This is a genomic window from Paracoccus aurantiacus (assembly GCF_007993065.1).
In the GTDB taxonomy this organism is placed as follows: domain Bacteria; phylum Pseudomonadota; class Alphaproteobacteria; order Rhodobacterales; family Rhodobacteraceae; genus Paracoccus; species Paracoccus aurantiacus.
In genome coordinates this window covers 57,066-113,738 of sequence record NZ_VOPL01000006.1, presented here as the reverse complement: position 1 = coordinate 113,738, position 56,673 = coordinate 57,066, and the positions used below count along the sequence as shown (strand labels likewise).

Genomic DNA, 56,673 nt, shown 5'->3' with positions numbered 1-56,673 from the left:
TCGCTGAAGGTTTAGACTACGCCAACATACCTGGCCTGTCGCGCGAACTGCAATTGAAGCTCTCGGCAAACCGGCCTGGCTCCATTGCGGCGGCCGCCAAGATCGAAGGGATGACCCCTGCTGCTCTTTCATTGCTGATCGCAACCTCAAAAAGGGCAAGCCGCAGCTGATGGATGTTTCACGTGAAACAGAGGCGCTGCTCAGCGGCTATTCAGCGCTTGTCAAAAAATGGAACCCGACGATTAACCTCGTCGCGCCCCAAACTGTGGCAGACTTTCAGCAGAGACACATCCGTGATTCCGCCCAACTCTATAAGCACGCGAAGCCCCATAAAGGCTCCTGGATAGACCTCGGCAGCGGCGGAGGACTTCCAGGGATCGTAATCGCTATCTTGGCACGAGAACATCCCGTCGACATTTCTCTTGTCGAAAGCGATGCGCGAAAATCTGCCTTCCTGAGCACCTGTAAGAGAGAGCTCGGTTTGCCAAGGCTGACCGTAAAGACCAAAAGAATTGAGGCGCTTGCACGCTCGGATCATGATTTCGCCAGTGCCCGCGCGCTTGCGCCCCTTCAAAAGCTATTGCCTATGCTGTTCTCTCAGCTTGCAAGCACAGGGGAGGCTTGGCTATTGAAGGGAAGATCATGGAGACAGGAGGTCGAAGACGCTCGCACCAGTTGGTCGTTTGATCTGGAAACCTATAAAAGTGCAACCGACACTGAATCGGTGGTCATGAAGTTGAGGAATATCGAGCCTAATGCCTGATCCCACAATAATCGCCCTCGCGAACCAGAAAGGTGGCGTTGGCAAGACGACAACTGCGGTCAACCTTGGTGCCGGCCTTGCCGCGCGCGGGCTTTCGACATTGATCATCGATCTGGATCCGCAGGGAAACGCATCAACGGGCGTTGGCTGTCCGGTCAAAGGTCGAAACGCGACATCTTATGATCTGCTTGCCGGACGCTATGACCTTGATGAGGCGACCCTTCCGACAAACATCGACAATCTGAAGCTGGTGCCCTCGACACCTGATCTCAGTTCTGGCGATATCGACTTTGCCACCAAGCCAGATCGCGTAAAGCTGATGCGCGCGGCGTTGGGCATGGCAAGTGGGCTCGACTATATTCTGATAGATTGCCCGCCGGCGTTGGGACTGCTCACCGTCAACGCGCTCGTCGCCGCGGATACGGTGCTCGTGCCGCTTCAGGCGGAGTTCTACGCGCTTGAAGGGCTTTCGCAGTTGCTCATGACTGTCCGCGAGGTCCGTCAGAGCGCGAATCCCGCGCTGCGTGTCGATGGGGTCGTGCTTACGATGTATGACGGCAGAAACAACCTCTCTCAACAGGTCGAGGCGGACGCGCGCGCGACCTTGGGCGAGCTGGTCTACGACACCATCATACCGCGGAACGTGCGCATTTCAGAAGCACCGTCGCACGGCCTGCCCGTCACGGCATATGACCCAAGCTCAAGCGGGAGTCGCGCCTATCTTGCGCTGACCGAAGAATTTCTTAATCGCCAGAAGGACTTACGTAAATGAGCCAGAACAAGCGTAGCAGCCTTGGCCGTGGCCTCTCGGCGTTGATGGCAGACCTGCAGCCAGAAGAAACGGCCGTCTCGCGCGAAGGAACGGAGATGGTCCCCACCGAGCAGATCGCACCCAACCCAGATCAGCCACGTCGGGTTTTCGACCAGGCCGCGCTTTCCGAACTGGCGGATTCGATACGCAGCCGCGGCGTTATTCAGCCTCTCATCGTCCGCCGCCACCCGGACGATACGAATATCTACCAGATCGTCGCGGGCGAACGGCGCTGGCGCGCTTCTCAGATGGCTCAGGTGCATGAGCTTCCGGTGATCATCCGCGATTTCAGCGACGCGGAGATGCTGGAAGTCGCGATCATCGAGAACATTCAGCGCGCAGACCTGAATGCGATTGACGAGGCCGCATCCTACAAGCAGTTGATGACCCGGTTCGGGCATACGCAGGAAAAGCTCGCCGAGGCTTTGGGCAAAAGCCGCAGCCATATTGCGAACCTGCTCAGGCTGCTGAATCTTCCTGATCAAGTGCAGGAATGGGTGCGCGAGGAAAAGCTTTCGGCAGGACACGCACGCGCGCTGGTCACTGCAGACAATGCGACGGCAATTGCGCGCCGGATTATTGAGAAAGACCTTTCCGTGCGAGAAGTCGAATCTCTGATGCGCGAAAAGACTTCGAAGCCGACTAAGCCGCGTGCTGACAGCGAAAAGGACGCCGATACACGCGCGCTGGAGGGCGATCTGACGGCAACCTTGAAGATGCGTGTCCAGATAAAGCACAGCGGCAATGACGGCGGTCAGATGACGATTACTTATCGTGATCTAGAACAGCTTGATCGTCTTTGCCAGATTCTTGCGGGAAGCAATTAAGTCTCTGGTCTTGTTACAATAAATAAGCTTACGGCCGAGAGGACTATTGCCTGTGCCGTGATGGCAAGCGCAGGAAGGTGCATCAGAAGCCCGATGGCGACACTTCCTGCCATCGCGACAATAGCCATTACTTTCGCAGGTCGCCTGATCGCACCACGTTCCTGCCAGTGCCTGATATCGGGACCGAAGGTCGGGTCGGCCAGTAGCCTTTGACGCAGCCGCTCGGACGAGCGACTGAACGCCCATAGCGCAACCAGAAGGAACGGCACGGTCGGCACGATCGGCAACACCGCACCGACAACGGCGCATCCTACGGCGATCCATCCAATGGTCAGATAAATAAGGCGCATCAGGCGGCCATCTCGCGAAGAACGTAATTCAGCAGAGGCCGACCCGCCGCGGTCGCCTTGGCCCGATCACCGTCCATCGACAAAAGGCCATCACTGACCAGCCGCGCAACACGTCGTGTGTCCAGCTCCCCCCCTTTAGCGTGGTATCTTGCTAGATCCATACCCTCGACAAGCCGCATGGACATCAGCAGATATTCAGTCGAAACATCGTCCTCGCTCTGCGCCTCTTCTTCCACATCACCGCAGCCGAGGCGGTCAACGCGCGAAAGCCAAGCGCCGGGCATACGTTCCGCAACCGTCTGCAGCCGCGTACCGGCGACGCTCAGCCGCCCATGCGCGCCCGGTCCGACGGCGGCCCAGTCCCCCTGGCGCCAATAGATGAGATTGTGAAGGGATTCGCTCTCTGCAGCAGCGTGGTTCGAAATCTCGTATGCCGGCATGCCAGCCGATGCCAGAATGTCTTGCGTTTCCAGATACATGTCCGCCGACAGATCGTCACCGGGTAGGCCGCGAAGCTTGCCCTTCGCATGCCGCGCGCCGAATACCGTGCCGTCCTCGATGGTCAGCTGGTATAGCGAAAGGTGATCCACGGCCATAGACAGTGCTTCTCTCAACTCTTTGCGCCACTCGGCTGCATCCTGATCTTGCCGCGCATAGATAAGATCGAAGCTCACCCGCTCAAAACACGATTTGGCGAGATCGAAGGCCCGTCGTGCCTCGGCAACCGTGTGCATCCGACCGAGCCTGCGCAGATCACTGTCGTTCAGCGCCTGCACACCCAGTGACAGGCGGTTCACCCCCGCGCCCGCATAGCCCTGAAAACGCGCCGCATCGACACTGCCCGGATTGGCCTCCAGCGTGATCTCTATATCGTTTGCGAAAGCCCACTGATCCCGTGCCGCCTCGATCACCGCCGCGACGGTGTCCGTCGCCATCAGCGACGGCGTGCCGCCACCAAAGAAAATGCTGTTCAATACGCGGCCGGGAACCCTGGCACCGAGCCGCGCTATCTCGGAACGATAGGCCTCGGCCCAGCGAGCGTGATCAATTGTCGCGGCAACATGGCTGTTGAAGTCACAGTACGGGCATTTCGACGCGCAGAATGGCCAATGCACGTAAAGTCCGAACCCGCCATGCCGCCAGTCTTCCATCATTCCTTCAGCGCAGTCACTTCGATTTCGATAAGCATTTCTGGCTTTATAAGTCCGGCGATCACCATCGTGGCAGCAGGGCGAACCTCGCCCATGAACTCCCCCAAAACCGGACTGACGCTGTCGAGGTGAGCAACGTCGGAAAGGGTGTACTGCACTCGCACAATATCGGACATCGTGAATCCAGCCTGGGCCAGAACATCCGCGATGGTATCGAAACAATTTCGCGCCTGATCTGCCGCACGCTCGGGCATCACCATTGTCTTGTAGTCATACCCCGTCACGCCAGAGACGAAGCACCATCCGCCCTTCACCACCGCTCGACTGTATCCCATCGTCTTTTCGAAGGGCGAGCCCGTCGAGATCCTATGCAAAGCAGGCCTCCAACAGTTTCGCGACAGCGACGGCCCGGTGGCTTATCGCATTCTTTGCCTCTGGCTCCATCTCGCCAAGCGTTATCTTATGTCCATCCGGCATGAAGATCGGATCATATCCATGCCCCTCAGCGCCGCGCGGTGGCCAGACGACCTGACCCGGCAATACGCCCTCGAAGACCTCATCGTGACCGTCGGGCCACGCGAGAACCAGCGTGCAGCGAAACTGCGCTGATCGAGGTGAAGGCGCATCACGCGCCTCCAGTTCCTGCCACGTGCGCTCCATCGCTATAGCGAAATCGCGGCCGTTTCCCGTTTCGGCCCAATCGGCGGTATAGACGCCCGGCGCGCCGTCAAGCGCATCGACCGAAATCCCGCTGTCATCCGATAGTGCTGGCAGACCGGTCGCCGCAACCGCGGCATGCGCCTTGATCCGCGCGTTGCCGACAAAGTTATCCTCTGTTTCCGCAGGTTCAGGAAGGCTCATCTCTGCCGCGCCGACGACCTCTACCCCATATGGGGCAAGAAGCGCCCTCATCTCTTCCAGCTTTCCTGCGTTATGGGTCGCGACCAGAAGCCGAGTGCCTTCGAAGCGCCGCATCAGATTGCGGCCTTCTGCGCTTCGACAAGCTTTGCGACACCCGCATCCGCAAGGTCCAGCAACTCGGTCATTTGCGGCCGAGAGAAGGTCGCGCCCTCCGCCGACATCTGCACCTCAATCAGTTGACCTGCGCCGGTCATGACGAAATTGCCGTCCGTGCCAGCCTCGCTGTCTTCGGCGTAATCAAGGTCGACCACCGGCTGCCCTGCATAGATCCCACAGGAAACGGCGGCGACATTGTCCAGCAACGGGTCCGAAGTCACCAGATCGGCGGCGATAAGCTTGTTCATGGCAAGACGCAGCGCAACCCAACCGCCCGTGATCGACGCACAGCGTGTCCCGCCATCGGCTTGAATCACATCGCAATCGACCACAATCTGACGTTCGCCCAAGGCCCGAAGATCAACGCCAGCGCGAAGCGATCGTCCAATAAGGCGCTGAATTTCAACGGTTCTTCCACCCTGCTTGCCAGCCGCGGCCTCTCGGCGATTGCGGGTGTTTGTCGCCCGTGGCAGCATGCCATATTCCGCCGTGACCCAACCCTTTCCGGTTCCGCGCAGGAAAGGCGGTGCCTTTTCCTCGACAGAGGCGCTGCACAGGACATGTGTCCCGCCAACCTTTATCAGACACGACCCCTCGGCATGTCGCATAACTCCGGTCTCGATTGAAATCGGCCGCATTTCGCTTAAGTTTCGGCCAGATGGGCGCATCGGATTTCCTTTCATCATTCGGCGTTCAGATACAGGCCATGAAAGGACGGACGCAAGCCCGCATGACGAACAGGCATTTACTTGACGAACTGAACGACCGCTCGCGCGAGGTGTTCCGCCGCGTGGTAGAGGCATACCTTCTGACCGGAGAGCCGGTCGGCTCTCGGACGCTGACACGTGAGATGTCGGCAAAGGTCAGCCCCGCGACAATCCGGAACGTGATGCAGGACCTGGAATCGCTTGGTCTTCTTGACGCGCCCCACATCTCTGCCGGTCGCCGGCCGACACAGACCGGGCTTCGCCTTTTTGTCGACGGCCTGATGGAAGTTGACCCGGTAGCCCCCACCGACCGTGAGATGATCGAGCAGACTTTGGGCAATGGCGCCCCGGATGTCGGCGCACTTCTTGACCGGGTGGGCGGCGCGTTGTCCACGATGACACAGGGCGCAAGCCTCGTTCTGACGCCCAAGCACGAAGCGCCGATCCGCCATATCGAATTCGTCAGTCTCGCGCATGACCGTGCGCTCGTTGTGCTCGTGTTTTCGGACGGCCAGGTCGAGAACCGGGTATTCACGCCGCCACCGGGCCAGACGCCTTCATCAATGCGCGAGGCAGGCAACTTCCTGAACTCTCGCGCCGAGGGCCGTACGCTCAGCGAGCTGCGCGCCCAGATGGGGCGCGACATAAAAGAGCGGCGGCAGGAGATAGATACGCTCGCCGCCGAGCTGATCGAACAGGGCTTTGCCACCTGGGAAAGCAGTGACTCAAACGCGCGGCTTATCGTTCGCGGCCGCGCCAATCTGCTTGCCGAGGAAGCCGCCGATCTCGACCGTGTCCGGGAGCTGTTCGACGACCTCGAACGCAAGCGCGACATCGCCCAGTTCCTGGAGCTGACCGAGGGGGGCGAAGGTGTGCGTGTGTTTATCGGGTCGGAAAACAAGCTTTTTTCACTTTCGGGTTCCTCTCTGGTGGTTTCTCCCTATATGAATTCCGACCGAAAGATTATTGGCGCAGTGGGCGTGATCGGGCCGACACGGCTGAATTACGGTCGCATCGTGCCCATCGTGGACTATACGGCACAGCTGGTCGGACGCATCCTGTCCGACCCGAAAGGATGAAGAGGATGAGCGAGCAAAACCCCGAAGACCTGCCCCTTGACGAGGATTTCATGGACCCCCTCGCCGATGCGGAAAGCGAGACAGAACGCCTGATCGCAGAGCGTGACGAGTTTCGCGACCGCTTCATGCGCGCGCTCGCCGACGCCGAAAATGCCCGGAAGCGTGCCGACAAAGAGCGTCGTGACGCCGAACAGTACGGTGGCTCGCGACTCGCCCGCGACCTGCTGCCGGTTTACGACCACCTGCATCGTGCAATCGGTGCCGTGCCTGACGACCAGCGCGGGGCGAACGCGGCCCTGCTGGAAGGGGTGGAGCTGACGCTGAGAGAGCTTGGAAACGTGTTCGGCAAGCACGGCATTACCGTATTGCGCCCAGAGGTCGGCACGCGTTTTGACCCGCAGCTTCATGAAGCGATGTTCGAAGCCCCGTTGCCCAATACGACCGCCGGCGAGATCATTCAGCTGATGGAGCCGGGCTTCATGATCCATGACCGCCTTCTGCGGCCCGCCAAGGTCGGCGTCAGTTCGTTCAAACCGAACTGACCCGGTCACGATTTTTCAACCAAGAGGATACCATGCCGAAATTCGTTCTGGACGACGAAGACGAAGAAGAGCGCGAAGAAGCCCAGTCGGAACAAGGCCTTGGCCTGCCCGATGCGGCCAATATCGGCAAGTTGTATTTCAAGTCGCGCAACGTGATCGTTGCCGGCGAGATCAATGACAAGCTGGCACAGCGGACGGTCGCGCATCTTCTCGCGCTTGCCGAAGACGGCGATGCGCCGATCAACATGCTGATTTCGTCGCCCGGTGGCCATGTCGAATCCGGTGACATGATCCATGACGTCATCAAGTTCATTCGCCCGACCGTGCGCTGCATCGGCTCTGGCTGGGTGGCGTCGGCGGGTGCGCTGATTTTTGTCGGCGCAAGCAAGGAAAACCGCTACTGCCTGCCGAATACGCGCTTTCTGCTGCACCAGCCCTCAGGCGGGATACGCGGAACCTCGTCGGACATGATGATCCAGGCCGAACAGGTCCGCATCATGCGCGAGCGGCTGAATCAGATTTTTGCTGATGCGACCGGCCAGAGCGTCGAGCGGATCGAGGAGGATACGCAGCGCGATTTCTGGCTGAACACGCAGGAAGCGCTGGATTACGGGCTGCTTGGCAAGGTCATCACCTCGATTGACGAACTCAAGTAAGCAGTGCTGAATACAGAAGAAAAGGGGCGGCTCCGGCGGAGCCGCCCCTTTTGGCAATCTTGAGTCCAGCCAGGATCAGATCGCGGCCTTCAGTGCGGCAGCACGAGAGGTGTCTTCCCATGTGAAACCGCGATTGGTTTGCCCTGCATAGCTGATATCAACGGGCTCTTTGCCGAAATGGCCATATGTCGATGTCGCGCGATAGATCGGGTGCAGCAGGTCCAGTTCGCGGATGATGGCGAAGGGCCGCAAGTCGAAAACCTCGCGAACCGCTGCCACGATCTTTTCGGCTGGGACCGTCTCCGTGCCGAAGCAGTTGATCGAAATAGAGGTCGGCTCTGCAACGCCGATGGCATAACTCACCTGAATCTCGCAGCGCTTCGCGAGCCCTGCCGCGACGATATTTTTGGCGACCCAGCGGCCGGCATAGGCGGCGGAACGGTCCACCTTGCTGGGGTCCTTGCCGGAAAATGCGCCGCCGCCGTGGCGGGCCATGCCGCCATAGCTGTCGACGATGATCTTGCGCCCCGTCAGGCCGCAATCGCCGACCGGGCCACCGATGACGAACTTGCCTGTCGGATTGATGAAGTATTTCGTGTCGCCCGAAAGCCATTCGCCCGGAAGCACCGGCTTGATGATTTCTTCGATCACCGCCTCTCGAAGTTCTTCCAGCCCGATTTCGGGGCTGTGCTGTGTTGACAGCACGACCGCGTCGACCCCGACCGGCTGTCCGTTTTCGTCGTAGCGGAAGGTGATTTGAGATTTTGCGTCGGGACGCAGCCAGCCCAGCGTGCCGTCACGGCGCACTTGTGCCTGACGCTGCACCAGACGGTGCGCATAGGTGATCGGCGCAGGCATCAGAACGTTGGTTTCATCCGAAGCATACCCGAACATCAGACCCTGATCGCCGGCGCCCTGTTCCTCGATCGTGGCGCGGTCGACGCCCTGATTGATCTCTGGCGACTGCTTGCCGATGATATTGATGACCGAACAGGTTGCGCCGTCAAAGCCGACTTCCGACGAGGTATAGCCGATATCGTTGATGACGTCCCGGACGATGCTTTCCAGGTCGACCCAGGCACTTGTCGTGATCTCGCCCGAGATGATCGCGACGCCGGTCTTGACCATCGTTTCGCAGGCCACGCGGGCGCGCGGGTCTTCGGCGATGATGGCGTCCAGAACCGCGTCGGAAATCTGGTCGGCGATCTTGTCGGGGTGGCCCTCGGACACGGATTCCGAGGTGAAGATGTTGTATTCGCTCATATTTCTCAATACCGGTAATGGTCGGATTTGAAGGGGCCTGCCTGCGGGACGCCGATATAGTCGGCCTGCTCGGACGACAGTTTGGTCAGCTTTGCGCCCACCTTGTCCAGATGCAGCATGGCCACCTTTTCATCCAGATGCTTGGGCAGAATGTAAACGCCGGGGGCATAGTCATCACCTTTGGTGAACAGCTCGATCTGGGCCAGAACCTGATTGGTAAAGCTGGCCGACATGACGAAGCTGGGATGTCCGGTCGCGTTCCCAAGGTTCAGCAGGCGCCCCTGCGACAGCAGGATGATGCGATTGCCCGAGGGCATTTCGATCATGTCCACCTGATCCTTGACGTTGGTCCATTTGTGGTTGCGCAATGCGGCAACCTGAATTTCGTTGTCGAAATGGCCGATATTGCCGACGATGGCCATGTCCTTCATCTGGCGCATATGTTCCAGCCGGATCACGTCCTTGTTGCCGGTCGTGGTCACGAAGATGTCGGCGCTGCCCGCGACATCTTCCAGCGTTACCACCTCGAACCCGTCCATGGCAGCCTGCAGGGCGCAGATCGGATCGACTTCCGTGACCTTCACGCGCGCGCCAGCACCAGCCAGCGATGCCGCCGAACCCTTGCCCACATCACCATAGCCGCAGACGACCGCGACCTTGCCCGCCAGCATCACATCGGTGGCGCGGCGGATGCCGTCAACCAGCGATTCCTTGCAGCCATATTTGTTGTCGAACTTCGATTTGGTGACGGAATCGTTGACGTTGATCGCCGGGAAGGGCAGCAGGCCCTTCTTGTGCAGATCATACAGGCGATGCACGCCCGTCGTTGTTTCTTCGCTGACGCCTTTCAGGGCATCGCGCTGTTTCGCGAACCAGCCGGGGCTTTGGGCCAGACGCTTCTTGATCTGGGCGAAAAGTGCCTCTTCTTCCTCGCTGGTGGGGGTTTCGATCAGCCCTGCCTCGCCCGCTTCGACCCGTGCGCCCAGCAGGATATACAGGGTCGCGTCGCCGCCATCGTCCAGGATCATATTCGCCGTGCCGTCGGGGAACTGGAAGATCTGGTCGGTATAGGCCCAGTATTCCGCCAGCGTTTCACCTTTGACGGCGAAGACCGGCACGCCCGTCGCCGCAATGGCAGCCGCCGCATGGTCCTGCGTCGAATAGATGTTGCAGGACGCCCACCGGACATCGGCGCCCAGCGCAGTCAGCGTTTCGATCAGCACGGCGGTCTGAACGGTCATGTGCAGACTGCCGGCGATCCGCGCGCCGTTCAGCGGCTTCGCATCGCCGTATTCTGCGCGCAGTGCCATCAGGCCCGGCATCTCGGTTTCGGCGATGTCCAGCTCTTTCCGGCCAAAATCGGCCAGAGAGATGTCCTTGATGATGTAATCTGTCATGGGAAGGCCCTTCAGGTGATGGAAAGGGCCATAGCATCCGCACTGTGAATATTCAATGAACAGCGCCGCTTGCACGCTCGTGCGCGCTGACGTATCGCAAGGTAAGCAAGGATGGGGGACGCAATGGCGATGCTTCTGGCCGATGTTGGCGGGACGAATGCGCGATTGGCGCTGGCACGCAATGGTGTGATCGACGAGGAAAGCATCACACGCTATCGCGGCGACGATTACGACAGCTTCGACAAGGTCGTGCAGACCTTTCTGGCCGAGCAGGATAACCCGCGGCTAAGCGCCGTCTGCGTTGCGGTTGCCGGGCCCGTATCGGGCGGCAAAGCCGAGCTGACCAACCGGGACTGGGATTTCTCGGAAGAGCGTCTGGCGCGGCTTACGGACGCCGATCATGTGCGGCTTATCAATGATCTCATGGCGCTGGGCTATGCCTCGACTAGGTTGGGGCCGGACGGGGTATCGGTGCTGCGCAATGCCCCCGCGCATCGGGCGCTGAACGGGCAATCGCTGGTGGTCGGGGCCGGAACCGGGTTCAATGTCTGTGCGGTCCACGACCTGCCCGGCGGCGGCGTGCTTTGCCGCGAGGCCGAGGAAGGCCATACCAGCCTGCCTGCCAATATCGCCGAGCGCCTGCGCGAGCGTGTCGGCGCGGACGCGATGCCCACCTTCTTCTCGACCGAGGAAACCTTTGCCGGGCGTGGTCTGGCACATATGCACCACGCGTTGCATGGCGTGCGCGTCGACCGGGCCGAGGCGATTTCGACCGCTGCCATGCAGGGTGACGCGCAGGCCGAGGAAACCTATCGCCTGTTCACCGAACTGTTCGGCCTTCTTCTGCGAGAGCTTTCGCTTCGCTTCATGCCGCTTGAGGGGATGTATCTCGCCGGCTCGGTCGCGCGCAGCTTCGCACACCGGACCGAAAGGCTTGAGGAGGCATTTCTGGCCGAGCCTTATATGCGGCACATCCCGGAAAATACGCCACTGTTGCTGATCCGCGACGATATGGCTGCATTGCAGGGCTGCCTTACCGCGATCACATGATTTTTTAATGGGTGCGGCTCACCCTCTCTGGCTTTTCTCTTCGGATGCTGCAAAAAGTTATCCACAAGGGCAAGAGGGGCGGTGATGCATCGACGCGGTAGGGTGGCCGTCATAGCTATGGGTCTGGCGACCACATTGGTCGTGCAGGCGGCAGCGCAATCTGCTTCGTCCTCTAACCCGTTCGCTGGCCTTTCGCGTCTTTTCGGCAAGCGTGAACAACCCGTCACAACCGAAGATGGCGTTGTTCTGGGCCCGCCTGTGCAGCTTGATTTTGTTGTCATAGACGGCGACGAGGATCTGAAAAAGCCGCTGCGCAACGCATCCCTGATCAATGGCGCGCTGGAGGAGGATCGGGCGACCGGGCAGGACGTGCTGGCGGCAGCCCGTGGCGATTACGCGCGCATCCTTGGCGTTCTTTATGACGAGGGCTACTTCTCGGCGATCATCAATATCACGCTTGATGGCATCGAGGCGTCGCAGATCGCGCCGCTTGATGCGCCGGATTATGTCGGCCACGTGGTCGTCGCCGTTGACCCCGGCCCGCGCTTCAAATTCGGCCGTGCTGATCTTGGCCCGCTGGCACCGGGCACCGCGCCAGATGATGCCTATGCTGTCGGGGAAACGGCTGGAACCGGTATCATCAAACGCGCGACTTCGGGGGCGATCAGCGACTGGCGCGACGACAGTCATGCCAAAGCCGAGGTTGCCGGGCAGCAGATCATCGCGGATCACAACGTCGCGCGGCTGGAATCGAGCGTCACGCTCAACCCCGGCCCGGCAGTGACGTTCGGGCAGCTTCACGCGACAGGCAACCAGCGCCTCAGCACCCGGCGCCTGCTGAAGATTGCGGGTTATCCCGAGGGTCAGCGCTTCGACCCCGAAGAACTGGAGAACGTCCGCAAGCGCCTGCGCCGTTCCGGTGTCTTTTCCGCGATAACGCTGGTCGAGGCGGAAACGCTCAACCCCGATAACTCGATGGATGTTGGTCTGACCGTGGTTGAACAGAAACTGCGGCGGATCGGTGCCGCGTTCGAGCTTTCGAATGTCGATGGCGCGCAACTGTCGGCCTATTGGCTGCACCGCAACCTGTTCGGCGGAGGCGAGCGTTTCCGGATCGAGGCAGAGATCAGCGACATCAAGGCCGATGGCGACGCGCGCGATTATTCTTTCGGCGTGCGGATCGACCGGCCGGCGACGCTGAACCCGGACACGACGGGTTATATCTCGCTCGACCTGTCCGAGGATAACGAGCCGGAATACTATTCCAAAACCGCCGACTTCTCGATCGGCTTCAACTATATCCGCAGCGAGCGGCTGACCGCAGATATCGCGCTGTCCTTCATCCAGACGCGGGTGAATTACGGGTCTGGTTACTATGACTACAAGGTGATCTCGCTGCCGGGCAGCATCACCTGGGACCGGCGCGACGACATGAAGAACGCCAAGCGTGGCTTTTGGTTGTCGGGCGGTCTGACGCCGTTCCTTGGATTCGGCGATACCGGATCGGGCGCGCAGATCACCGGCGAAGGTCGCGTCTATCGAAGCTTCATGGCCGAAGACAAGCTGACATTTGCGGGCCGCGGCCGGTTTGGCACCGTGGTCGGTCCGAACATTCTGGAAGTGCCGCCCGACTATCTTTTCTTCGCGGGCGGCGGCGGAAGCGTTCGCGGCCAGCCCTACGAATCCCTTGGCTTCCACGTGCCGCTGGAGGGGCAGGACGACGACGCTTTCGTCGGTGGCCAAAGCATCGTCAATACCAGCGTCGAGGCGCGTTATCAGGTGCGCGAGAAGCTCGGCGCAGTGGTTTTCGTCGATGCAGCGCAGATCTGGGACGAGGATCTTTGGCAGGGCGACAAGAAATGGTTTGGCGGGGCGGGCGTCGGCGTGCGGTACGACACACCTATCGGCCCGATCCGCTTCGACGTGGCGACCCCGATCGAGGGCAACGAAAACGACAGCAAGATCCAGATCTATCTGGGTCTGGGACAGGCGTTCTGATGGTGCGGCGTATCCTTCTGATCCTTGCGCTTGTTGTGATGCTGCCATTGGCTGCGCCGGCGCAGGATGGTGGCGACGATGTTTCGGTCGCCGAGCTGTCCGCGCAGGTAGAGGACGACAAGGGCTTCCTGACACGTTTCCTGCAGAACCGGCTTTCCGGCGCAGGTCGTTCGGTCCAGATCGACGGCTTTCAGGGCGCGCTTTCGTCTCGTGCGACCTTCCAGAAGATCACCATTGCCGATGCAGAAGGTCCGTGGCTGATCCTGCATGATGGCGCGCTGCAATGGACACGTTCGGCCCTGCTGCGCGGGCGGGTCGAGATCGGCGAACTGACCGCCGGGCTGATAGAGGTTCCGCGCCGCCCCGTGACGGGAGACGAGGAACCGCAGGCCCGCGCCGAGGCGCGCAGCTTTAACCTGCCCGAGCTTCCGGTTGGCATTAACATCGAACAGATCAGGGCTGATCGTGTTGTTCTTGGCAGCCCGGTGATCGGAGAAGATGCGGAAATCACGCTGAACGGCTCCATGTCGCTGGCCGGGGGCGAGGGGGCAGCGGATGTCGTCATCAACAGGATTGACGGCAAGAAGGGAGATTTCAACTTCAAGGGCAGCTTCGACAATCAAAGCCGCGAGCTTCATGTCGACCTGACGCTGGATGAGGACCCGAACGGTATCTTTTCGCAGATAACCCGGCTGGAAGGCCGCCCCGCGGTGACGGCGACGATCAAGGGCGACGGCCCGCTCAGCGATTTCGCCGGGCAGATGCAGATCGCGACCGACGGCGTTGACCGCATCAACGGCAAGCTGACCTTCACTGCGGCAGAGGGGCCGGATGGTGCATCCGGCAACAGCTTCACGCTTGATCTCGGCGGTGACGTCGCGGCGCTGATCCCGCCGGATAACCGCGATTTCTTCGCCGGTGACACGCGGCTCAGCGCGCAGGGCTGGCGCGGCGATTCCGGTCGGCTGGAAATCGAGGCGCTGAACCTCGACACCGATGCGCTTAAAGTCGCGGGGCAGCTGGCAACCAACGACCAGAACGCGCCGCAGAAGCTGGCCCTGACCGTCGACTTCGGTGAACAGGCCGGCGCCAACGTGCTTCCGGTCAAAATCCCCTTTGTCGACCCGCCTGTGACCGTCCTGTCAGGTAACCTTGCCGTCGGTTACGACGCTGCGCAGGGTTCAGGATGGACGCTGAAGGGCTGGCTGACTGAAATAGATCGTGACACGACCCGCATTTCGCGGCTGGACCTTGACGGGCAGGGGCAGGTTGCGCTGGGCGAAGGCGAGGCGTTGCAGCATGTCGATGGCACTCTGGGCTTCGACGCCACCGGGATCGAGCTGGTGAGCGAGAAGATACAGAAGGTTCTGGGCGATCAGCTGGGCGGCACGACAAGTTTCGACTTCACCCCCGGTCAGGTTCTGGAACTGAGCGGGATGAAAATCAGCGGCAAGGATTATTCGCTTGATGGCGCGCTGACCGTCGATGGCCTGACCAGCGGCATCGTGCTGTCCAGCGACGATCTGATTGCGCGTCACGACAACCTCGCGAACCTGTCCGATCTTGCGGGGCGTCCGCTTTCCGGCAGCGCGCAGGCAGATCTCGCCGGGTATTATCAGGTCCTGACCGGCGCATTTGATCTGGAAGGCACGGTGACAGGCACGGATCTGACCGTGAACGATCCGCGTCTGGACAGGCTGCTTGCCGGACAATCCACCATCGGTCTATCGGCTGGCCGGACAGAGGACGGCACCGAACTGCGGGAACTGTCCGTGAACGCGCAGCGCATCAGCCTGACGGCAAGCGGCAATGTGACGGCGGACCAGACAGATCTGGTCGCGAATTTCAACATGCCGACGCTCGCCGATGTCGAACCCTCATTCGAGGGTGCGCTGACCGCAGAGGCACGGCTTACCGGCCCGACGGGCGGCCGGCAATTGACGGTGGATGGTCAGGCGACGGGGCTGAAGACGGGGATTGCCGCGCTGGATGGCGCATTCGCAGGAACATCGCACCTGACGGCCAAGCTTATAGAGGGCGACGGAAGCAGCTTTTCCCTGTCCGAACTGCAGCTGAAAAACGACCAATTGGTGCTGGACGGAAACGGGACAATCACCGGCCGCGACATAGATGCGCGCTTCGATCTGAATTTCAGCGACCTTGCCGCGCTGGGTGAAAACTTTGGCGGTCTGCTGAAGGCCACGGCAGAGGTTCAGAGCCAGGGGCAGACCCGAAATATCACACTGACCGGCACCGGCACCGATCTGGCTGTCGGGCAGGCCAATCTGGACAATGCGCTTAGCGGCGAAACCACCTTTTCTGCCGAAGTACAGCAGAGCGGAGAGGTTCTGAACATCACCGATGCCCGCGTCAACAACGCCCAACTCTCGGCCAACGCGGTCGGCACGGTCGAAAATGGCGTGGCGAATGGAACCGCGCAACTTCAGCTCGGCTCGCTTGGCGCGCTTTCGGGTGACTGGCGCGGCTCGCTTGATCTGGATGCCGTCCTGAACCAAACCAGCGACGGCACCCGCAACATCCGCATCGACGGCGTCGGCCAGAATATCGCGCTTGGCGGGGCCGCCGTTGATGGCGCGCTGACAGGGCAGACCGATATCAGCGCGGTGGCCGTCCAGAACCCGAATGGTATGCTGGAACTGCAATCCTTTGATCTGAGCAATCCGCAGACGACCGCGAATGCGTCCGGCAGCCTGCAGGACGGGGCGGTCAACGGCACCGCAACCGCCGAAATCCAGCAGCTTGCGGCGCTTGGCCGCGGCTGGGAAGGGTCGCTGAACGCGACTGCGACGGTCAACACGGACGACGCCGGCACCCGCAAGGTCGCGATCACTGGCACAGGCGAGAATATCCGGCTCGGTCAGGCTCAGGCGGATGCCGCGTTGACGGGGACAACCAATATCGACATCGCCGCCCAGCAGGGGCGCGACGGCGCAATTGTGATCGAGCGCGCGAATGTGACGAACGATCAGCTGAACATTGCGGCCGAGGGGGAGGTCAGCGACAGCCGCACCGATGCCACCGCGACCGCGACGGTGCGCGATCTCGCCTCGCTCGGGCTCGGGCTTCAGGGCGCCCTGGATGTCGATGCGCGTTTCGTGGATACGGGCGACGGCGCGCGCCGCCTGACCGTCACCGGCGAGGGCGAAAATCTCGCGCTTGGTCAGCTTGGGCTTCAGGGCGATAACGGCCGCACGCAGATCGACATTGCAGCGCTGGAACGCGACGGCGTCTATACGATCGAGCGCGCCGAGATGACCAGCGACGAGAACCAGATAAGCGCCGCCGGCACGGTCGGGCCTTCCGGGACAGATGCGACCGCAGAGCTTCGGCTTGGGAACCTCGCGAAATTCGGTCTCGGGATGTCCGGGGCCCTGAATGCAGATGCCGTGCTGAAAGATGACGGGACCGGTAGCCGCGATTTCACGCTGACCGGCACCGCAACCGATCTTGCGCTCAATCAGGCCGGAAGCGAGGGCGCGCTGGCAGGCGAGACGCGGATCGACATTCGCGGCAGCCAGGCCGGAGGGACGATCACGGTCGATGACGCGAAGATTGACCACCCGCAACTGAATGCCAATGCTTCTGGTGTGTGGGGCGAGGGCCAGACCGACCTGAATGCCATGCTCAATGCGTCGGACCTGTCCTTCCTTGGCCGTGGCTATGGCGGGGCGCTGAAAGCACAGGGGATCGTGCGCGACAGCGGCAGCGGGCGCAGCTATGACGTGACGGGCACCGCACAAGACATGAAATTGGGCAATGCCCAGGCCGATGCCGCGCTGGCAGGCGAAACGCGGCTTGCGCTGCGGGCAGTCGAACGCGGCGGGCGCTTCACGATAGACCAACTGCAGGCCGAGAACCCGCAGATCTCCGTGTCGGGCGACGGGGTGATCGGCGGGGGCCAGACGAATTTCGATGCTACCGCGACCAGTCGCGATCTCGGGTTTCTGGGTGCGGGATATGGCGGTTCGGTGCAAGCAAACGCTCAGCTTCGCGATCAGGGCGGCGTGCAACATTTCGATGTGACCGGCACCGGAGAAAATATCTCGATCGGAATCGCGCAGATCGACGGCGCATTGCGTGGCGAGACGCAGTTCGAGGCCAGCGGAACGCGAAGCGGCGGCATCATCAATCTGGACGAGGCGCGGGCCGGCAATGGCCAGCTGACCGCGACTGCTTCGGGCGTGTATGGCGGGGGTCAGACCGACCTGAACGCCCAGCTTCAGGCCGGCAGCCTTGGCTTCCTGTCGGACGGAATGAGCGGCAGCCTGAACGCGCAGGCCCGCGTGCTGGACCTGCCGGATGGCGAGCGGCGCATCACAGCCGAAGGTGAGGCAAACGGGCTTGGCATCGGAAATGAGCGCGCGGACAGCCTTCTGGGCGGGCAGACGCGCTTCCAGTTTGCCGCGGTGCAAGGCCCGCAGGGCTTCCGGATCGAACGTGTTGACGCGCGCAACGGTCAGATCCAGATCCTTGCAGATGGCAACCCGGCCGAGGCGCTGAATATCGACGCCCGGCTGGCCGATCTCGGGATCGTTGTTCCGGGGCTGGACGGGCAGGCGCAGGCGACCGGGACGATCAGACAGGGCGAAAGCGGCACCCAGCTTGATATTGCGGTGACGGCACCGGGCGGCACACGCGCCCAGATCGCTGGCACGCTGGCAGGCGAAGCGACGGATATTCGCATGTCCGGCATCAGCGATGCGGCTGTCGCCAACCCACTGTTGCGGACGCGCAGCGTCGAAGGGCCGGTGAACTTCGACCTGCGCATGCAGGGTGCGCCGGGGTTGAACTCGTTGACGGGCACGCTGAACCTGACCGATGGCCGTCTGGCAGAGCCGCGCATCGGCCTGGCGGTCGACGATCTCGATCTTGCGGCGCGTCTGGACCGGGGCCGGATCGGGCTGAACATCGACGGCGCGATCAACGCGGGCGGCAGCATTGGCGTCACTGGCGATGTCGATCTCAGCACCGGATCGCCGGTTCTTGATCTGACGGCGCGCCTGAACCGCGCGGTCGTTCGTGATCCAAGCCTATATGAGCTGACTGCGGACGGCACCGTTTCCGTCACTGGACGCGCGGCCGACGGACCGCTGGTCAGCGGCACGATCAATATTATCGAAGCAGAGTTCCGCATCCCCTCAACGGGTCTTGGCGGGGCGCAGGCCATTCCCGACATCATCCATGTCGGCGACAGCTGGCAGACGGCCGCTACGCGGGCCAAGGCCGGGCTTGAACCCTATGGAAGTCTGGCGGCGCAGGCTGCCGATCTTGCGGGGCCTGCTGCGACGCCCCCGGCGAATCCGGCGCGCTTCAACCTGACGATTAACGCGCCGAACCAGATTTTCGTGCGCGGGCGCGGCGTCGATGCCGAACTTGGCGGCGACATGCGCCTGACGGGCGATGCGCGAAACTCAATCCCGATCGGGCATCTTTCGCTTATCCGGGGCCGCGTCGATCTGCTGGGCAAACGGTTCGATCTTTCTGAAGGACTGATCGAACTTCAGGGCAGCCTTGTTCCTGTGATGCGTCTTGTCGCGACGCATAGCGAGGACGGCATTACCACGCGCATCATCATCGACGGCGATCTGCGAGAGCCGGACATCATCTTCGAATCCGATCCCGAACTGCCAGAGGAGGAGGTTCTGTCCTACCTGCTGTTCGGGCGCGGACTGGACGAGATCACGGCATTGCAGGCGGCTCAGCTTGCAAACGCGATTGCCGTGCTTGCCGGTCGGGGCGGAATCGGCGTGATCGGCAATATCCGCGAAGCGACGGGCCTTGATGATCTTGACCTGACGATGGACGATGAAGGCGCGGTCGCCGTGCGCGCGGGAAAATATCTGACCCGGAATATCTACACCGACGTCGAACTTAACGGCGAGGGCAAGACCCAGATCAACCTGAACCTTGATGTCACCGACTCGTTGACGGCGCGCGGCTCGGTCGGCAGCGATGGCGAGACCAGCATCGGCATGGCTTACGAGCGCGATTATTGAGTAACCCGCGCTGAACGCGAAGCTTTACGCATGGATAGCGGCGCACTAGGCTTCCTGTGCGATTGACATAGATCAGTCGGGAACACAGGGAGAAGAGAATGAGCAAGCGCGATGAGATGATTGCGAAATACGCCGCCGACATGAAGGACAAGCTGGGCGTCACAGCTGATATGGACCTGCTGACGAAGGTCGTGATCGGCTGCGGCCCATCAATCTACAGCGCCGACAGCGAAACGGTCGCAGCAAGCGACCCGGCGGAAATCGACCGAGTGAAGAACAACTTTCTGATCAAGAAACTGGGAATGGCGGACGGCCCGGCGCTGAGAGAGGCGATCGACAAGGTCATGTCCGACTATGGCAGCGCAAACCGCAACAAATTCCGCGCCGTGGTCTATTACATGCTGACCAAGCATTTCGGGAAGGAATCGGCCTACGGCTGAGATGGCGCCTGACCGGCCGCGACGCAGGTTCATGCAGATTGCGGCAGCTCAGGCAGAATTTCCCCTGCGCCGCGGCAGCTTTCGTCGCGGCGCTGACATTTTCGGCAACGCATTATCGTGAATATGGACGATTGCATGGCACCCCGTTAGGGTGCCGCGCGTTAATGATCGACCCTTGAATACTTTAATCGGCTTCAAAAGGTGAAAAAGATGAAACAACTGACCTCCGCCACCGCGATCGGGATGATCCTCGCCGCGACCCCCGCTCTTGCAGAGGTAACGCCCCAATCTGTCTGGGAAAGCCTGAGCAGCTATTACGAGCGCTATGGCCTTACGGTCCAGAGCGGGGCAGTTGATGAGGCCGGTGATACGCTCACCGTCCGCGATCTTGTTCTCAGTCAAACGGCCGATACCGGCGACACCACGATTGACCTTGGCGATGTCGTATTCACCGCGACCGGCGACGGTGCCGTGCGCATGGACCTTGCCGATCAGGCGACGATCACGTCGAATGTGACGCCCATGCCGGCAGAGATAGAAGAGGCAGCGCCGGAAGACGAGGCCGCCGGCGGTGCGGAGGCGACCGATGCCGCTGATGCGGATACAGAAGCAACACCCACGCCCGATGCAACCGCAGATGCCCCGGATACGGCGGCAGAACCGGGCGCGCCAGCCGACGATCAGTCCGCCGAACCAGCCGAGGCTGCGCCGTCTGCAGAAGACGCGATGGACCAGACCGGCGGCGACCAGGCCGCAGCCGACGCGGTAATCCCCCCGCAACCCACGCAGTTTGTCTTTACCGCCAACCTGGCCAATGAGGACATCACCATCCGCGAGGACGGCGACGCGATGGTTTACGATTATCTGCTGCCGAAGCTGGATATGACTGTCACCCGTGTCACTTTTGACGACGGCTCTGCGATTGAAAATCCGGCGACGATAACGATGAACAACGTCAAGGGCTCTGACTGGGTCGAAGGCAGCGACGCCGAAAAGACCGTTCAATCCGCAAGTGCCGACGACATTACAGTGGACATCGATCTGGACAAGGACGGCACGACCGCAAAGGGTCAGATCGTGATCGCGGGCATTGCCGCGAACAGCGAGACCTCCATGCCGGCAGGTGCGCCGAAGGCCCAGGAATTCGCCGATATGCTGAAGGCTGGGCTGACCACGAAGGGCGACATGACGCTTGGCAGTCTGACGGCCGATCTTGACATGCAGACCATGGACAACGAAGGCCAGCCCCGAAAATTCTCGATCAAGGCCGATAGTGCGGAAAGCGCACTGAACTTCGCGATAGATCAGTCGCGCATCAGCTATGCCGGAACCGGCGGTGCAGCGAATGCGGAACTGACCGTTCCCGATCTGCCCGCACCGGTCGGCTATGGTATTGCGGATTCGACCTTCGACGTGGATTTCCCGATCGAGAAGGCCGACGCAGCGCAGGACTTCAAGGTGTCTTACACGCTGAACGGCATCGCTTTGACTGACAGCGTCTGGGCGCTTTTCGATCCGCAGAACGCCCTTCCGCGCGATCCGGCAAGCGTCGATGTCGATCTTTCCGGGTCGGTCAAGGTGCTGCAAGGGCTGCTTGACGGACCGTCGATGGCTGACATCAGTAAGCTGGAAGACCCGAACACCCCGGAAGAGGAGCGCGCGGCAATCACCGAAGACCTCGCTGCGCCTCCTGTCGATCTGCGCGAAATCACCCTCAACAAGGTTGCGCTTTCGCTTCTGGGTGCCACGGCCGATGTCAGCGGCAAGCTGAGCGCGCCAGAGACAGGGACGATGGAAACGCCCGTCGGCTCGATCTCGGGCCGGTTCGAGGGATTGAACGGCACGCTGGACAAGCTGGGACAAGCGGGCCTCATCCCGGCTGAACAGATGATGGGCGTGCGCATGATGCTCGCCATGTTCGCCAAGGCCGATCCGCAGAACCCTGAAGTCATGAACACCGAATTGGAGTTCAAGGAAGGCGGTCAGATCTTTGCCAATGGCCAGCAGGTGAAGTAAAGTCACCGCGAAAGCCGACATATCCGGGCCGCCCGCATCGTCGTGGCGGCCCGGTGCTTTCAGGCCGCTGACACATCGCCGGAGGCCGCCGAGACGAGTAAGGACCGCTCATGCTGAAGACCCTGACCCACGCCCTGCTGCAAGCCGCGCGCGAAGCCGGCGCGGAGGATGCAGAGGCGCTTGCCATCAACGCCTCGGCGACAGGGATAGATGTGCGGGCCGGCCGGCTGGAGCATGCAGAGCGCGCCGACGGCATCGAAATCGGGCTGCGGGTCATGATCGGCGGTCGTCAGGCCAGCGTTTCCGGTGCAGACCACTCGGAAGACACGATCCGCACCATGGCGCGCCGTGCGGTCGCCATGGCGCGGGCAGCGCCCGTTGACGACAGCATTGGACTGGCCGATCCTGACCAGCTTGCGCAGGACCGCGATTCCACGATGCTGGAACTGTTCGATCCCGCGCCGGAACCCGGCCCCGCCGCGCTGGAGGAAATGGCGTTGCAGTCCGAGGCCGCAGCACTGGCCGTGCCCGGCGTGCGCACAGTCGAATCGGCTGGCGCAAGTTATTCAAAGCGCGAAACCTGGCTCGCGATCAGCAACGGGTTCGAAGGCGGCCACCAGCGCAGTCAATACGGGGTCAGCTGCACCGCAATCAGCGGCGAGGGGCTGAAGATGGAGCGCGATCACGCCGGCGAGGGGCGGATCTGGGCAGAGGACATGCCCGGCGCGGATGAAATTGGCCGCCTCGCTGGCGAACGCGCCGTCGCGCGTTCCGGCGCGCGCAAACCCCCGACAGGTGCTTATCCCATCCTTTATGACGAACGTATTTCGTCCGGGCTGATCGGTCATCTTCTGGGCGCGGTCAACGGCAGCGCAATCGTTCGCGGGTCCAGCTGGCTGCGCGATGCGATGGACATGCAGGTTCTGCCTGACGGGATAACCCTGCGCGAGAACCCGCATCTGCCCAGGATGAGCTCGTCCCGTATCTTTGATGCGGAAGGCCTGCCGACTGCCCCGCGCGACATTGTCAGCGACGGTATCCTGAAGGGGTGGAGCCTGGATCTTTCCACCGCACGCAAGCTTGGCCTGCAAAGCACCGCCAGTGCAGTTCGTGGTCTGGGCGGCCCGCCTGCGCCCGGTGTTTCGAACGTCATCATGACAGAGGGCGAGCTTACGCCACAGCAGTTGATCGCCGAAATGGGACGGGGGCTGATCGTGACCTCGCTTCTCGGGTCGTCGATCAATCCGACCACGGGCGATTATTCGCGCGGCGCGGCGGGCTTCTGGGTCGAAAACGGCGAGATCAGCTATCCGATCAATGAATGCACCATCGCCGGGAACCTTCGGGAAATGCTGATGCGCCTGACGCCGGCGAATGACGCGCGCGACTGGCGCAGCATCCGCGTGCCGAGCCTTCTGGTCGAGGGGATGACAGTTGCCGGTGCCTGACGATCTGGACCTGCTGACCGCTGCTGCCCACGAGGCCGGAAAGATTGCGCTGGAATTCTGGCGCCGAGAGCCGCAGATCTGGGAAAAGGACGCCGGTGCCGGCCCGGTGACAGAGGCGGATCTGGCCGTGAACGACTATCTTGCGCATACCCTTCTGGGCGCGCGGCAGGATTACGGCTGGCTGTCCGAGGAAAGCACCGACGATCCGGCGCGGCTGGACGCTGCGCGCTGCTTCATCATCGACCCGATCGACGGCACACGCGCCTTTATTGACGGACAGGAAGGCTTTTCGCATTCACTTGCGGTCGCGCAGGGCGAGCGGATTACCGCGGCGGTCGTTTACTTGCCGGCGATGGGGCTGACCTATACCGCCAGGTCCGGGCAGCCTGCCTTGCTGAACGGCAAGGAGATACGCGTTCGCGACGCCTCGCTTGACGATGCGGATATTCTGGCGAGCAAGGCTGTCATGGACCCCGCGAACTGGCGTGACGGGCAAGTGCCGGGATTTCGCCGCAGCTTTCGTCCCTCGCTCGCGTGGCGACTTTGCCTTGTGGCCGAGGGGCGTTTCGATGCCACCCTGTCGCCACGTTCGACATGGGAATGGGATATTGCGGCGGGAAGCCTGATTGCCGAATGCGCCGGCGCGACCGTGACCGACATGCATGGCGGGCCGATGCGATTCAATTCGGCGCGTGCGCTGGTGGACGGTATGGTGATTGCCGCGCCGCCGCTGCACGCCACTATCCAGCAACGACTGGCCCTGCAGCCCCGCATCTGAAACTGACTGCCGCGCCCGGCGGTCAGAATAGCGGGGGCAGGTCGCCGTAAGGGTCGCCACCGCCGGGCTGTCTGGCAACGATGGTCGTGCCAGGGCCACCCAGGACGGCGATTTGCTGGGCGAGCTGCGTGATGGACTGCGCCGCCGCCTGCGCGACCGCCGCCGGATTTTCGGGATCTACCGGCACGGCGATGTCGAAATTGCGGGTATGGTGCGACCCCGCCCCGCTGCCTTCGGCAGACACGAAATAGCGCCCTTTCAAGCGAAAATAGCCGTCATTCGACGCAAGCGCCTTTTCGACGCGCACGTCAAGCTTGTGCTGCGGTGGCGAGGCGAGCGGCCAGGGCTCGGCGATAACGGACGCGCCCGACATTTCCGAGATTGCCCGTGCCAGCGTTTCCGTAAAGGCGCGTTCCGGCTTGTCGGCCCAAATGATTTTCGTGTTCGAGCGCACGGCACCACCCTCGTCCTGCCACGGGATCGGATCGGCGGCCGCGTAATCGGGCAGCGAGACGGTGGCAAGTTCGGTTGCGCCAAGGACATCGCCCGCGACCTGCGGCGAGGTCGGCGGGTCGATGATATAGCGTTCGGTTCCGGTGCCATTGCCACAGGCGGAAAGGCCAAGGGCAAGCGTCAGCAGGACGGGTGAAAGGTGAAATTTTTTCATATCGCTATCGTCCCAGAATAAAGGCCTGCGGATTACGTTCGATCATACGCGCCAGCGATCCGAAGGCGTTGGCCGCACGGCTCAATTCGCTCAGCATGGCGCGGGCCTCGCGGTTGACGGCGCCGTTTTCGCCATAGCTCGCGACGACCGCCTCGGTCCGCGCTGCAAGCTGCTGGAAGCGGCGTGACAGTTCGGGAAGGGTCTTGGCTGCCTGCGCGACCTCGTCTGCGGCGACCTTTGCCGAACCGAGCGCTTCGTTCAGACTGCCCGCCGCATTGCCGTCGCGAAGGTCGTTCAAAAGGCCAGAGGCAGCTTCAAGCGTGTCCGAAAGGTTTCGCGGAAGCTGTGCCGCATCCTCGGTTCCCAGCATGGCGCGAAGATCGGCGAGAATGCCCTCGGCCTCGGCCGAAATTTCGGCGAAGCTTATCTCCTGGAACTTTACGGCCGCCGCGTCGATCTCCTCGACCATTTCAGGCACATCGGCCGCGGCGAGCTTGACGGCTTCCGCAGCCGCCGCGGCTTCATCCAGCATGCGGGCCAGATTTGCCGCTGCATTCGCTTCGCGCAGTTCTTGCGTCATTGTCTTTACGTCGGTCGCAGCCTGCTTCGCCTCGTCCAGCGTTTCGCGCAGCGCCTTCGGCACGGCCTGGGTGTCTGGCGAGGCTGCGACATTTGTGATCGCATCCAGCGCGTTCGTTGCCGATTGCAGCAGTTCTTCGATATTCAGGCTGCCGATACGGCTCATCAGGCCCTCTGCTGATGCGCTGATGTCCGATATTTGGGCCGGAAGCGACGGCATGATCGGATAGGGTTCGGCGGCGATGTCCAGCTCTGCCGGAGCGGCGGCGGGGTCTTCGACGAGATCCACAACCATCGACGTTCCAAGGAACCCAGACGACGCGACCCGCCCGCGAAGGCCCTTCGCCACGCGTTCCTGCAGGAAGCTCATCGCATCTTCGTGGTTGCTGTCCTGCGGAAGACCCAGTCTGCCGGGCGAGATGACGAAGGTAATGCGCTGGCGAATCTGTTCGTCTTCCGGCAGGCTTTCGTCGACCTGAACGCCAAGTTCGGTCACACGGCCCACCACGAGTCCCTCATAAAGCACATCGGCATCCGTAGCGAGGCCGGCGATTTCATTATCGACCAGCAGCGTCAGGCGCACATCGTCCTCGGCAGAGCCAAAGAGACTGGCGCGCGCGGTTTCCTCGTCAGGTTGAAGGCGATAGACGTGCCCGGTTTCAACCTTGTCGCCGCCGGTCGCCATGGTTGCAAACGCAACGCCGCCCTGCACAAGCTGCGACAGTGACGCAACATCCAGGCTGAGCCCGCGCGATCCGAGCGAGACCGAGAAGCCGGACGTATCCCAAAATGCCGTCGCTGTGGTCAGGCGCTGGTCATGCGGCGCTTCGATGAACACATCGGCAAGCACCGTCTCGTCGCTGTCCGAAAGGCGAAGGTTCTGCATCCGGCCCACTTCCAGACCGCGGAAAGTGACGGGCGCGCCCTCTGACAGGCCTTTCGCGCCGGGCGATGACAGCACGACCCAGGTCCCCTCCCCCGCAAGACGCGCCAGCGTCGGCTTGTCGAGTCCTGTGAATTCGGTTGCCGGCGGGCCCTTCTTGGCGTCCCAGAATCCTTCGATAAAGACCCCTGACAGAACCGTATCAAGTCGAGAGATCCCCTGTGCCGATACGACGGGCCGGACGATCCAGAACTCTGCCTCGCTGTCGATATAGGGCACGACGTCCTGATCGACGCGCACCTCTACGATCACGCTGCGCAGGTCTTCGGTAAAGCGCACGGCTTCGACCTCGCCCACGGTGATCTCGCGGAATTTCAGGGTCGTTTCGCCCGGTTTGATGCCGGTCGCGTCCTTGAACGTGATCGAGATAAGCTCGCCCCGGTCGGCATAGGATTTCCACGCCAGCCCCAGTGTTACCGCGAGTGCGATGATCGGGACAAGCCAGATCAGCGAGAAACTCGCCTGCGCTGCGCGGGCGGCTCGGTGGCGGACCGGGCTTGCCGGGCGCGGGGCGTTGGAATCGCTCATTACTTACTCTTTACGGCGGTGAAGCGGCAGTCCGCGCCAGATCAGGCGTGGGTCGAAGCTTTGCGCTGCCAGCATGGTGAATGCAACAGACAGTGCGAAGGAAACGGCGGCGGGACCGGGTTTGATCGAGACGACGAAACCAAGCTGGACGAGCGCGGACAGGATTGCGACCACGAACACGTCGATCATGGACCAGCGGCCGATGAATTCCACGACCTCGTAAATATGAAGCCGGGTGTGGGCCGCCCCGACGGTGGCCGGTTTCCCAGCGACAAGCGCAAGCCAGATGATCGCGATGAACTTCCCGATCGGTACCATCACGGAAGCCGCAAAGACAACCAGCGCGATGAACCAGTCGCCGTGCCCGGCAAGCTGAATGACACCTCCGATAATGGTCGCATCGCCACCGCCGCCAAGACCACCGAGTGAACTCGTGCGCATCATCGGCAAAAGGTTTGCCGGGACATAAAAGACCATCCCGGCCAGAAGCCACGCCCATACCGCCTGCAATCCGCGCCGGTCCGGTGGGACCAATGCCGCGCCGCATCGTTCGCAGGTGCGGTGATCTTCGGGCCAGACGCGGCCGCAGCTTCTGCATCCAAGAAGGCTGGCGCGATGGGCTGTCAGAATCGCCTGATCTGCATGATCGGGCGCGGGAAACGCATCGGCATTATGCACAGGCGCATCGGTCCCCGCGCCGTCGGTCAGGAAATCGCTCATGCGGACTGGACCATTTCGCGTCCGTCTGTCCGCGCCCCGGCATCCTCGATCGCGTCCCAGATCGTGGTCGAACACATGAAGCTGCGATTTGCGACGCTGACGAAAACGAGCGCGATGAAAGCCCAGAACGCCGGGCCGAAGCTGATCGTGGCAAGTCCGCCTACTTTTACCATCGCGACTGCGGTCCCGATAATGAAGATCTCGGCCATGGACCAGGGCTTCATCTGTTCGGACAACCTGAAGGCGCGCACAGCATGGGCATATGGCGGTCGCCCCCGCGCTAGCGGCAGCAGCGTATAGACAAGCAGTGCCGCGCGCAGCGCCGGCAACCCGATCACGGCGCCCAGAATGACAACGACAAGCGGCGCAAGAAACCCGTCCGAGAATGCCATCGCCACCCCGAACAGAGAGGTGCCATGCCCCAGCCCCATCCGCGAAATTTCAAGGAACGGGAAAAACACCGCGGCAATCACAAGCACCATCGTCGTGATAGCCAGCGCGATGATTTGCGTGAACGCCCCGGCGCGTGGACGCGCCAGCACACCGCCGCAGCGGATGCAGCGCGCGGTGACGCCGACCGGAAGCTCTTCCTCGACATGAAGCGCATCGCAGCGCGGGCAGGCGATCAGCCCTGCACCAGTTTTCATGTCATATTCGCCCTGCTGCATCATATCGCAAAGATACGGTCGCAATTGGCCACATCAAGACCAGATGATGCAGGCGTCGCACATTCATGTCATGCTGCGTCTTTGCTACTACAAGCTGCGTTTGCGGTTCGTTTGAGGCTACGGGATCATGGGAGGATCGCTTGAGCCAAGATTTCATCATCATCGGTGCGGGAAGCGCGGGCTGTGTTCTGGCCCATCGCCTCTCAGCTGACCCCGGTACCCGCGTGCTGCTGGTGGAGGCAGGGGGCCGTGATAACTATCCGTGGATTCACATTCCCGTCGGCTATCTCTACTGCATCGGAAACCCGCGCACGGACTGGTGCTATCGCACCTCAGCCCAGCCCGGCCTGCATGGCCGAGTGCTGATCTATCCGCGCGGAAAGGTGCTGGGCGGCTGCAGTTCGATCAATGGGATGCTGTATCTTCGCGGTCAGTCGCAGGACTATGACGGCTGGCGGCAGATGGGCTGCACGGGATGGGGATGGGACGATGTTCTGCCCTATTTCCTGAAGTCTGAGGATTATTTTGGCGGCGACGGCCCGCATCACCGTGCGGGCGGGGAATGGCGGGTCGAAAGGCAGCGCCTGCGCTGGGATGTGCTTGACGATTTCGCTCGCGCCGCGGCCTCGGTCGGCATACCGCAGACCGACGATTTCAACAGCGGTGACAATGAAGGCGTCGGGTATTTCAAGGTGAACCAGCGCGGCGGGATGCGGATCTCGACGGCGAAAGCCTTCCTGCGCCCGGCCATGCGTCGCCCAAACCTCGAAGTGCGCACAAACGCGCATGTCCGGCGTATCCTGTTTGAAAGCGGCCGTGTCACGGGGGTCGAGCTGCAAGGCGCTGACGGCACCACGCAAGTGCTTCACACGCGAAACGTGATCCTCAGCGCCGGGGCGATCGGCTCGCCGCAGATCCTTCAGCTGTCCGGGATCGGACCGGGCCCGCTGCTGCGCCAACATGGGATCGAGGTCGTCCGCGACGCCTCGGTCGGTCAAAACCTGCAAGATCACCTTCAGATCCGCTGCGCATATCGCGTCAGCGGCACGCGAACGCTTAATCTGATGGCTGCAAACTGGCTGGGAAAGGCCAAGATTGCGGCTCAGTATGCGATGTTCCGAACCGGACCGATGAGCATGGCGCCAAGCCAGCTAGGTGCGTTTGCGCGCTCTGGCCCGGATGTAGGGACCCCGGATCTGGAATATCACGTCCAGCCCCTTTCGCTGGATGCATTTGGCGAGCCGCTTCACGCATTTCCCGCGATTACCGCGTCGGTGGTGCCCCTTAGGCCGGAAAGCCGCGGTCATGTCAGCATCACATCGCCAGATCCGATGCAGGCGCCCGAGATCTCGCCGAACTATCTCAGCACCGAATCGGACCGGTTGACGGCGGCCCGCGCGATCAGGCTGACGCGCCGCATCATGGCAGCAGAACCAATGGCGCGGTATCGACCCGAGGAGTTCAAGCCCGGAGAAGTCGGTGAAAGCGACGCCGAACTTGCCGAGGCGGCTGGGCGCATTGGGTCAACCATCTTCCACCCGGTCGGCACGGCCCGCATGGGCGCCGATCCGGATTCGGTCGTCGATCCCGATCTTCAAGTCCGCGAAATCAGTGGATTACGAGTTGTTGACGCGTCGATCATGCCACGGATCGTGTCGGGAAATACCAACTCGCCCACCATCATGATCGCCGAGAAAGCGGCCGATCTGATTTTGCGGGAAATACGTGGCATTTGACCTGTTAACTTGGAATTAGGCGGCCGCCGCTACAACCTTCTGTGGACGCAAGAAGCAGGGGTGGCGGCATGGCAGCGCGCAGCGGAAACACGCCCATGGTGATCAAGCGGATCACTGTGGTTGAAGAAGGCGGGCATCACGGTGGCGCCTGGAAGGTGGCGTATGCCGACTTCGTCACCGCCATGATGGCGTTCTTTCTGCTCATGTGGCTTCTGAATGCGACGACGGAAAAGCAGCGTGAAGGTCTGGCGGACTATTTCAATCCGACCATCGTGCGCACTCTGTCGGGTCAGGGCGGCGAAGGCGTCGATCAGGGCGACGGCACGGGGCAGCCATCTGACGACGCGAGCGCGGCGCAGGAGGACCCGATGACGGCGCTCAGCAATCATGTCCAGAACGAATTGCAGGGGATCGGCGCGGAATCCATGCAGATGCAGAATATCCTGCGTCATGTCGTGACGCGCGTAACGGATGAGGGTCTGGTCATAGAACTTGGGGATCTGGTCGGCGAACCCTTGTTCAAGGAAGACACGTTTGAACCCACAAAGGTGCTCGATCAGCTGACAGGAATTGTGGCGCGCGTGATCTCGCGCACGCGCAATCAGGTCGCGGTGGCGGGGCATGTTCGTTCCTATCCGGCGATGCTGGCGAAGTCGCCGGTCTGGGATCTCTCCAATCAGCGCGCAGATACGGTGCGGGGGTTGCTGGAAGGCAATGGCCTTTCGACGCAGCGGATTCAGCGCGTGAGCGGCTATGCGGACCGTCGAAGCCAACCCGCCGATCCGGCCGCGCCGACGAACAACCGGATAGAAGTGATTTTACTGAAATGACACCCAAGGGCCGGAAGGCATTAGCGCGATCTTAAGCTTTCCCGCGCTAGTTTTCCGAAACGACTCACGCAAAGGGATGACCACATGTCGATTTCGTCTTCGCTGAACGCAGGTGTTGCGGGACTTGCTGCAAATGCCACGCGTCTTGCGACCATTTCTGACAATATCTCGAATTCAGGTACTTACGGCTACAAACGGGTCATTGCCGATTTCGAAGGCATGGTCATCAACCAGGCACGCGGTGCCGGTACTTACGCTGCGGGCGGCGTGCGGGCGTCAACCGTGCGCCTCATCGATCAGCGCGGGACGCTCGTCTCGACCTCCAACCCAACCGATCTCGCGATCTCTGGTCGCGGCATGCTTCCCGTGATCCCGTCGGTATCGCTGGACAGCCAGTTTGGCGACAAACCGATGATGATGACGACAACGGGTTCGTTCAGAACCGATGCTGACGGCGTTCTGCGCACAGAATCGGGCCTGGTTCTGCTGGGGTGGCCGGCCAATGCAGACGGTACGATCCCGCTGATGCCGCGCGACACGATGGGCGGGCTGGAGCCTGTTGTGATCAACGCCAACCAGACCGCCGGCGATCCGACGACAAAAATGGCGCTCGGGATCAACCTGCCCGCAACCGGGACAGAGGCCGGGGCCGCAACTGATCCACTGACGTCTAAGGTGGAATATTTCGGCAATCTCGGCACATCCGAAGCGCTGAGCATCAGCTTCACGCCCGAGACGTCGCATACAACAGGCACGTCGAACACGTGGACGATGCATTTGCGCGACTCCGCGACCGAGGATGATCCCCTGACTGCGAACGATGAATCCGTCATCGCGACGCTGACATTGATATTCGCCAACGATCAGACAAAGGGCGGTACGCTGGCGCAGGTTCTGGATGCTGGCGGCAATCCGCACCCTGACTATGACCCGGCGACGGGTACGCTTGGCCTGACAGTGGGAACGACCTCGACCTATCCGGGCGATCCCATGACGATCACGATCGGAAAGCTAGGCGATCCAAACGGGCTGACGCAGCTTGGTGACAACTTCGCGCCGACAAATATTTCGAAAGACGGCTCGCCGGTCGGAAATCTCACTGCGGTCGAAGTTGACGAGAATGGATATATTCGCGCCACCTATGACACAGGCTTCATTCGGACGATCTATCAGATCCCGCTGGTCGACGTACCCAACCCGAATGGTCTTATCTCGCTGAATAACCAGACCTATCAGGTCTCACCGAACTCGGGGTCCTTCTTCCTTTGGGACGCAGGCGACGGGCCTACCGGCGCTGTGGTCGGCTACGCGAGAGAGGGATCTACGACGGATGTCGCAGCAGAACTGACTGACCTGATCCAGACGCAGCGAGCATATTCGTCGAACGCCAAGGTTATCCAGACGGTGGACGAAATGCTGCAGGAAACAACGAATATCAAACGCTGAGGTTGATCTGTCATGAGCATCGCAAACGCACTGAACAACGCGGTAAGCGGGCTCACGGCGGCCGCCCGCGGAACCGAGGTGGTCTCATCCAACCTCGCCAACGCCTTGACGCCGGGTTACGGACGCAGGGAGCTTGAGCTTTCGTCTCGTCTTCTCGCGGGAAACGGCGGCGGCGTGCAGATCAACGGCGTCAACCGCATTGTTTCAAGCACGGTTCTGGCCGATTTCCGCCTCGCCAATTCAGGGCTCGCGCGATCGACTGTCAGCGCAGGTTTCTACACTTCGCTGGAGGCTTCGATCGGTCTTCCGCAGGACGATGGATCGCTGTCATCGCTGGTTTCCAGCCTTGAAACGTCGCTGATTTCTGCGGCAAGTCGCCCTGACAGCGAGGTCAGGCTTCGCGGCGTGGTCGAGGCGGCCAGCGATTTTGTGAAAAAGATTCAGTCAATCAGCGGGTCAATTCAGGAACAGCGCAGTAGCGCCGACCGTCAGATCGGACTTCAGGTCAACAGCCTGAATGAAAACCTGTCAGAAGTAGCGCGCCTCAACCGAGAGATAATCGTTGAAGGGGCGAACGGACGCGACACGTCGTCGCTGTTGGATGCCCGTCAGGCAGTGATCGATCAGATATCAGAGGTCGTCCCCGTTCGCGAGATGCCGCGAGAAAACGGTCGAATTGCGCTGTTTACCTCGGGCGGTATCGCGTTGCTGGATGGAAAAGTCCCCGCAACGTTCGGGTTTTCACCTGCAGGAAAGCTGACTGCCGAAATCGGGCCTGACGCCGCTATTCTTGGTAAGCTCAGCATAGACGGAGAGATTGCCTCGGATGTGCAGATGTCGCTGCTTGCCGGCGGCACGTTGTCAGAGCTTTTCCGGATACGTGACGACTACGGAATTACCGCGCAGGCGTCGATCGACTCTATCGCGCGTGAAATGCACGACCGCTTTGCGGATCATACGATTGACCCGACGCTTTCTGCGGGGCTATCCGGTCTGTTCACCGATGGGTCAGCCAATTTCGACCCGGCAAACGAGCAAGGGCTATCTGCGCGCCTGCGTGTGAATGCGAATGTTGATCCGGCGCAAGGCGGCGAGGTCTGGCGGATTCGCGACGGTATGAACGCTGCGACCAAAGGTGACGTGGGCAGCTCCAGCATGATCGACGGTTTCGCGAAAGCTCTTTCAGAAGCGCGCGGCTACACCGCGTCTGCGGCGTCGGGCGGGTACGGCAACCTTTCCGCGCTGACCAGCGCAGTCGCGTCAGAGGTGTCGGCGTCCCGGCTCTCGTCAGAGGCACGAAAGACACACGATGCGGCGCTGCAATCGTCGCTGCAGACCGCACTTTTCTCTGATGCGGTCGACAGCGATCGCGAGATGGAAATGCTGCTTCAACTCGAGAAAGCCTATGCCGCGAATGCAAAGGTTATTCAGGCGGTCAACGAAATGCTCGACAGCATATTAAGGATATAATCATGAATTTCGTCTCGGTTGGCGACCTTTCAAGGATATTCACGCTGCGCGGATCAAACGCAGCGCTGCGTTCAGATATAGAACGGCTGTCGCAAGAGGTGACGACTGGCATTCGCGCGGATATCCCAAAACATCTTGGGGGTGACCTCGTCCAGCTTGCGAAGATCGAGGACGGCCTGTCTCAGGCTTCCGCCTATCGCCAGGTCGCGTCGGAGGCCGCGTCTACCGCTTCTGCAATGCAAACCGCGCTCGGCACATTGCAGGATCTGGCTGATGTGGCCGGTGGAAGCATGCTGTCCGATACGTCGCTGGCGGTTTCCAGCAGCCTGAAATCGGTTGCGACTGCGACGAAGGGGCAGTTGCATGTTGCTGTGGCGGCGTTGAACACCAATATCGGCGGGCGGTTTGTCTTCTCCGGTACGAAAGTCAACCTCCCCCCATTAGCCTCTGGCGATAACGTCCTCGCGCAGGCGAAAGGCGCAATTTCTGGCGCGACAGATGCAGAGAGTGCCGTGCAGATGCTGCGGACCTGGTTCAATGCGCCGCCCGGAGCGGGAGGGTTTGCCGACAATGCCTACCGAGGCGCGGTCAGTCCCGCGGCAGAGTTCGGCGTCGATTCCTCGACCTCTGTCAAATTCGACCAAACGGCGAACGATTCCGGCGTTCGCGATATCCTTTTCGGCCTGACCCTGGGCGCGCTGGTTGCCGATGGTGCATTCACGGACAATCATGACGCGCGTGCTTCAATGATGCGCGCGGGCGGCGCGGCGCTGATCGCGGGGAATGCCAGCATTGCGCAATCGCGATCCGATCTTGGCATGACCGAACAGATTGTCGAGCGCAGCAAGACCCGGCTTGAAAGCATGATGACGAACCTGAAGATCGAAAGAACGTGCCTTATCGAGGCGGACAGTTACGAAGCGGGAAGCCGCCTGATCGAAGCCGAAGCGCAGCTTGAGGCATTGTTCGCACTTACTGCGCGTCTGTCCAATCTCAGCCTGGCGAAATATCTGTGAAAGCGCTCCTGACAAGTCTGCTGACGATCGTTCTGACCATGCTGCCTGCCAATGCGGCGACGGTTCGCCTGAAGGATGTCGTTGTCTTTGACGGTGTGCGCGGCAATGACCTGCTTGGATATGGCCTGGTCGTAGGTCTTAACGGAACAGGCGATAGCCTGCGCAATGCGCCCTATACCGAGGATATGATGGTTACCTTGCTGGAAAGGCTGGGCGTCAATGTGAGCTCGGATCAGTTTCGGCCAAAGAACGTCGCGGCCGTCATGGTCACGGCGGTTCTTCCACCCTTCGCGCGCGCAGGCAGCCAGATCGATATAACGGTTTCGGCGATTGGCGATGCGCAAAGCCTCATGGGCGGAACGCTGGTCATGACGCCTTTGAGCGCCGCCGATGGTGACATCTACGCTGTAGCGCAGGGCTCCGTAATTTCAGGGGGCGTTTCCGCGAAGGCCGACAATGCAGCGGTTGTCCAGGGTGTCCCTACCTCGGGCTCTATCCCGTCGGGCGCCAGGGTGGAACGAGAAGTGGATTTCGACTTCTCGACGCTTCGCAACATACGCCTTGCACTCAAGCAGCCCGATTTCACCACGGCTTCTCGCATCGAGAGAGCTGTCAATTCGAGCGGCGTCGGCCAAATCGCGGAAATGGTGGATGCCGGAACGGTCTCACTGGATCTTTCGGGCAGCCCGAACATCAACCCGGCACGCCTGCTTGGCCGGATCGAGAATATTATGGTCGACACGGACGGCAAGGCGCGTGTCGTGGTTGATCACCGATCCGGGACCATCGTTATGGGCGAAGATGTCCGCGTGTCGCGGGTGGCGGTGTCGCAGGGGAACCTGACGCTCAGAGTGCAGGAAAAACCTGTGGTGTCGCAGCCTAATCCGTTTGCCCAAGGCGAGACGGTCATCATTAATGAAAGCGCCGCGCTGATCACCGAGGAATCTGGCATCGGTTTTGCGGAAGTTCAGGGCAGCTCATCACTTTCCGATGTGGTTGCGGGGCTGAATGCGCTTGGCGTTTCCCCGCGAGATCTGATTGACATCCTGAAGGCCATCAATGCCGCAGGCGCGCTTCACGCAGAACTTGTCGTCAACTGACGGAGCGTGGCGCGTGATCGTGAAGGGGCTGGTGACGCGCGTCGTCGTGCGGCAGTTGAGACATCTGGCGTGTATGCTGGCGCCTGCCAGAAAAGCGCAAGGAAGCGCCTGCGAAGAACGACGCTGCCCAACATGGATAGCAGGGTGTCCGCCTTCGGGCAGACACGGAAAAGCTCAAGCCCATGACAACAGCTACATCGTCACGTTCAGCGTGCCGCCGTCAACAAGAAGATTCTGCCCGACGATAAACTGGGCCTGCTGGCTGCAAAGGAAGGCGCATGCAGCGCCGAAATCCATTGCGCTTCCATACCTTCCGACCGGAATCCCTGCCTGCCTGCGGGCGCGCGCTTCTTCTTTCGTTATGCCTTCGGCCTTCGCCGCGCCGCCATCCAGGTTATCGGCGCGATCAGTTGCGTGCAGGCCGGGCAAGATATTATTCACGATGACACCGTGCTTTGCCACGTCGCGCGACATGCCGGCAACGAAGCCCGTCAACCCAGTTCTCGCGGTATTCGACAAGCCAAGGATCGGGATCGGCGAGCGCACCGCGGCCGAAGTGATGTTCACCACCCGTCCCCAGCCGCGATCAATCATCCCTGGAACGCATGCCTGCATCAGCGCCACCGCTGTCAGCAGGTTTGCATCAAGCGCCTTGATGAAATCGTCCCGTGACCAGTCCCGCCAGTTGCCGGGCGGCGGCCCGCCTGCGTTATTGACGAGAATGTCAATCTGGCCTGCGACATCCAGAACGGCTGCGCGACCGTCCTCGGTTGTGATGTCTGCGGCAACAGCCTCGACAGATACGCCGTGGCGCTGGGCGATATCCTCGGCCGTCTTTGACAAGGCCTCCTGGCCGCGTGCATTTATCACCAGATCCACCCCCTCGGCCGCAAGCGCTTCTGCGCAGCCGCGGCCCAGTCCCTTCGATGCCGCACAGACGAGTGCGCGCTTTCCCCTGATGCCGAGATCCATGTCATCCTCCAGATTGGTTGCCGCAAGGATGCGCGCTGCGGCCGGATTGTCCAGTGGAACCCGCCGCGTTTCTGTGGGTTTTCAAGCGGGCGCCTTTTCGCGCGCAGATCTTCTGAGAATCCGAAACTATGGAGAAAGCCATGTCTGACCTTCTGGTAATCGCGTTTGATGATGAGACCTCTGCCTTCGATCTTCGGTCCGAACTGGTCAAGCTGCAAAGTGAATACCTTATCAAGCTGGAAGACGCCGTTGTCGTCACCCGACCAGAGGCGGATGACATCCAGCTGCATCAGTCACTGAATCTCACCGCTGCGGGCGCTGTAGGCGGCACGTTCTGGGGCACGCTGGTCGGGCTTTTGTTCCTGAACCCGCTGGTTGGTGCTGCCGTTGGTGCCGGGTCGGGCGCACTTGCCGGGTATCTGACCGACTACGGCGTGAATGATGATTTCATGCGAGAGATCGGCCAGAAGGTCGCGCCCGGCGGGTCAGCACTATTCCTGCTTGTCCGCGAAATGACGACCGACAAGGTTCTGGACCGCATTGCCGGCTACCACAAGAAGGGCCGCGTTATCCAAAGCTCTCTCTCAAACGCGGATGAGGAGCGTTTGCGTGAGGCATTGACTGACGCGGGCATGACGCCCGCATCGTCCGATGGAACCACGACACCTGCGGCGGGTGTGTGACGCAGGTTGGTTCAAGCGCTCTTGACCTTGCGCATGGCAGCGTGACACCACGCGGCCATGCGCCGTCCTGTTAACGCAAAGCCAGCCGAAATCGCCGAACCGCGCCGCGCGCGGCGCCGGCGTCGAACCGGGGTTTCCCGCTGGCTTTTCGGTTGGGTCTGGTATCTGAGCCTTCGGCTTGCGCTGCTTGGCGTTGCTCTCGTCCTGTTGTTCGCGATCTTCAACCCGCCGACGACGTTCACGATCATCCAGAACGCGCGGGAATATCCGATCGCTGACCGGAAATGGACGCGGATAGACGACATCGCGCCGGTTGTCGCGCGCTCCGTGGTTGCGGCAGAGGATGCAAACTTCTGCCAGCATTGGGGCTTCGACATGGCCGAGATCAGGCGCGTCATCGCCGCCGGACGGCAAGGCGGGGCATCCACGATCTCACAGCAGGTGGTGAAGAATGTATATCTCTGGCAGGGTCGCAGCTGGATCCGCAAGGCGCTGGAGGCGACGATGACCCCTATGGTCGAGGCGGTCTGGACCAAGAAGCGTATCCTGGAGGTCTATCTGAACCTCGCAGAGTTCGGGCCCGGCATTTTCGGAATCCACGCCGCTGCGGCCTATCATTTCGGCACAACGCCTGACCGGCTGACGCCGGTGCAGGCAGCGCGCCTTGCAGCGGTTCTGCCAGCGCCGAAGTTGCGCGGCACCGGTCAGCCAACGCGCCGCTCTCGGGCGATTGCGGATGGCGCGGCAACAATCGCGCGCGATGGGCGCGACAGCTGTTTCCGGCAGGATTAGACACGGCTTGCGAAGGCGAGGTCAGCGCCGGTGGCCCGCTGTAAAAGAACAGCGTCGCTTATTGTCGATGAAGCGCAGCCGGGGCAGTATCGCTGAATCGCCGCCTGTCCGGGCGCGGCGCGTTTTATCGCGTTTCAGCGGTGCGAACAAAGGCCGATAAATGAAGATCGCAGAAGCGGGAGACGAGGGATGAGCAAGGGGCGTATCGGGGTCGTGGGATCGAACATGATTGATCTCGTTACATATACCGACAGGATGCCAGCGCCGGGCGAAACGATCGAGGCGCCGGATTTCCTGCTGGGCTTTGGCGGAAAGGGGGCAAATCAGGCCATCGCGGCCGCGCGTCTCGGCTCTGCCGTGACCGTCGTCACCTGTGTGGGTGATGACATGTTCGGGCAGCAGCAGATACGCAATTTCAAGGATAACGGAATTGATTCCAGCCATGTCCACGTGATTGCCAACACGTCATCCGGTGTTGCGCCCATCTTCGTGGAACCGTCGGGCGAGAACTCGATCCTCATCATCAAGGGTGCCAACGCAGCGCTTTCGCCGGATCATGTGGACGAAGCTGCACCCGCGCTTGCGCAATGCGACGCAATCCTGATGCAACTGGAAGTGCCGCTGGAGGTGAATTACCACACAATCGCCTGGGCTGCCGGGCGCGGGATCACGACGATACTGAATCCTGCACCCGCCTCGACCGAGCTGGACGTGAAAAAGCTTGCCGGTTTGTCCTTCTTCTGCCCGAATGAGACAGAGCTTGCGACGCTGACCGGCATGCCGACAAAAACCGATGAAGATATTATCAAGGCCGCCCGCCATCTGATCGGACAGGGCATTGGGCAGGTCGTTGTGACACTTGGCGGTCGCGGTGCGCGGCTGGTGACTGCCGATGAGGTCGAGGAAATCGCGCCGGTCAAGGTCACGCCTGTCGATACCACCGGCGCAGGCGATGCGTTCATCGGCAGTTTCGCGCATTTTCTGGCGTCAGGGATGGATGCGAAGGCCGCCCTGCGTCAGGCCGCACGATATGCCGCCTGCTCGATCACGCGTCGCGGGACGCAAAGTTCTTACCTGACGGCAGAGGAATTCGCCGCGCTTTGATCCCGAAGGGCGTTCGCGGGTCGCGGATAAGCCGTTTGCACGCTGCGGATGCGTGGACCGATCTGAAAACCCTTCAGCTGACGCTGCAAAGTCGGCTTCAGCGCGTTATCCGCGGCCTGACACCAGCCCGGATCAGGCCTGCGCCTCTGCCTCAACCTGCGCTTTCGACTTCCGCCCGCGCTCCGTCGCCGATTTCAGCTGCCCGCAGGCAGCCATGATGTCTTCGCCGCGCGGGGTCCGGATGGGGCTGGCGTAACCTGCCTTATAGATGATGTCGGCAAATTTCTCGATCCGGTCCCAGCTTGAACGCCTATAGGGCGCGCCGGGCCATTCATTGAACGGGATCAGGTTGATCTTGGCCGGAATGCCGCGGATCAGCTTCACAAGACGGCGCGCATCCTCGTCACTGTCGTTCACACCGTCGAGCATCACATATTCGAAGGTGATGCGTTCGCTGTTCGACAGCTTGGGGTAATCCCGCAGGGCATCGAGCAGTGTGGCGATATTCCATTTCTTGTTGATCGGCACCAGCTTGTCGCGGACCTCGTCGGTCGTGGCGTGGAAGCTGATCGCCAGCTGGCAACCGATCTCCTCTGCTGTTTTGGCGATTTCAGGCACAACGCCAGAGGTTGACAGCGTGATGCGGCGACGCGACAGCGAAAGCCCCTCGCCGTCCATGACGACGCGCATCGCGTCGCGAACCGCATCGAAATTGTAAAGCGGCTCTCCCATGCCCATCAGCACGACATTGCTGACCAGCCGCGTCTCGTCCTTGGGTTTGCCCTGTTCAGGCCATTCGCCCAGATCGTCGCGGACCAGCATGACCTGCCCGACGATCTCGCCCGGCGTCAGGTTGCGGACCAGCTTCTGGGTGCCGGTATGGCAGAAGGAACAGGTGAGGGTGCAGCCCACCTGGGACGAGACGCACAGCGTTCCGCGATTCTCCTCGGGGATATAGACGGCTTCGACCTCGTGGCCGCCGGCGATCCGCAGCAGGTATTTGCGGGTGCCGTCTTCCGAAATCTGCCGGGTGACGACCTCGGGCAGCGCAATCTCGAATTTTTCGGCAAGAAGCGCGCGATAATCCTTGGAAAGGTTGGTCATGTCCGCGAAATCGCGCACGCCCCAGTAATAGACCCATTGCCAGATCTGCCCGACGCGCATCTTGACCTGCTTTTCGGGTGTGCCGGCGGCGATCAGTGCATCGCGCAACTGGTCGCGGGTCAGGCCGACAATATTCTGTCGTCCCGTTTCGGGCAGCTTGCGCGGTATGGTCAGCACGTCTTGCGTGATCGGGGCGGTCATGGCGGCAGAATCCTTGGGAAGGCAGCAGACATAATGAAAAATGGCCCGCCAATCAAGCCGGGCCATTCGATTGTAGAACTGTGTGTCCCGAATAACCTGCCAGTGGCAGGCGCTGCCGATTTACTGGCAGTTGGATTTTGCCGCATTGGTGGCGGCGGTGATGCCGGACAGGCTGAACGTATCAACCGTTTGCGTACCGCGCGACGATACTGCGGTCAGCACCGCGCTGGAGCCCGCGCGAAGCGCCGCGATCAGCTTCGCATCTTCCGACGATGAACCGGTCCATGCATTTTCGCCTTCGGTGAACAGGTCGAACTTGCTGCCGCCGATATCGACCGCCACGGTCGAGCCGGGCTTGAACGGATAGCCGCCGGTAAAGCTGACCTCGCCCGCGGCGCCTGGACGATAGGCGACATACAGGCGGATATCGCCGCGCTGAACCTCGACGGTCTGGCCGTCCTTGGTGTTCACGGTCGATTTGGGCGGAGAGACGGCCCAGCATTCCTTCGGGTTGCTGCCCGCAAATACCGTCCAGTCGCCTTCCGTTGCGACGACATTGGTTGATTCCTGTGCCTGGACGGTTCCAGCCAGACCGGCTGTAACTGCCAGAATCGCGGCCGCGCCGCGCAGCGTTTTGTTGATCATGTTCTGCCTCCTGCCGATAGCTTTCTTAACGATGCCTGTGGCCTGTGTTACTTGTCTTCGTCAAGATAACGCCAAACAGATGCGCGAAAAAACCCCATTCAGCAGGAAATCGCGCATTTGTCAGGAAAATGAGAGGAAGCGGAATCATGCCGGCGGCAGAACTGATCGAATTGTGGCGCGGAAATCTTCAAGAGGGGGTCCATCGCGGCCATGCCGTCATTCACGACGGCCGCGATATTATGGCCGCATGGGGCGATCCCGATGCGATCATCTTTCCGCGCTCGTCCTGCAAGATGGTGCAGGCGCTTCCGATGATGGAATCGGGGGCGGCGGATGCTGCAGGGCTTGGCCCCGAGCAGCTTGCCCTTGCCTGCGCCTCGCATAACGGGTCGGTGCAGCATGTCGAAAAGGTCGGGGCGTGGCTGAGCGGATTGGGCCTGGGCGAGCATGATCTTCGGTGCGGATGTCACAAACCCTGGGACAAGGCCGAGGCAACGCGGCTGACCTGCTCGCATCATGCGCCGAACCAGTTGCACAATAATTGCTCAGGCAAGCATGCGGGATTCCTGACCTGGACGCAGCATGCAGGCGTCGGCCCGGAATATGTGGAAATCGACCACCCCTTGCAGCAGGCGATCCGTCAGGCAACTGCCGAAGTCGCCGGGGAGGAGCCGGCGGGCGTGGGAATCGACGGGTGTTCTGCCCCGAACTTCGCCGGATCGATCAGCGGGCTGGCGAGATCAATGGCGGCCTTTGCCAACCCGGCCAATGACGCACGCGGGCGCGGTATGGGTCGGCTGGTGGATGCGATGCGTGCGCATCCGGAACTGGTGGCCGGCGAAGGCCGCGCCTGCACCGAGCTGATGCGTGCAATGGGCGGTCGCGTCGCCGTAAAGACGGGCGCCGAGGCGGTCTATATCGCGATTATCCCCGAGAAGAAGCTGGGTGTCGCGCTGAAGATAGAGGATGGCGGCACCCGCGCCTCGGAAGCGGCGATTGCCGCGCTTCTGGTCCATCTCGGGATGCTGGACGAGGCGCATCCGATTGTCGGCAAGCTTCTGCGCGACCCGATGAAGAACTGGCGCGGGATCGAGGTTGGCGGCCTTCGTCTCGCCCCCGGTTTTCCGGGGCATTCGCGTGTCGCCTGACGGAAGCGGGAGCTAGCGCAGATCGGGCGGCGCAAGCACGCGCGGCTCGGTCCGCATCCGGTTTATCATGTTGGACAGCGAGAACTCCATCCACTCGAACGGGTCGCCGACCGGCTGCCAGTCCGGGAAGTGGCCGTCAACATACATGCGCGAAAGCCCGTAAACCATGGCGCGGCAGGTCACGACAATCGTTTCGATGTCCTGACCGGGGGCAAGCTGGCCATTGTCGCGCGCCTGTTCCAGCAGCGCGACCATCCGCGCGCGGATCTGCGCGTTCAGACGGGTCGAAAGGTCCGACCCCTGAAAGTCGATCAGCTTGCGATTGCTGACGATCTGGAAATGCGTGGGATGCTGGCGGACCCATGACAGATAACCCAGGCCGATCCGTTCAAGCTGCCCCAAAGGATCGACACCCTCCAGCGCCGGGTCCTGCGCGGCGGTCACCGATTGGAAAAGGCGCTCCATTGCCTGTTCTGCGACGGCTGTCATCAGCGCGGATTTCGACTTGAAGTGGCGAAACGGTGCGCCCGGCGAAACGCCCGAACGTTTTGCGACCTCTCGCACGGTCACTTTTTCCACGCCGCGTTCTTCGATCAGGTCGATCGTCGTTTCGATCAGGGTCGGGATCAGATTGCCGTGATGATATGGCTTCGGGTCTGCTGGCATCAACACCTCCTGAGGGGAAGGTTAGACAGAAGCGGCAGATCGGACAATATTCCTGTCCTTTTTCGGCGGGGTCCGGCCAATCGCGCGACGGCGCAGACCGCAAAAAACCCGCGGCATCTCTGCAGCGGGCTTTCAGGTGCAGCCCCAGAAGGGGCCGTCCGCGCAATCAGCCCTGACGGGCCTTGAAGCGACGGTTGGTCTTGTTGATAACGTAGATCCGGCCCTTGCGGCGCACCACCTGGCAATCGCGGTGGCGGCTCTTGAGCGAGCGGAGCGAGTTGCGAACCTTCATCGGTCTTCTCCTCATCGCGGCGCTCAGCCAAGCGCCTTGAAACTGAAATACCCCCGGTCATAAGCCCGGGGGCGCGAAAATGGTGGGCGGTACTGGGATCGAACCAGTGGCCACTACGATGTCAACGTAGTGCTCTACCGCTGAGCTAACCGCCCGTTCCGCAGCGATTCGCGCCCATTCGGGGTCAAATTCGCTTTGGTTCGGGGGTCTATATAGGCAGTCTTCAGGGGTTTCAAGACATCTCAAGGCGGTTGGCGACAGAAAAACGCGGCGGTATAAAGCGGCCTGTAGCAGTCCGGCGGTGCCCGCCGGTGATCCGGGGAATGCGATGGAAAGCGCGAGCGATAACGCCAACATGCCACGCGACGATTCCGGCGACAATTTCAGCCATGTATTGCAGCGCCCGGCAGAGTGGGCCAGCGGCGTGATCGTCTGCTCGCCCCATTCCGGCCGCGAATTTCCGGACTGGTTCCTGGCCGAAACCTGTCTTGATGTTGCGACGCTCCGATCTTCCGAAGATGCGTTCATGGACCGCTTGATTCGGCCTGCGCTGGCAGCGGGCGCGGTGACGCTGACGGCGCGGCTTCCGCGCAGCATTGTCGATGTAAACCGCTCGGCGTCCGAGATTGATCCGGGTGCCGTCATCTGCGGCGGAAATCGCCCCACCACGCCCCGCGCGCTTGCGGGGCTTGGGGTCATTCCGCGCGTGGTGTCTGGTGCCCGCCCGATCCGGCGCGGCCCGATCACGCTTGCCGAAGCGCGGCGGCGTATCGACACCTATTGGCGACCCTATCACGCGGCCCTTCGCGAGGTTATCGACGAGGCGCTTGAGCGATTCGGACGCGCCATCGTGATTGACATGCATTCGATGCCGCATGAGGCGATCTCGCATCTGACGGGTCCGCTTCCTCAGGCCGTGATAGGTGACCGGCACGGCATCAGTTGCGGCCTTGCGCTGCGCGACACGCTGGCCACCCTGATGCGCGATGCCGGTTTCAGGCTGCGGATCAATTCGCCATTCTCGGGCGCTTATGTGGCGACGGCCTACGGCCGTCCGACGCAGAATGTCCACGTCGCCCAGATCGAGATCGACCGCAACCTTTACCTCGACCCCGTGCGGATGCGTCCTTCGGACGGTTACGATGACTGCGCGGCCCGTCTCGCGCAGGTGCTTTCGCAGGCGGCCCAGCTTCCCTGCGATCCCGACCGGTTCCGGGTCGCGGCAGAGTGAGCCCGGCCGCGGGCGTCTGGTCAGACGGAGATAACTTTGCCGCCGCCAAGCTGATCCTGACATGCGGATCTGGTCTGCTTGTCTATCTGCGTGACGATTTCCAGCATATCCCGTTTCCGGGATGCTGGGATTTGCCGGGCGGCGGGCGCGAGGGGGCCGAATCCGCGCCGGAATGCGCCCTGCGCGAGCTGCACGAGGAATTCGGTCTTTGCCTGTCTTCCGAAAGACTGCTTGGACGTTGGGTGTTTCCTGTCCCCTCTCAGCCAGGCGGCGTGGCGGTCTTTTATACGGGGCGATTGTCGCGACAGGATATTGCGGCCATCCGCTTCGGGGACGAGGGCCAATACTGGCGCCTGATGCCGGTTACGGAATATGTCGTCCACGCCCGCGCCGTTCCGCATTTCCGCGGCCGGGTCGCACAATGCCTGGGTTTACCCGCCCCCTTGCTCCACACTGACTGAGGCGGACATCTGCCCGCCCCAATCCAACATGACGAAGGCCAAACCCTATTGTGCGGGCTTTGGCACAGGCGGGGCAGACCCCGACCCCTGATCGGCAGGGGCGTTAGTTTCGCCGATTGCCGCATCCAGTGCTGCGTCCAGATCGTCACCAGCCGGGTCATCGCCAGCCGCGTCAGTTTCGGGCGCGGCGGCGGGTGCCCCGGATACGGCGGCGTCGGGTTCCGCGGTTGTGTCGGCTGATTCCGGCACGGCGTCTGCCGCCGCTTCTGACGCTGCCTCAGCCGGTGGTGCATTTTCGTCCATCGCGGCCCCTGCTTCTTCAGGCGTGTCCACGGCGGCGGCGGCTGCATCCACAGGCAATGCCGCTTCGTCATCGGCGGGCAGCCGGATCGTTGCGGCCGGGTTCATGGCGAAGAAGTTCATCGGCATCAGGTGGATCGTCTTCCATTCGGTCGACATGACGGGCCAGTCCTCGACCCGTGGGATGTGGTGGAAGCCTGCCGTGAACCACGACACGATGTCGGCATTATGCAGCGACTGGTCGTCCTCGACCCATTGCGCCAGCGTGTCTGACCCGTCCGACTGCATGGCGAACGTGCCGCCGGCATAGCGCTGATCCGGGTCGTAAACAGTGTTCCACAGGCTGTATTCCAGATAGCGGTTGCGCTTGAAGGGCGGGTCGTTTTCGAAATCATACGGGCCGTAGGCGACATTGCCGTGATGGATCATATAGGCCGGGTTGTGGCCAAGCGGCCCTTTGCGGTCGCCGTTCATCACGTGGAAATAGCGCGGCTTGAAGGCGCTGAAGGTATAGCGCGCGGTCAGTTCGCTGTCGGCCATGACCTCGTTTACCTGCCACATCGACTTGCGCGGCACATCGCCGGGCAGGTTCTCCGCCGGGACAATATCCAGCGTCGAGGCCATGTTGGCCGGCTGGTCCACGTCGAAATCCATGCGGAAGTTGAAATAGTGGTCGTGGTTGGGCGCGACCAGATGCGGCGCGATCAGGCTGCCATAGCGGGTGTCGTCCGCCGCTGTCGGGTCGTCCATGCTGGTCGAGGCGACGCCCTTCACCGCATCCAGACCCGAGGCACCGACCATGATATAGATCGCGCCGTTCTGCTTGAAGCGATAGTCGATGAGATAGTCATAATTGCCGACCTCGGACGCGGTGCGGATCACCAGCTCTGTTTCCGGGCGGCCCTCGGCGGGAACGAACTTGTCCGGTCCCTGCTCGAACACCTCGAAATGCCGCCAGGCCGGGTCGCCGATATCGCGTTCGAAGATGCAGACGGCATCGGGGATTTCCATTGGGTTTCCGGCATCGTCATTGATGACGGCGGGCAGGAAGGTCGCATAGGAGGGGCAGTCCACATTCTTGCGAAGGGGCGTCAGAAACAGCCCGAAGCCATATTCCCCGCTGTCCATATAGGTGCGCCAGTACCAGCCCTCGGACGGGTCCATATAGGGGACGAAGACCTCGGACAGATGCGCCTGATACAGGACGCTGCGCCATTCCTCGCCGTCGCGGACGTCAACATTGGACAGGACCAAACCCGGCCGCTTGTCCGTGCGCCAGCGGAAGCGCCAGATATCCCAGTTCACCACGCCGTTTTCGATGGTGTAGTTGGGCCCGCCTTCCTGCGCCAAGCGTGCGGCATTGGCGGCGGGGCGCAGGGGCGCACGCTCGGCGATTTCGGCCTCGGTATAACCCCAGTCATCCTCGGGCGCGGGAATCGCGCCCTCGTCGATGACATCGACAACCTCGCCCTTCTGCAGATCGACCATGGCGTAAAGCCCTTCCAGCGGCTTGGCATACCAGTTGGACGACCCCGACGGCGCCTTGTAGCAGGGCACTTTCATCAGGCGTTTGCCGTCATATTCCGGGGTCAGGAAGTTTCCTGCGGTCAGCGGCAGGCAGAAGGCCTGATCCGGTGTGACACCGCGCTTTTCCAGCCCCGCGATCATGCGGTCATCCGACAGCGCCACCTGCATCGCCTTCATGAATTCGCCGAACAGCACCATCGGCTGGCCCTCGGTCGGGGCAGTTTCCTCGACCGAGCCCTGGGTCAGGTTGACAATCGCGCGGCTGAACCCCTCGGGCGTGGCGTAATCAACAATCACCCGCCGGTCGAGCGTATCGCCTTCCTTCCATGCGAGAACCTGATCCTTCGGCGGCTCTTTCAGCTCGATCAGGGGATAGAGCGTGTTTTCATCGGCCTCTCCGGCCGCACGCAGAATTTCGGTGGTGCGGCGAATCTCGTCGCCGGTCAGCCCGTCCAGCGGATGGGACAGGGCGGCCGTTCCCAGCAGCATCGCGGCGAGGGTCAGGCCAGTCGTGAGTGTGGTTTTCATCATCGTCTCCCGTGTTGCAATCAGCTCAGGATGGTTTTGACATTGGTGCATTCGCGCAGGCCGTCGACGCCGAACTGCACCCCGATGCCGGATTGGCGGACGCCGCCGAAGGGTGCGTTGGGCTGGATCATCCCGTGCTTGTTGATCCAGACCGACCCGGCGCTGATCCGGTCGGCCAGCTTGCGCGCGCGGGCGGGATCGCCGGACCAGACAGAGGCACCAAGCCCGCATTTGTCGTCATTCGCCAGCCGCACGACCTCGTCCTCGTCGCGCCATTTGGTGATGCCGATGGCGGGGCCGAACTGTTCCAGATCGTGCAGCTTCATGCCCGGCCCGACCCCGGTCAGGATGGTCGTCGGGAAGAACAGGTCATTGCCTTCCGGCACACCGCCTGTCACCAGCGAAGCCCCCTTGTCGAGCGCATCCTGCACGAAATCCTTCACGATGTTGTACTGGTCACGGTTCTGGATCGGGCCGACAATGCTGCCTTCTTCCAGACCATCGCCCATCGGCATGTTTGCCGCGACGCCTGCCAGTGCCTCGGTCACGGCGTCATGGATGTCCTCGTGCACATAAAGGCGCTTCAGCGCTGCGCAGGTCTGGCCGTTATTGATGAAGCAGCCCCAGAATAGCCCCTCGGCAATCGCGGCGGGGTCCACGTCTGGCAGCACGATGCCGGGATCGTTGCCGCCCAGTTCCAGCGTCACGCGCTTGATATCCCTGGCGGCGCCGGCCATGACCTTCGACCCTGTCGGGATCGAGCCGGTGAAGCTGATCTTGTCGATACCCGGATGATCGGTCATCAGCGGGCCAAGATCGCCTTCCGAAGCCAGCGCCTGCACGACGCCGGGTGGCAGCGCATCCTGCATGATCTCGGCCAGTCGCAGGGTCGAAAGCGGCGTGTTCTCGGACGGTTTGATGATGACGCAATTGCCGGCAAGAATGGCCGGGATGATGTGCCAGACGCCAATCAGCACCGGCCAGTTCCACGGCGTAATTGCGCCAATGACGCCAATCGGGACGCGCTGCAATTCGACCCGGCCTTCCTCGTTATCCTGAATGATCTCCGTCTCCAGCGTCAGGCTGGCGGTATAGCTGGTCCAGGCCTGACAGCCGCCGATTTCGAAGCGTGCGCCGACGCCGTTCAGGGGCTTGCCCTGTTCGGTCGACAGCAATTTCGCCAGTTCTTCGGCATTGCCGCCGATCAGCCCGGCGATCTTGTTGCACGCCGCCTGACGGTCTGCCCAGGGCGTTGCCGCCCAGCCGGGAAAGGCCGCGCGCGCCGCCTTGACCGCCCTGTTCAGCGCCGCAGCGTCGGCCCCGATGGCGCGCCCCGCTGCTACCCCTGTGGACGGGTTGATGACATCGAAGCCCGCGCCGACTTCGTCGCGCGCACCGTCGATGATATTTGGATATGTCGTGGTCATTGCTTCCTCCCAGAGCGCGTCCTGCCTGGCAGCGGACGCTTTCCCGCCCGTCAGGCTAAAAGCCGAGGATGCGTGCTGTCTTGGCGAATCGCGACAACGCCGACGGCGTTTCTAGAGGGCAGCAGTTGGCTGTGTCGTGCCGCGGCGATACTGGCCGGGGGTGCAGCCATGCGCGGCGCGGAAATCGCGCGTAAAGCGCGAGATGTCGGGAAAGCCGGCTTGCCCCGCGCAGGCCGTGACGGTCAGATCGGGCCGTGCACGCAGCAAAGCGCAAACGGTCGCCATTCGTCGCGCTGCAATCGCACCCGAGGCGGTCGCGGCTTCGGCCGAAAAGGCGCGCTGAAGCTGGCGCAGCGAAACGCCCAGCATCGCGGAAAGCGTCGCCGGCGTCAGTGAGGGGTCGCTCGCACGGCGCGCGATCAGATCCTGCGCAGCCGCGATCAGCGCAAGTTCCGGCGCATCGGTGTTCTTCACCGCGATGGCAAGCAAATCGGCCAGCTCATCCGGTTGACTGCTCAGCCGGGCCAGAGCGCGGGCGACAGCACGGCCCATGACCGACTGCCCCGGAAGATGCAGCCCTGCACCGGCCATGCGGCCAAATGCCTCGGCCAGAGGGGGGCGGGGCAGATGCAGGGATGCCTGCAGTGAGCTTTCGCCATAGCGAAACAGCGCCGGGCGCGTCGAGCTCGCCAGAAAGAAATCGCCCGCAGCCAGTTCGACGTGCTGCCCGCGCTGTTCCATCCGGGCTGATCCCGCAAGCTGGCGGATCAGGAAATAATGCGGCATGTGATCGCGGGCCGCATCGCGGGCGCCACGCTCGATCGCGCGGGCATTTGTCGCCACTCGCACCAGATCCAGCCCGCCAAGCCGCCCCGTGGTGACGGACCCGGTGTGGTGCGCGGCAGGATGAACGTGAAATGCGCCGCAGACGGCTTGCAGGTCGCCCTGAAAGCGGCGCGGGTCCGCGCCTGACAGCGGGGGTGGGACATGGTTCAAAAGACTGGCCCGGCAGATGCTTTATATTCGAAGCATAGCATCGCGGCACGGCCTTTGGTCAAGCGCTGCGATCGGGCACGGATCGAAATGGGCCATAGGCAGCGTGATAAATTCGCTCTATTGATGTCTGTGGGGGAGGAGCGGACCGCTTGTGGCGGCTTCTCCCGTGACGAGTCAACGATAATACCGGGGAGGTAATATGAACCGTATCGTAACCGCCGGCCTTGCTGCCGTGATTTCGCTTGGCCTTGGCGCTGGCGCATGGGCACAGGACATCACCATCAAGTTCAGCCATGTCGTTGCGCCCGACACGCCGAAGGGCAAAGGGGCGGAAAAGTTCAAGGAACTGGCCGAACAATATACCGAAGGCAAGGTGAAGGTCGAAGTCTATCCGAACAGCCAGCTTTACAAGGACAAGGAAGAGCTTGAGGCGCTTCAGCTTGGTTCTGTCCAGATGCTGGCACCGTCGCTGGCAAAGTTCGGGCCGCTTGGCATTCAGGATTTCGAAGCGTTCGACCTGCCCTATATCTTCGACGGCTATGACCAGCTTCGCAAGATCACCGATGGCGAGATCGGCAAGGCGCTGCTGGCCAAGCTGGAAGACAAAGGCATCAAGGGCCTCGCTTACTGGGATAACGGCTTCAAGATCATGTCGGCGAACTCTCCGCTGATCGTGCCGGATGACTTCCTGGGGCTGAAGATGCGCATCCAGTCGTCGAAAGTGCTGGAAGCCGAGATGAATGCGCTGGGCGCGGTGCCGCAAGTCATGGCTTTCTCGGAAGTGTATCAGGGCCTGCAGACGGGCGTCGTGGACGGGACGGAAAACCCGCCCTCGAACATGTACACCCAGAAGATGAACGAGGTTCAGAAGAACGCGACCCTGTCGAACCACGGTTATCTTGGTTACGCGGTCATCGTGAACAAGGAATTCTGGGACGGCCTGCCGGAAGATGTGCGCGCGAATCTTGAAAAGGCCATGACCGAGGCGACCGAATACGCCAACGGCATCGCCAAGGACGAGAACGACAAGGCGCTGCAAGCCATGATGGATGCCGGCACGACCGAATTCCATGAAATGACGGACGAGGAGAAAGCCGCCTGGAAAGAGGCGCTGATGCCGGTCCGCGAAGAAATGGCCGACCGCATCGGGGCCGATCTGATCGCTCAGATCGAAGAAGCGACGGCGAACTGATACCGGATGGGCCGGGCGCATCTGCGACCCGGCCCGTTCCAACAAAATCAACCATAAAAATGCAGGAGGGGGGACGATGCGGTTTCTGGACCGTTTCGAAGAGATTCTCATCATCGTGCTGATGGCCGCCGCGACACTGCTGATCTTTGTCGCGGTGACGCAGCGCTATGCGCTTGATATAACTGCCGATGTCGTGCGTGCCAGCCGTGGCTGGGGAATCGAGTGGATCAGCAACGCGTCGCGCTCGTTCTATTCGACGCTGCGGGGCCTGAACCTTGTCTGGGCGCAGGAGCTTTGCATCTACCTGTTCGTCTGGATGGCCAAATTCGGCGCGGCCTATGGTGTGCGCATCGGCATCCATGTCGGCGTCGATATCCTGTCCGAGCGGCTGGAGGGCAGGGCCAAGACGATCGTGACCACGATCGCGATGTCGGGCGGCATCATCTTCACCGCCATTGTCGCCTGGTTCGGTTCGGATTTCGTATGGCACGTCTATCAGAACGGGCAGGTGTCGCCCGATCTCGAAATCAAGATGTGGATTGTCTATCTGGCCGTCCCGCTGGGATCGGCGCTGATGTGCTTCCGCTTCATTCAGGCGCTTTGGCTGTTCCTGACCACGGGCGAGATCGTCCATCACGACCTGAGTTCCGTCGACGGGGTCGAGGATGAGGCAGAGATCGCGTCGGAGGGCAAGGCATGACCGCGCTTATCATCTTTGCAATCCTGACGGTTCTGCTGATTACCGGGATGCCGGTATCCATCGCGCTTGGCCTGACTGTCTTCACCTTCCTGTTCAGCTTCACCGACATTCCGATGGACAGTATCGCGCTGAAGCTGTTCACCGGGATCGAGAAGTTCGAGATCATGGCGATCCCGTTCTTCATCCTTGCCGGCAACTTCCTGACGCATGGCGGCGTGGCGCGGCGGATGATCCGGTTCGCGACCTCGATGGTCGGGCACTGGTATGGCGGGATGGGCATGGCTGCCGTGATCGCCTGCGCGCTGTTCGCGGCGATTTCGGGGTCGTCCCCGGCAACCGTGATGGCCGTCGGTTCGATCCTGATCCCGGCCATGGTCAAGCAGGGCTATCCAGCGCAGTTCGGTGTCGGCTCCATCGCGACGGCGGGGGGCCTGGGCATCCTGATCCCGCCATCCATCGTCATGGTCATGTATTCGGTCGCCACGACCGGCATGGTCGTCACCGGACCCGACGGAGAGACGGTGCTGTCGGCGTCCATCGGGGCGCTGTTCATGGCGGGCGTCATACCGGGCCTGATGCTGGCAACGATGCTGGGCGTCACGACCTATTGGCGCGCGCGATCCAACAACTATCCGCGTATGCCCAAGGCAAGCTGGGGCGAGCGCTGGCAGGCGTTTCGCCAATCGGTCTGGGGCCTGATGCTGATCGTCATCATCATGGGCGGCATCTATGGCGGCTTCTTCACCCCGACCGAAGCCGCGGCCGTCAGCGCCGTCTATGCGTTCGTGATCGCGGTCTGGGTCTATAAGGACATCCGGCTGCGCGATGTGCCAAGGGTGCTGCTGCAATCGGCCGCGATGTCGGCGATGCTGCTGTATATCATCACCAATGCGGTGATGTTCGCTTTCATCCTGACCTCGGAACAGATCCCGCAGGCGCTGTCCAGCTGGATCGTCGAACTGGGTTTCGGCAAGATCGGCTTCCTGATGGTGGTCAATATCATGCTGCTGTTCATCGGCATGGTGATGGAGCCGTCGGCGATTGTTCTTATCATGGCGCCGATCCTGTATCCGGTCGCCGTGAAGCTGGGTGTCGATCCAGTTCATTTCGGGATCATGATGGTCGTTAACATGGAAATCGGGCTATGCACCCCGCCGGTGGGTCTGAACCTTTATGTTGGCTCGGCGATCTCCCGGCTTGGCCTGACAGAGGTCAGCAAGGCTGCGATGCCGTGGCTTCTGACCGCGCTGACCTTCCTTCTGCTGGTCACCTATATCCCTGAAATCTCGCTATGGCTTCCGCGAATGCTGGGCATGTAGCGACAGGTTTATCCAGTTTGACGGGGCCGTCCTTCGGGGCGGCCCTTTCACATCCCGAGGATCGCGCGCAGCGCCGGATAATCTGGCGCGCGCAGATCGCAGATGGAAAACTCTGGCAAGGCCGTTTCGGGGCCGATACCCACGGTAAACAGCCCTGCCCCTTTCGCTGACCGGACGCCCGCAATTGCGTCCTCGAACACGACCAGCGCCTTGTGCGGCAGGCCCAGTTTCTCTGCCGTGACCTCATAAGGCATCGGGTCGGGCTTTCGCCGAGGCAGCGGGTCGGCCGAAACGATCAGGTCCACAATCTCCAGCACGTCAATCTGCATGAGCGCGTCGCGGATAAGCCTTTCGGGCGAAGATGAACACAACGCGATGCGCAGGCCGAAGCGATGCAGGTCGCGCAGGAACTCTGCCGCGCCGGGCACGGGCTTGCGCAGTTGCGGCATCCATTCATCGACGGCGGCATAGACCTCTTCCTCGATCGCGCGCGCCGCCGCCGGCGTCGCGGGGTCGAACACCTCGATCAGCAGCTGATCCATGCTGCGGCCGACGCTGGCGGCGATCTGGGCGTCGGTGATCGGGCGTCCGTGCCGGGCGGCAATGGCGCGCTTGGCCATTTCCCACGCTGGTTCGCTGTCGATCAGCGTGCCGTCCAGATCGAAGATCGCGGCCTGAAACCCGGACAGTCCATTCTGCATCGCTTCACGCTCCTGCGCCGTGTGGGTGAAGGCAGATGATGCGCCAGCGATGCTGGCGTCAAGTCCGCGACAGGGGAGAGTGGCCTTCCGGAAGCGGCAGGCAGCCGGGCAAGCCGGCCGGAAGCACAAGGATCGCCCCTGCCCCGTAAAGCCGCCGCGCGAGGCCCGGCGTGTCCGAGGTCAGCGTGATGCTGAACCGCCCCGCGGCCATGACAGAGACATCCGGGTCAAGCCGCGAAATCAGCGCGTCAGGCGGCAGCGGCACGACATAGGCGGGGGCGGCATCGCTTGCCAGCCCGACGGCGACCAGCACCGCGATCCAGCCCGCGAACATGCCGGCAAGCCCCAGTATCAGCCGCCTAATAGTCATGGATATGTTCCAGCCGCAGTCCCTGATCGTCCAGATTGCGCAGGGTCTTTGCCAGATCGGTGACTTTCACCGCGATCAGGTGCCGATAATCGCCATAGCCTTGCCGGGGCATGTCCGCCAGCGCAGCGGATGCCGTAGGCTGATCGGAAATCGCGGTGAACATGATGTCATCATTTCCGGCGATCTCGACGAAATTCGCGCCTGCATCGGCCATGTCCTCCAGCAATCCGGTCAGCGCGGCGTAGCGCGGTGTTTCGATCACGGCGCCCTCGGGTCGGGTTTCGATTAGGGTGATGTCGGGATGGGCCGCGATGAACCCGGCGGGCAGATCGGTCGCGATCATCTTCAGGCGCAAGGCATCCGGCCCGACGCCTGCAACCGCGTTTTCGATGACCTTCGCATAGGCGGCCTTCGCCCGAAACTCCAGGCCAAGCGCCGCTTTTCGTTCCCGGTCCCGGAAGCTGGTGCCAGCGCCCTGCAGCTCGACTGCGTCACGACGGAAGTCCCAGCGATACCACGGCGTTTGCCGCAGGAAGGCCGCGTAATCCGCCGCCTGCCGGGCCGAGATCTCGTCGGCATCCGCATGATCCGCGCCGCGTATCCAAGTGGCGATGCGGCCAAGCGTTTCCTCATAAGCTGCCTTCAGAAGAAGCTCTGCCGTGAAACTGGTGCCGATCACATAGACCATTTGCTTGGTGCCCGTATCGACCCCGCCATGCGCGCCTGACGCCTTCGACAGCGCGCAAAGCGAGGACCAGAACCCGCCGATCCCGCGCAGATAGCCATAATCATGCGGATCGCCGTCGCGGATCACGCGGGCATAGTCATCATAGGCGTGGACGATGTGCCATTCCGGATAGGTCATCAACGTCCGCGATTCCGGGCGATGATCGGCCTCGGGCAGCAGGCTGGCATAGGCTGCGGGCGCTGCCTGCGGACGGCATGCGACCTCGGTATAGGCGACGGGCGCCAGAAGCAGCAGGATCAGGACCAGAAGAACCAGCAGGCCACGCCCAAGCCAGCGCAGGGCGCGCCTCATTTCGGGCGGTCCAGCAACAAGCCCGCGAACAGCGCAAAGCCGCCAAGGCCGATATGGGGCAGGTTCGCCAGCCAGCGCTTCAGGGACAGGTCCAGCCCAAGCGAGGGATTGGTGAAGATGGCAAGATCGAGGAAGCCATATCCCGTGAACATCCCGAAAATGCCGTCGATCAGATACGCCGCGCCGAACAGGATCAGAAATGTCCTGGCCGCCTCTCGCGAACGGAGCGCCGCCACCAGCGCCCAAAGCGCCGAGGCGACATGCAGCGCGTCATCGTAAAGATCCAGCGCGAAGATCCCGAAGGCGAGGCCGCTTTCGTCGGTCAGGCCCGGAACATAGTTGATGGATGCCGCGCCAAGCAGCGCAACGAAATACCCGAACGCGATTTTCTGAAGCAGGCTCATATCAATCCCAAATAACTGTCCCAGAGATTGTTGCGCAGCACCAGACCGGGGTCGAGCAGCCGCTTCGCGCGCGCGAATTCCGGTGCCCGCACATAGGCCGCTTCAAGCTGATCCAGCCGGGCATGAGGCCGGTACGGCAGATAATAGGCCCCGCCGACATCGGTGATGCGGTCGATCAGGGTCTGGGTCAGGCGCATCATGTCATCCTCGGCCCGGGCGGTCATTTCCTGACTGAAGGACATGACCGCCGCAATCCGCGGCGTCGGCGCATAGGCCAGCACGCTTTCGGGGTCGGCGGCGACATAGCGCAGGGTGACGTTCAGAAATTCCTGATAGCTGTCGGGGATCACATCCCGGCAAGCGGTCAGGAAATCGCCGAAACGGTCGAAATCGACGAAATATTCGTGCAGGATATCGGTGCGAAGCGGGTTGCGGTCATCCAGCGTCACGACGGGTTCGTTAAACAGGCTGTTGCGTGTCACAGCGCCAGAGCCCAGCTTTGGACCAAGCCAGGTCTCGTTCCACCACCGGAAGGACTTCAGGGCCTCATTGCCAAGCTGCCCGCGATAGACGCGGCTGGCGACATGCGCCATCCAGCCAGAGCCAGAGGCCGCGGGCAGGTCGCTTTGATCCGCATCTTCGCGATAGGTAATCAACAGCGCGTGCCGGAAAAAGCTGGCGCGTTCGACGTTCAGCCGGCCATAGGCCATCTTGACGGCAGGATCGTCCACGGCGGCGCGGAAGGCTGCTGCATAGTCTTCGGCAGGCATGACGTCGAATGTCGGGCGCAGGCGGGTATTCGGGACCATCTCGACCTCCAGATCGACAATGGCGCCGATCAGGCCGTAGCCGCCCATG

53 protein-coding genes and 1 tRNA gene (2 of these 54 running past the window's edge) are annotated in these 56,673 nt (G+C 61.7%); 29 read left to right on the top strand and 25 right to left on the bottom strand.

Going from position 1 to position 56,673, the window contains the following annotated elements:
• The 4 genes in view from mnmG to FQV27_RS14400 are tightly spaced (each overlapping or abutting the next) and all read left to right on the top strand, a layout consistent with a single transcriptional unit that may run on beyond the window.
• Positions 1-170: the final stretch of a tRNA uridine-5-carboxymethylaminomethyl(34) synthesis enzyme MnmG gene (mnmG, locus tag FQV27_RS14415; RefSeq protein ID WP_147099801.1), read on the top strand. 1,669 nt of this gene lie to the left of the window's left edge; only the last 170 of its 1,839 coding nucleotides appear in the window; the start codon falls outside the window, past its left edge; its stop codon occupies positions 168-170.
• Positions 170-763: a 16S rRNA (guanine(527)-N(7))-methyltransferase RsmG gene (rsmG, locus tag FQV27_RS14410; RefSeq protein ID WP_147099799.1), complete on the top strand. Its 594-nt coding sequence runs from the start codon at positions 170-172 to the stop codon at positions 761-763. The genes mnmG and rsmG overlap by 1 nt, the downstream gene beginning before the upstream one ends.
• Entirely contained in the window at positions 756-1,535 is a 780-nt protein-coding gene (locus tag FQV27_RS14405; RefSeq protein WP_147099797.1) for a ParA family protein, read from the top strand. The genes rsmG and FQV27_RS14405 overlap by 8 nt, the downstream gene beginning before the upstream one ends.
• Positions 1,532-2,401 (top strand): ParB/RepB/Spo0J family partition protein, encoded by an 870-nt coding sequence (locus FQV27_RS14400; RefSeq protein WP_147099795.1) that lies wholly within the window; start codon positions 1,532-1,534, stop codon positions 2,399-2,401. The genes FQV27_RS14405 and FQV27_RS14400 overlap by 4 nt, the downstream gene beginning before the upstream one ends.
• Here the strand turns inward: FQV27_RS14400 and FQV27_RS14395 are convergent.
• The 5 genes from FQV27_RS14395 to rph are packed head-to-tail and all read right to left on the bottom strand — an operon-like array spanning position 2,398 to position 5,587.
• The gene (locus tag FQV27_RS14395; protein ID WP_147099794.1) at positions 2,398-2,751 is read right to left on the bottom strand and encodes a YbaN family protein; all 354 of its coding nucleotides are present in this window, start codon (positions 2,749-2,751) and stop codon (positions 2,398-2,400) included. The two genes, FQV27_RS14400 and FQV27_RS14395, sit on opposite strands and share 4 nt — an antisense overlap.
• Positions 2,751-3,902, bottom strand: a complete 1,152-nt coding sequence (hemW, locus tag FQV27_RS14390; RefSeq protein ID WP_147099792.1) for a radical SAM family heme chaperone HemW — start codon at positions 3,900-3,902, stop codon at positions 2,751-2,753. Before hemW ends, FQV27_RS14395 begins: the two co-directional genes overlap by 1 nt.
• Positions 3,902-4,276: a RidA family protein gene (locus FQV27_RS14385; RefSeq protein WP_147099790.1), complete on the bottom strand. Its 375-nt coding sequence runs from the start codon at positions 4,274-4,276 to the stop codon at positions 3,902-3,904. Before FQV27_RS14385 ends, hemW begins: the two co-directional genes overlap by 1 nt.
• Complete coding sequence (gene rdgB / locus FQV27_RS14380; protein WP_147099789.1) at positions 4,269-4,880, bottom strand: RdgB/HAM1 family non-canonical purine NTP pyrophosphatase; 612 nt, start codon at positions 4,878-4,880, stop codon at positions 4,269-4,271. Before rdgB ends, FQV27_RS14385 begins: the two co-directional genes overlap by 8 nt.
• Positions 4,877-5,587 (bottom strand): ribonuclease PH, encoded by a 711-nt coding sequence (gene rph, locus FQV27_RS14375; protein ID WP_147099788.1) that lies wholly within the window; start codon positions 5,585-5,587, stop codon positions 4,877-4,879. The genes rdgB and rph overlap by 4 nt, the downstream gene beginning before the upstream one ends.
• A 62-nt stretch (positions 5,588-5,649) precedes the next feature.
• Here rph and hrcA point away from each other — a divergent pair, with 62 nt between their 5' ends.
• Genes hrcA through FQV27_RS14360 form a run of 3 tightly spaced genes read left to right on the top strand, consistent with a single transcriptional unit; the run spans position 5,650 to position 7,903 of the window.
• The gene (gene hrcA, locus FQV27_RS14370) at positions 5,650-6,705 is read left to right on the top strand and encodes a heat-inducible transcriptional repressor HrcA (RefSeq protein ID WP_147099787.1); all 1,056 of its coding nucleotides are present in this window, start codon (positions 5,650-5,652) and stop codon (positions 6,703-6,705) included.
• 50 nt (positions 6,706-6,755) lie between these two features.
• Positions 6,756-7,247, top strand: coding sequence for a nucleotide exchange factor GrpE (locus FQV27_RS14365; protein WP_246133122.1), 492 nt, complete (start codon positions 6,756-6,758; stop codon positions 7,245-7,247).
• Between the two features lie 32 nt (positions 7,248-7,279).
• Entirely contained in the window at positions 7,280-7,903 is a 624-nt protein-coding gene (locus FQV27_RS14360) for an ATP-dependent Clp protease proteolytic subunit (RefSeq protein WP_147099783.1), read from the top strand.
• Between the two features lie 75 nt (positions 7,904-7,978).
• On the opposite strand, the gene metK is transcribed toward FQV27_RS14360, so the two are convergent.
• Complete coding sequence (gene metK, locus FQV27_RS14355) at positions 7,979-9,166, bottom strand: methionine adenosyltransferase (RefSeq protein WP_147099781.1); 1,188 nt, start codon at positions 9,164-9,166, stop codon at positions 7,979-7,981.
• Positions 9,167-9,171: 5 nt separating this feature from the next.
• Complete coding sequence (gene ahcY / locus FQV27_RS14350) at positions 9,172-10,563, bottom strand: adenosylhomocysteinase (RefSeq protein WP_147099779.1); 1,392 nt, start codon at positions 10,561-10,563, stop codon at positions 9,172-9,174.
• A gap of 123 nt (positions 10,564-10,686) precedes the next feature.
• Here ahcY and FQV27_RS14345 point away from each other — a divergent pair, with 123 nt between their 5' ends.
• The 7 genes from FQV27_RS14345 to FQV27_RS14315 all read left to right on the top strand — a co-directional run bounded on the left by FQV27_RS14345 (position 10,687) and on the right by FQV27_RS14315 (position 24,310).
• On the top strand, positions 10,687-11,613 hold the full coding sequence (locus FQV27_RS14345; protein WP_147099776.1) for a glucokinase: 927 nt from the start codon (positions 10,687-10,689) through the stop codon (positions 11,611-11,613).
• Positions 11,614-11,697: 84 nt separating this feature from the next.
• Positions 11,698-13,611, top strand: a complete 1,914-nt coding sequence (locus tag FQV27_RS14340) for an autotransporter assembly complex protein TamA (protein WP_147099774.1) — start codon at positions 11,698-11,700, stop codon at positions 13,609-13,611.
• Positions 13,611-19,628 (top strand): translocation/assembly module TamB domain-containing protein, encoded by a 6,018-nt coding sequence (locus FQV27_RS14335; RefSeq protein WP_147099772.1) that lies wholly within the window; start codon positions 13,611-13,613, stop codon positions 19,626-19,628. The genes FQV27_RS14340 and FQV27_RS14335 overlap by 1 nt, the downstream gene beginning before the upstream one ends.
• Positions 19,629-19,726: 98 nt before the next feature.
• Positions 19,727-20,068: a DUF2853 family protein gene (locus FQV27_RS14330; protein WP_147099770.1), complete on the top strand. Its 342-nt coding sequence runs from the start codon at positions 19,727-19,729 to the stop codon at positions 20,066-20,068.
• 210 nt (positions 20,069-20,278) lie between these two features.
• Positions 20,279-22,084, top strand: coding sequence for a DUF2125 domain-containing protein (locus FQV27_RS14325; RefSeq protein WP_147099768.1), 1,806 nt, complete (start codon positions 20,279-20,281; stop codon positions 22,082-22,084).
• A gap of 110 nt (positions 22,085-22,194) precedes the next feature.
• Positions 22,195-23,532, top strand: coding sequence for a TldD/PmbA family protein (locus FQV27_RS14320; RefSeq protein WP_147099766.1), 1,338 nt, complete (start codon positions 22,195-22,197; stop codon positions 23,530-23,532).
• Positions 23,525-24,310 (top strand): 3'(2'),5'-bisphosphate nucleotidase CysQ, encoded by a 786-nt coding sequence (locus FQV27_RS14315; RefSeq protein ID WP_147100002.1) that lies wholly within the window; start codon positions 23,525-23,527, stop codon positions 24,308-24,310. Before FQV27_RS14320 ends, FQV27_RS14315 begins: the two co-directional genes overlap by 8 nt.
• A 22-nt stretch (positions 24,311-24,332) precedes the next feature.
• On the opposite strand, the gene FQV27_RS14310 is transcribed toward FQV27_RS14315, so the two are convergent.
• Genes FQV27_RS14310 through FQV27_RS14295 form a run of 4 tightly spaced genes read right to left on the bottom strand, consistent with a single transcriptional unit; the run spans position 24,333 to position 28,394 of the window.
• The gene (locus FQV27_RS14310; protein WP_147099764.1) at positions 24,333-24,977 is read right to left on the bottom strand and encodes a PqiC family protein; all 645 of its coding nucleotides are present in this window, start codon (positions 24,975-24,977) and stop codon (positions 24,333-24,335) included.
• A 4-nt stretch (positions 24,978-24,981) separates the two neighbouring features.
• Entirely contained in the window at positions 24,982-27,027 is a 2,046-nt protein-coding gene (locus tag FQV27_RS14305) for an MlaD family protein (protein ID WP_147099762.1), read from the bottom strand.
• Between the two features lie 3 nt (positions 27,028-27,030).
• Positions 27,031-27,747, bottom strand: coding sequence for a paraquat-inducible protein A (locus FQV27_RS14300; protein WP_147099760.1), 717 nt, complete (start codon positions 27,745-27,747; stop codon positions 27,031-27,033).
• Entirely contained in the window at positions 27,744-28,394 is a 651-nt protein-coding gene (locus FQV27_RS14295) for a paraquat-inducible protein A (protein WP_246133115.1), read from the bottom strand. The genes FQV27_RS14300 and FQV27_RS14295 overlap by 4 nt, the downstream gene beginning before the upstream one ends.
• A gap of 161 nt (positions 28,395-28,555) precedes the next feature.
• On the opposite strand from FQV27_RS14295, the gene FQV27_RS14290 reads away from it, so the two are divergent.
• From FQV27_RS14290 to FQV27_RS14265, 6 genes are all read left to right on the top strand, one after another.
• Positions 28,556-30,151, top strand: a complete 1,596-nt coding sequence (locus FQV27_RS14290; protein WP_222611705.1) for a GMC family oxidoreductase — start codon at positions 28,556-28,558, stop codon at positions 30,149-30,151.
• A gap of 68 nt (positions 30,152-30,219) precedes the next feature.
• Complete coding sequence (locus tag FQV27_RS14285; protein ID WP_147099755.1) at positions 30,220-30,981, top strand: flagellar motor protein MotB; 762 nt, start codon at positions 30,220-30,222, stop codon at positions 30,979-30,981.
• Positions 30,982-31,065: 84 nt separating this feature from the next.
• Complete coding sequence (locus FQV27_RS14280; RefSeq protein ID WP_147099753.1) at positions 31,066-32,427, top strand: flagellar hook protein FlgE; 1,362 nt, start codon at positions 31,066-31,068, stop codon at positions 32,425-32,427.
• Between the two features lie 12 nt (positions 32,428-32,439).
• On the top strand, positions 32,440-33,897 hold the full coding sequence (gene flgK, locus FQV27_RS14275; protein ID WP_147099751.1) for a flagellar hook-associated protein FlgK: 1,458 nt from the start codon (positions 32,440-32,442) through the stop codon (positions 33,895-33,897).
• Between the two features lie 2 nt (positions 33,898-33,899).
• Positions 33,900-34,913, top strand: coding sequence for a flagellin (locus FQV27_RS14270; RefSeq protein ID WP_147099749.1), 1,014 nt, complete (start codon positions 33,900-33,902; stop codon positions 34,911-34,913).
• 38 nt (positions 34,914-34,951) lie between these two features.
• Entirely contained in the window at positions 34,952-36,013 is a 1,062-nt protein-coding gene (locus tag FQV27_RS14265) for a flagellar basal body P-ring protein FlgI (protein WP_147099998.1), read from the top strand.
• A 192-nt stretch (positions 36,014-36,205) separates the two neighbouring features.
• Here FQV27_RS14265 and FQV27_RS14260 read toward each other — a convergent pair whose 3' ends face one another.
• Complete coding sequence (locus tag FQV27_RS14260; protein ID WP_147099746.1) at positions 36,206-36,985, bottom strand: SDR family oxidoreductase; 780 nt, start codon at positions 36,983-36,985, stop codon at positions 36,206-36,208.
• A 140-nt stretch (positions 36,986-37,125) separates the two neighbouring features.
• Between FQV27_RS14260 and FQV27_RS14255 the strand changes: the two genes are divergently transcribed.
• The 3 genes from FQV27_RS14255 to rbsK all read left to right on the top strand — a co-directional run bounded on the left by FQV27_RS14255 (position 37,126) and on the right by rbsK (position 39,564).
• On the top strand, positions 37,126-37,668 hold the full coding sequence (locus tag FQV27_RS14255) for a DUF1269 domain-containing protein (RefSeq protein WP_147099744.1): 543 nt from the start codon (positions 37,126-37,128) through the stop codon (positions 37,666-37,668).
• Positions 37,669-37,725: 57 nt separating this feature from the next.
• Entirely contained in the window at positions 37,726-38,460 is a 735-nt protein-coding gene (mtgA, locus tag FQV27_RS14250) for a monofunctional biosynthetic peptidoglycan transglycosylase (RefSeq protein ID WP_147099742.1), read from the top strand.
• Positions 38,461-38,649: 189 nt separating this feature from the next.
• The gene (gene rbsK / locus FQV27_RS14245) at positions 38,650-39,564 is read left to right on the top strand and encodes a ribokinase (protein ID WP_147099740.1); all 915 of its coding nucleotides are present in this window, start codon (positions 38,650-38,652) and stop codon (positions 39,562-39,564) included.
• Between the two features lie 132 nt (positions 39,565-39,696).
• On the opposite strand, the gene rlmN is transcribed toward rbsK, so the two are convergent.
• Together rlmN and FQV27_RS14235 are read right to left on the bottom strand one after the other, a co-directional pair.
• Positions 39,697-40,869, bottom strand: coding sequence for a dual-specificity RNA methyltransferase RlmN (rlmN, locus tag FQV27_RS14240; RefSeq protein ID WP_147099738.1), 1,173 nt, complete (start codon positions 40,867-40,869; stop codon positions 39,697-39,699).
• 120 nt (positions 40,870-40,989) lie between these two features.
• A complete protein-coding gene (locus FQV27_RS14235; protein ID WP_147099735.1) occupies positions 40,990-41,514 on the bottom strand; it encodes an invasion associated locus B family protein in 525 nt (174 codons plus the stop codon).
• Between the two features lie 143 nt (positions 41,515-41,657).
• Between FQV27_RS14235 and FQV27_RS14230 the strand changes: the two genes are divergently transcribed.
• Positions 41,658-42,662: an asparaginase gene (locus tag FQV27_RS14230; RefSeq protein ID WP_377768697.1), complete on the top strand. Its 1,005-nt coding sequence runs from the start codon at positions 41,658-41,660 to the stop codon at positions 42,660-42,662.
• Between the two features lie 12 nt (positions 42,663-42,674).
• Here the strand turns inward: FQV27_RS14230 and FQV27_RS14225 are convergent, their stop codons facing one another.
• The 3 genes from FQV27_RS14225 to FQV27_RS14215 all read right to left on the bottom strand — a co-directional run bounded on the left by FQV27_RS14225 (position 42,675) and on the right by FQV27_RS14215 (position 43,775).
• Entirely contained in the window at positions 42,675-43,328 is a 654-nt protein-coding gene (locus FQV27_RS14225) for a TetR/AcrR family transcriptional regulator (protein ID WP_147099730.1), read from the bottom strand.
• Positions 43,329-43,494: 166 nt separating this feature from the next.
• The gene (gene ykgO / locus FQV27_RS14220) at positions 43,495-43,620 is read right to left on the bottom strand and encodes a type B 50S ribosomal protein L36 (protein ID WP_042245282.1); all 126 of its coding nucleotides are present in this window, start codon (positions 43,618-43,620) and stop codon (positions 43,495-43,497) included.
• Between the two features lie 80 nt (positions 43,621-43,700).
• Positions 43,701-43,775: transfer RNA gene (locus tag FQV27_RS14215), tRNA-Val, on the bottom strand.
• Positions 43,776-43,948: 173 nt separating this feature from the next.
• Between FQV27_RS14215 and FQV27_RS14210 the strand changes: the two genes are divergently transcribed.
• Both FQV27_RS14210 and FQV27_RS14205 read left to right on the top strand, forming a co-directional pair.
• Positions 43,949-44,851, top strand: coding sequence for an N-formylglutamate amidohydrolase (locus FQV27_RS14210; RefSeq protein ID WP_246133114.1), 903 nt, complete (start codon positions 43,949-43,951; stop codon positions 44,849-44,851).
• Positions 44,848-45,312, top strand: a complete 465-nt coding sequence (locus tag FQV27_RS14205; RefSeq protein WP_246133113.1) for an NUDIX hydrolase — start codon at positions 44,848-44,850, stop codon at positions 45,310-45,312. The genes FQV27_RS14210 and FQV27_RS14205 overlap by 4 nt, the downstream gene beginning before the upstream one ends.
• A gap of 45 nt (positions 45,313-45,357) precedes the next feature.
• Here the strand turns inward: FQV27_RS14205 and FQV27_RS14200 are convergent, their stop codons facing one another.
• The 3 genes from FQV27_RS14200 to FQV27_RS14190 form a co-directional block, all read right to left on the bottom strand.
• Positions 45,358-47,667 (bottom strand): copper amine oxidase, encoded by a 2,310-nt coding sequence (locus FQV27_RS14200; RefSeq protein ID WP_147099728.1) that lies wholly within the window; start codon positions 47,665-47,667, stop codon positions 45,358-45,360.
• A 20-nt stretch (positions 47,668-47,687) separates the two neighbouring features.
• Positions 47,688-49,094 carry an aldehyde dehydrogenase family protein gene (locus FQV27_RS14195; protein WP_147099727.1) on the bottom strand — a complete coding sequence of 469 codons (1,407 nt, stop codon included), beginning with the start codon at positions 49,092-49,094 and terminating at the stop codon, positions 47,688-47,690.
• 111 nt (positions 49,095-49,205) lie between these two features.
• Positions 49,206-50,090: a helix-turn-helix domain-containing protein gene (locus FQV27_RS14190; protein WP_147099725.1), complete on the bottom strand. Its 885-nt coding sequence runs from the start codon at positions 50,088-50,090 to the stop codon at positions 49,206-49,208.
• Between the two features lie 199 nt (positions 50,091-50,289).
• Here FQV27_RS14190 and FQV27_RS14185 point away from each other — a divergent pair, with 199 nt between their 5' ends.
• The 3 genes from FQV27_RS14185 (at position 50,290) to FQV27_RS14175 (ending at position 53,301) form a co-directional block, all read left to right on the top strand.
• Positions 50,290-51,282 carry a TRAP transporter substrate-binding protein gene (locus tag FQV27_RS14185; RefSeq protein ID WP_147099723.1) on the top strand — a complete coding sequence of 331 codons (993 nt, stop codon included), beginning with the start codon at positions 50,290-50,292 and terminating at the stop codon, positions 51,280-51,282.
• A gap of 76 nt (positions 51,283-51,358) precedes the next feature.
• Positions 51,359-51,982, top strand: a complete 624-nt coding sequence (locus FQV27_RS14180) for a TRAP transporter small permease (RefSeq protein WP_147099721.1) — start codon at positions 51,359-51,361, stop codon at positions 51,980-51,982.
• A complete protein-coding gene (locus FQV27_RS14175) occupies positions 51,979-53,301 on the top strand; it encodes a TRAP transporter large permease (RefSeq protein ID WP_147099719.1) in 1,323 nt (440 codons plus the stop codon). Before FQV27_RS14180 ends, FQV27_RS14175 begins: the two co-directional genes overlap by 4 nt.
• 47 nt (positions 53,302-53,348) lie before the next feature.
• Here the strand turns inward: FQV27_RS14175 and FQV27_RS14170 are convergent, their stop codons facing one another.
• The 5 genes in view from FQV27_RS14170 to FQV27_RS14150 are tightly spaced (at most 58 nt apart) and all read right to left on the bottom strand, a layout consistent with a single transcriptional unit that may run on beyond the window.
• On the bottom strand, positions 53,349-54,002 hold the full coding sequence (locus tag FQV27_RS14170; protein ID WP_147099717.1) for an HAD family hydrolase: 654 nt from the start codon (positions 54,000-54,002) through the stop codon (positions 53,349-53,351).
• Positions 54,003-54,060: 58 nt separating this feature from the next.
• Positions 54,061-54,372 carry a hypothetical protein gene (locus FQV27_RS14165; protein WP_147099715.1) on the bottom strand — a complete coding sequence of 104 codons (312 nt, stop codon included), beginning with the start codon at positions 54,370-54,372 and terminating at the stop codon, positions 54,061-54,063.
• Positions 54,362-55,411 (bottom strand): hypothetical protein, encoded by a 1,050-nt coding sequence (locus FQV27_RS14160; protein ID WP_147099713.1) that lies wholly within the window; start codon positions 55,409-55,411, stop codon positions 54,362-54,364. The genes FQV27_RS14165 and FQV27_RS14160 overlap by 11 nt, the downstream gene beginning before the upstream one ends.
• Positions 55,408-55,815 carry a DUF4383 domain-containing protein gene (locus FQV27_RS14155; RefSeq protein WP_147099711.1) on the bottom strand — a complete coding sequence of 136 codons (408 nt, stop codon included), beginning with the start codon at positions 55,813-55,815 and terminating at the stop codon, positions 55,408-55,410. Before FQV27_RS14155 ends, FQV27_RS14160 begins: the two co-directional genes overlap by 4 nt.
• Positions 55,812-56,673: the 3' portion of an FAD-binding oxidoreductase gene (locus tag FQV27_RS14150; protein WP_147099709.1), read on the bottom strand. The gene runs 626 nt beyond the window's last position; only the last 862 of its 1,488 coding nucleotides appear in the window; its start codon lies off the right edge, out of view; the stop codon is at positions 55,812-55,814. Before FQV27_RS14150 ends, FQV27_RS14155 begins: the two co-directional genes overlap by 4 nt.

What these genes read in the sequence shown, in the direction of transcription:
- rbsK (WP_147099740.1), top strand. Translation starts at nt 38,650, where the DNA reads ATGAGCAAGGGGCGTATCGGGGTCGTGGGATCGAACATGATTGATCTC.
- FQV27_RS14175 (WP_147099719.1), top strand. Translation starts at nt 51,979, where the DNA reads ATGACCGCGCTTATCATCTTTGCAATCCTGACGGTTCTGCTGATTACC.
- FQV27_RS14155 (WP_147099711.1), bottom strand. Translation starts at nt 55,815, where the DNA reads ATGAGCCTGCTTCAGAAAATCGCGTTCGGGTATTTCGTTGCGCTGCTT.
- FQV27_RS14340 (WP_147099774.1), top strand. Translation starts at nt 11,698, where the DNA reads ATGCATCGACGCGGTAGGGTGGCCGTCATAGCTATGGGTCTGGCGACC.
- FQV27_RS14320 (WP_147099766.1), top strand. Translation starts at nt 22,195, where the DNA reads ATGCTGAAGACCCTGACCCACGCCCTGCTGCAAGCCGCGCGCGAAGCC.
- FQV27_RS14295 (WP_246133115.1), bottom strand. Translation starts at nt 28,394, where the DNA reads ATGAAAACTGGTGCAGGGCTGATCGCCTGCCCGCGCTGCGATGCGCTT.
- rlmN (WP_147099738.1), bottom strand. Translation starts at nt 40,869, where the DNA reads ATGACCGCCCCGATCACGCAAGACGTGCTGACCATACCGCGCAAGCTG.
- FQV27_RS14400 (WP_147099795.1), top strand. Translation starts at nt 1,532, where the DNA reads ATGAGCCAGAACAAGCGTAGCAGCCTTGGCCGTGGCCTCTCGGCGTTG.
- flgK (WP_147099751.1), top strand. Translation starts at nt 32,440, where the DNA reads ATGAGCATCGCAAACGCACTGAACAACGCGGTAAGCGGGCTCACGGCG.
- rph (WP_147099788.1), bottom strand. Translation starts at nt 5,587, where the DNA reads ATGCGCCCATCTGGCCGAAACTTAAGCGAAATGCGGCCGATTTCAATC.
- hemW (WP_147099792.1), bottom strand. Translation starts at nt 3,902, where the DNA reads ATGGAAGACTGGCGGCATGGCGGGTTCGGACTTTACGTGCATTGGCCA.
- FQV27_RS14255 (WP_147099744.1), top strand. Translation starts at nt 37,126, where the DNA reads ATGTCTGACCTTCTGGTAATCGCGTTTGATGATGAGACCTCTGCCTTC.
- FQV27_RS14160 (WP_147099713.1), bottom strand. Translation starts at nt 55,411, where the DNA reads ATGAGGCGCGCCCTGCGCTGGCTTGGGCGTGGCCTGCTGGTTCTTCTG.
- FQV27_RS14235 (WP_147099735.1), bottom strand. Translation starts at nt 41,514, where the DNA reads ATGATCAACAAAACGCTGCGCGGCGCGGCCGCGATTCTGGCAGTTACA.
- FQV27_RS14270 (WP_147099749.1), top strand. Translation starts at nt 33,900, where the DNA reads ATGAATTTCGTCTCGGTTGGCGACCTTTCAAGGATATTCACGCTGCGC.
- FQV27_RS14200 (WP_147099728.1), bottom strand. Translation starts at nt 47,667, where the DNA reads ATGAAAACCACACTCACGACTGGCCTGACCCTCGCCGCGATGCTGCTG.
- FQV27_RS14260 (WP_147099746.1), bottom strand. Translation starts at nt 36,985, where the DNA reads ATGGATCTCGGCATCAGGGGAAAGCGCGCACTCGTCTGTGCGGCATCG.
- ykgO (WP_042245282.1), bottom strand. Translation starts at nt 43,620, where the DNA reads ATGAAGGTTCGCAACTCGCTCCGCTCGCTCAAGAGCCGCCACCGCGAT.
- FQV27_RS14345 (WP_147099776.1), top strand. Translation starts at nt 10,687, where the DNA reads ATGGCGATGCTTCTGGCCGATGTTGGCGGGACGAATGCGCGATTGGCG.
- FQV27_RS14285 (WP_147099755.1), top strand. Translation starts at nt 30,220, where the DNA reads ATGGCAGCGCGCAGCGGAAACACGCCCATGGTGATCAAGCGGATCACT.
- FQV27_RS14210 (WP_246133114.1), top strand. Translation starts at nt 43,949, where the DNA reads ATGGAAAGCGCGAGCGATAACGCCAACATGCCACGCGACGATTCCGGC.
- hrcA (WP_147099787.1), top strand. Translation starts at nt 5,650, where the DNA reads ATGACGAACAGGCATTTACTTGACGAACTGAACGACCGCTCGCGCGAG.
- metK (WP_147099781.1), bottom strand. Translation starts at nt 9,166, where the DNA reads ATGAGCGAATACAACATCTTCACCTCGGAATCCGTGTCCGAGGGCCAC.
- FQV27_RS14300 (WP_147099760.1), bottom strand. Translation starts at nt 27,747, where the DNA reads ATGAGCGATTTCCTGACCGACGGCGCGGGGACCGATGCGCCTGTGCAT.
- FQV27_RS14280 (WP_147099753.1), top strand. Translation starts at nt 31,066, where the DNA reads ATGTCGATTTCGTCTTCGCTGAACGCAGGTGTTGCGGGACTTGCTGCA.
- FQV27_RS14405 (WP_147099797.1), top strand. Translation starts at nt 756, where the DNA reads ATGCCTGATCCCACAATAATCGCCCTCGCGAACCAGAAAGGTGGCGTT.
- FQV27_RS14170 (WP_147099717.1), bottom strand. Translation starts at nt 54,002, where the DNA reads ATGCAGAATGGACTGTCCGGGTTTCAGGCCGCGATCTTCGATCTGGAC.
- FQV27_RS14365 (WP_246133122.1), top strand. Translation starts at nt 6,756, where the DNA reads ATGGACCCCCTCGCCGATGCGGAAAGCGAGACAGAACGCCTGATCGCA.
- FQV27_RS14310 (WP_147099764.1), bottom strand. Translation starts at nt 24,977, where the DNA reads ATGAAAAAATTTCACCTTTCACCCGTCCTGCTGACGCTTGCCCTTGGC.
- FQV27_RS14180 (WP_147099721.1), top strand. Translation starts at nt 51,359, where the DNA reads ATGCGGTTTCTGGACCGTTTCGAAGAGATTCTCATCATCGTGCTGATG.
- FQV27_RS14360 (WP_147099783.1), top strand. Translation starts at nt 7,280, where the DNA reads ATGCCGAAATTCGTTCTGGACGACGAAGACGAAGAAGAGCGCGAAGAA.
- FQV27_RS14305 (WP_147099762.1), bottom strand. Translation starts at nt 27,027, where the DNA reads ATGAGCGATTCCAACGCCCCGCGCCCGGCAAGCCCGGTCCGCCACCGA.
- ahcY (WP_147099779.1), bottom strand. Translation starts at nt 10,563, where the DNA reads ATGACAGATTACATCATCAAGGACATCTCTCTGGCCGATTTTGGCCGG.
- FQV27_RS14325 (WP_147099768.1), top strand. Translation starts at nt 20,279, where the DNA reads ATGAAACAACTGACCTCCGCCACCGCGATCGGGATGATCCTCGCCGCG.
- FQV27_RS14335 (WP_147099772.1), top strand. Translation starts at nt 13,611, where the DNA reads ATGGTGCGGCGTATCCTTCTGATCCTTGCGCTTGTTGTGATGCTGCCA.
- FQV27_RS14185 (WP_147099723.1), top strand. Translation starts at nt 50,290, where the DNA reads ATGAACCGTATCGTAACCGCCGGCCTTGCTGCCGTGATTTCGCTTGGC.
- rsmG (WP_147099799.1), top strand. Translation starts at nt 170, where the DNA reads ATGGATGTTTCACGTGAAACAGAGGCGCTGCTCAGCGGCTATTCAGCG.
- FQV27_RS14225 (WP_147099730.1), bottom strand. Translation starts at nt 43,328, where the DNA reads ATGCCAGCAGACCCGAAGCCATATCATCACGGCAATCTGATCCCGACC.
- FQV27_RS14165 (WP_147099715.1), bottom strand. Translation starts at nt 54,372, where the DNA reads ATGACTATTAGGCGGCTGATACTGGGGCTTGCCGGCATGTTCGCGGGC.
- FQV27_RS14330 (WP_147099770.1), top strand. Translation starts at nt 19,727, where the DNA reads ATGAGCAAGCGCGATGAGATGATTGCGAAATACGCCGCCGACATGAAG.
- FQV27_RS14265 (WP_147099998.1), top strand. Translation starts at nt 34,952, where the DNA reads ATGCTGCCTGCCAATGCGGCGACGGTTCGCCTGAAGGATGTCGTTGTC.
- mtgA (WP_147099742.1), top strand. Translation starts at nt 37,726, where the DNA reads ATGCGCCGTCCTGTTAACGCAAAGCCAGCCGAAATCGCCGAACCGCGC.
- FQV27_RS14195 (WP_147099727.1), bottom strand. Translation starts at nt 49,094, where the DNA reads ATGACCACGACATATCCAAATATCATCGACGGTGCGCGCGACGAAGTC.
- FQV27_RS14395 (WP_147099794.1), bottom strand. Translation starts at nt 2,751, where the DNA reads ATGCGCCTTATTTATCTGACCATTGGATGGATCGCCGTAGGATGCGCC.